This window comes from Actinacidiphila glaucinigra, assembly GCF_035918135.1.
Taxonomy (GTDB): Bacteria; Actinomycetota; Actinomycetes; order Streptomycetales; family Streptomycetaceae; genus Actinacidiphila; species Actinacidiphila glaucinigra.
In genome coordinates this window covers 7,778,944-7,833,840 of sequence record NZ_CP109144.1, presented here as the reverse complement: position 1 = coordinate 7,833,840, position 54,897 = coordinate 7,778,944, and the positions used below count along the sequence as shown (strand labels likewise).

Here is a 54,897-nt window from a genome sequence, read left to right as displayed (position 1 = left end):
TCCGGCGCGCTCACCGCGCCGGACCGGAGGCGGTCGGTCGGCGTGCTGCACGCACGGCTCGCGACGGACCCACGGCCCGTGGGGCCGGGCGCGTTGGCGACAACACGCGTACCGGGCTGGGGATCGCCCGAGGGACGCCAGTACGACGACGGGTCGGGATGATCGGTGAAGCCCAGCGCCCGGTACAGCGTCGCGCCGCTGTCACCTTACGCCTGCTATTGCGAATAACTTGCAACAGCTATAGATCTGCAGCAACATGTTCCCCGGACGGGGTCGGCCCGTCAGCCTTCGGAGTCGTCGCGCCCGCGGTCCCGTGCGCGGCCCTTCCTGCGGGATGATCGTCTTTCCAGCCGGCAACCCGCCGGTCCCGGCCGACCCCGTACCCCGCCGGTCTCTCGCCGTCCACGCAGGCTCCGCTCAGCATGTACGCCGTCCCGGCGGGCCAGGCCTACGTCTCCACGGCGGCCCCGGCCCTGACGGACGACTTCCTCCCCTCCAGCGGGAAGGTCGTCTTCGGCGCCAAGAAGATGCACACGATCCAGTACGGCCACAAGACCGCCCTGGTCTACGCGAACGACGTGACCGCCGAGGGACGTCCGCCCCACCACGGCTCCTGACCGGTCGACAGACAGGCCCAGGCGGTGGCCCGGCACGCGGTGCTGTGCCGGGCCACCGGTCGCGGCCGAAGGTTCGCTCAGCGGGTGAGCACGACCATTTCACCGTCGTTGTAGGTGTCCCACAGCACGAGTTCGCCACGTCGCTCGGCAATGCGGAAACCGCCCGCACCACCGTCCGTGGATGTCAGGGCCACTTCGGTCGCGCCACCCGGCATGTCGAAGGCGTACCAGGTCCCCTGACCTGGTTCCTCCGTCCATCTGAGAGCCGATCCATCGTCGTCCGGGACACGGGAGGCGTAGAAGATCCCGTCCGAGCGCAGTTCCAGAAAGGCGTCGCCGGACCCGCGCCACTCCCCCACCAGGTCGGCCTTCTTCGCCCGAGCGTCCTCAAGATCGAACGCCCAGGAGCGGAGCCACCAGGCCCCGACGAACAGGATGAGCAGCCGGTGGAATACCTCTGGATCCGCACGGGACTCTCCCTGATGAGAACTGCTGCGCCCTTGCTTCGGGTCGTGCTCCATCACCGCTCCCCCCGGCACACTCAGGGGCTTTCCGGTGCTGCCTGCTCACGCTTCAGGTAGTCCTCTTCAGGGCAGCCGACATCGGTGTCGTCGGTCGGGCAGAGCACAGGGTCGTCCTCGTCGCCGAACAGATAGGCCGTCACCTCGCAGTCGCCGTCGGCGGACCGCAGCGAGACCACGCTTCCGCGCGTGGCGGCCTCGTCGGGAGTGCCGAACCCGCCCTCCTCGGGGAAGACCTCAAACGCCCATCGGCCCGATGCCAGCACCGACGGATCGGCACAATGGGACGCCGACGGCATGCCGGCAGGTCTGACGCCGATGAACGTGTGATCCTCGCGGAACGTCAGCGATGTGCCCGACCCGCTGGTCCACCGCCCCGTGAGCTGATCCGCCGGTATCTCCGCGGCCCACACCGCTGCGGCCAACCCACCCGTGCATGAGGTCGTGAGCATGCACGCGACCACCATGCCGGCACCCCGACCCCGAACACCCCGACCCCGAACCCGCCGACCCATGCCGACCCTCCCCCACGCGATCCGCCACTTCGGCCCTCGAACCCCGGGGACAGCATATTTGAACACGCTCAAAAAGTCTGGCGATCAACGTCGGCAGCCCCCTGCGACGTGGCCGCCGGTCGAGACGGTGACCGACGGGCTGCGTGCGGTACCCGGCGAAGCTCCGCTCCACGAACTCCTATACGGTGCCCGCGTCGTAGGTCTGCTGGTGGCGGCGGATCTCCGCGTGCCGCTCGGCCGACCATGAGGCCAGTTCCAGCACGGTGGACAGCAGGGAACTGCCGAGCGCGGTCAGGGAGTACTCGACGCGCGGCGGCACCTCGGCGTAGGCGGTCCGGGCGACCAGGCCGCTGCGCTGGAGCTGCTTGAGCGTGAGGGTGAGCATCCGCTGCGAGATGCCCGGGATGGCCTGCGCGAGGTCGGAGTAGCGCACGGGCCCGTCGGAGAGGGTGCCGATGATCAGTACGCTCCACTTGTCGCCGACCAGGTCGAGGATCTCGCGGATGAAGTCCGCGTCACCGTCGCCCCACTGCGCGCACGGGCCGGGTACGCGCCGCACGCTCGCCCTCACGTTCGTGCGTCCCTGCCGCATCTCGCTGCCGCCGCCCACGTCCGGCGCCTCCCTCTCGTGACCCACGCACATCAATGTGCCTTTTGTATCGCTTCCCACACTAATGCAGAGTGAGGCTACGAACAGAAAGTGAGTTTCAGGAGAGGCCCACCATGCAGATCGACTTCTGGTCCGACATCGTCTGCCCGTACTGCGCGTTGACCGACAACCGGCTGCGGCTGGCGCTGGAGCGGTTCGAGCACGCCGACGAGGTACGGATCGTCCACCGTTCCTTCCAGCTCCACCCCGACCTGCCCCGCGCGGGCATCACCCAGCGCCGGCTGCTGGAGACGCACGGGATTTCCGCGTCGGGGGGCGAGCAGATCTTCGCGCCGATCGAGCGCGCCGCCCGGGCCGAGGGGCTGGCGCCCTTCCACCCGCGGGAGCGGACCCTCGGACCGACCGACTACGCCCACGAGCTCCTCGCCCTCGCCACCGACCAGGGGCGCGGGCGCGAGGTGTGGACGGCGATGTTCCGGGCCCACTTCGGGCAGGGGCGCGAACTGTGGACCATGGAGCAGGTCCTCGACTTCGCCGACGAGGCCGGCCTCGACGGCGAGGAGGCCGCCGAGGCGCTGCGCGAGCGGCGTTACCAGGCCCGGGTGGCCGCCGACCAACGCGAGGCCGAGCGCCTGGGGGCGCGCGGGACGCCCTTCATCACCCTCGACGGCGCATACGCCGTCCACGGCGCTGTCGGCACCGAGGAGCTCCTGGCCGCGATCACCAGGGCCTGGGAAGCGGCCCACCCGGAGCCGCGGCCCCTTACGGTCCTCGGCGGGACGGAGGCGGCCGCCTGCGGACCGGACGGCTGCGAGGTCCCCCGGCGTCCCGCGCCCTGACGACGTGAGCCCGCCGATCCCGTCAAGGGGCCACCACCCCACACGTACGCAAGCGAAAGAGCCACCACCATGTCCTACCTGCTGCGCATCGACGCCTCCGCTTCCGGCGACGCGTCCGTCTCCCGCAAGGTCGCCGACTCCTTCACCGCCGCCTGGTCCGGCGACGTCGTCCGCCGCGACCTCGCCCTCGACCCCGTCGGCCACCTGGACGCGGCCGGCATCCTGTCCCGTACGACCCCCGCCGACGAGCACACCCCGGAGCAGAAGGCCGCGGCCCAGCTCCAGGACGAGCTGGTGGAGGAGTTCCTCGGCGCCGACGCGTACCTCTTCGCCGTACCGCTCTACAACTACGCGATGCCCTCGGTCTTCAAGGCGTGGCTGGACCACGTCATGATCGTCGGCAGGACGATCGGGCTGCCCGGCCCGGCGCCGAGCGCGGGCCGCCCCGCCGTCGTCGTCTCCGCCCGGGGCGGCGGCTACGGCCCCGGGGCGCCCCAGCACGGCAAGGACTTCCTGATTCCGGCGCTGGAGACCATCCTCGGCGATCCGCGGCTGATGGGCCTGGACGTGCGCCCCATCACGCCCGAACTGACCTACGCGCCCACGGTGCCCTCCCTCGGGCACCTGCTCCCCCAGCACCGCGCCTCACTGGAGGAGGCCCACGCGCGGGCGCGCCGTCAGGCGCTGGAGATCGCCGGGCCCGCCGCTCCGGCCACCGCCTGACCGGGCCGGTCAGCGCAGCTTGCGGAAGGTCTCCCGGACGTCGCCGACGAAGGCCTCGGGATTCTCGAAGTGGCCGAAGTGGCCGCCCTTCGGGTGGGCATTGACGTTGACCACGTTGAACGAGTCGTAGGACGGACCGTGCACGAAGGCGGCGATGCGTTCCTCGACCGTGCGGACCCCGGGCGGGTAGACGTCACCGAGCAGGAAGGTGAAGCCGGCCGGGGGCTCGACCACCGGCCGCCGGTCGTGCGACGGCGTCCAGGGGTGGCGGACCGTGTTGCGGTACATGCGGATCGAGGTGCCGATGGACTGCGTCACCCAGAAGACGGTGGCCTGGGTCAGGACGAAGTCGCGGGAGAAGACGGCGTCGAAGTCGGCGTTCTTGTCGCTCCACTTCTTCCACCGCTGCAGCAGCCAGGCGAGCATGCCGATCGGGGAGTCGTTCAGACCGTGCGTCAGCGTCGAGGCGTCCAGCATGTGCACGGCGACGTGGGAGGCGTAGGTGGAGTGGAACTTCATGATGTCGTCACGCAGTTGCGGTGAGGCGTCCGCGGGGACGGGCTGCCCCATGGTCAGGTCCCAGTAGCGGTCGTGCTGGAAGAGGCCCGGCGGCAGGTCGTGGCCGAAGTGCAGGGCGACGAGGCTGTCCGCGTACGTGTGGCCCAGGGCGCTGGTGACCAGGGCGCCGTAGTCGGAGCCCAGAGAGCCGTACTTCTCGTAGCCGAGCACCTCGGTCATGAGGGTGTGGAGGATGTCGGCGATCTTCCAGTAGTTGAGGTCGCCCCGCGTGAGGGGGGTGGACCACGCGAAGCCCGGCAGGGTCGGCATGATCACGTCGAAGGCGTCCGCCGGGTCGCCACCGTGGGCGGCGGGGTCCGCCAGGGGGTCGATGAGCGGGTGGCTGAACTCCCCGGGCCACGGCCAGCCGTGCAGGACCAGCAGCGGGGTCGGGTTCGGGCCCTTGCCGGCCTTGCGGACGAAGTGGACGGGTGTGCCGTCGATCTCCACCGTGAACTGCTCGTGGACGTTGAGCCGCTTCTCGGCCGCGCGCCAGTCGAAACCGTCGGCCCAGTACTCGACCAGAGGCTTGAGGTAGGCGGTGCTCACACCGTAGTACTCCTCCTCGTTGTCCAGGTCGTCGAAGAAGCGGGTCTTCCTCAGACGGTCCGTCAGGTCGTCCAGGACGTCCTGGGCGACGTCGATGGTGAAGCGTTCCGGCGACGGAGGCGTGTGCTTGTCAGCCATGGGTGCACTGCTTTCTCGCGAAGGGGAAGGTGGGGTGTGCCCTGTGACGGGCGGGCACCGTCAGTAGGCGAAGTCCAGCCGCAGCCGGGTCTGTTCGAGCGCGGCGATGTACCAGGCGCCGTCGGTCCTGACGAAACGGGCGTGGTAGTGGCCGTAGCCGTGCATGCCCCTGAACGGGAAGTCCGGGTTGACCTCGGCGTCGTCGGGCCGGGTGATGATGTCCTCCATCGACCAGGTGCCGCGGGCGCCGGTCGCCGACTCGACGTCGATCTCGTCGGAGAAGAGGTGGTGGACCAGGACGTCGTCGGTGCCGCTGCTTCCGCCGACCGTGGCGGCGATGTCCGCACGGCCGTTCATCCGCAGCCACACCGAACCGTCGGGCTTGTGAGGGGTGAAGGTGCCGTCGGGAGTGAACAGGCCCGCCAGGTCCTGCCACCGCTTCTGGTCGGCGTAGCGGACGTACCGCGCCATCAGGCGGCGCAGTTCCTCGATCGCGGTCAGGCGCTCGACGTCGTTCATGGTGGTTCTCCTCACGGGGGCGGGATGGATGCCCGGCCACGGGCCGAGGGCGGCCGGAGGGGGCGCCCCGGGGGCCGCGGTCGGGGCACGAACAGCCGGCTCAGCTCAGGAGCGTGCGAGCGTGGACGGGGTTGGTGTAGTCGCGCCACGCGGCGATCCGGCCGTCGTGGATCTCGTAGACCGCCATGTTCATCACCGGGGCCGTCGGACCCCCCGGGAGGGCGAGGCCGTGGACCTGCTCGGCTATGACGACGTCGCCGTTGACGGCCTGGTGGACCGTCTCGAACTCGATCCGCTCGAAGGTGCGGAAGACGTTCCGCCACATCTCCAGCAGGGCGTCCCGCCCGCGGATCTCGTCGTCGCCGTAGTTGCGGAAGACGACGTCGGCGTGGAGGAAGGGAAGCAGACGGTCGGCGTCCTTGGTGTTGAACGCCTCGACGAATGCACGGACCAGGGCGTCGTTGTCGACGGACATGGATTACTCGCTTTCCGGCCTCGCGCGCCGGGGCGAGTGGGCCATAAGGGCAAGGGAGCAGACTGGACCGCTTGGTCCATCTCCTGACAGTCGCCAGCATGGACGGGACAAATTGGACCCGCAAGTCCAGAACAGGGGAATGCCCTCTGGACCGGGAAGTCCAGTCACTTATAGTGGCGCCATGCTGACGAAGAAGGGTGCGGCGACCAAGGCGCGCATCATTGCGGGCGCCGCACAGCTCGTCGCGGTCAAGGGCGCGGCCGAGACCTGTCTCGACGACATCCGCGCCGCCACCGGCACGAGCAAGAGCCAGCTGTTCCACTACTTCCCCGAGGGCAAGACGCAGCTCCTGCTCGCCGTCGCCGAGGACTACTCACAGCGCGTCCTGGAGGAGCAGCGTCCACTCCTCGACCGGCTCGACAGCTGGGAGGCCTGGGAGCAGTGGCAGGAGCTGATGCTCCGGCTCCACGCCCCCGGCGACGGCTACTGCCCGCTGACAGCCCTCAGCCGCCAGTCGCCGCAGACCGTTCCCGGCGTCCGGGAACTGATCGCCGACCACCTCGAACGCTGGCACGCCGCCCTCACCAAGGGGCTGACGGCCATGCGGACCGACGGGCTGCTCCGCGAGGACGCCGACGTGGACGAACTCGCCACAGCGGTCCTCGCCGCCGTCCAGGGCGGAGCCTTGATGGGTCAGATCACCGGCTCCACGGCCCCACTGCGGACCGCACTCACGGTGTCCCTCGACCACCTGCGGACCTGGGCGCCCCCGGCGCCGCCCCCGTCCGCCACACGGTAGCGAGGGGCGAGCGGGGGTCGCCGGCGCAGTGGCCGGTTCGGCCCGCAAGGCGAGCCGTGTCAGCGGCACTTCGGCCACAAGGGCAGCCCGCGGCCGATCGCGTACACGCCACCCGCTAGCATCCCTGGCCATGGTGAGGCGGGGGTGGCGGCTGGGCGTCACAATCGGGGTGGCGGTGCTGGCGGCGATCTGCGCCTCCGGCCCGGAGCCCTTGGAGGTCGTCCGCACGGCGTCGGACCTCGGCCCCCTTCCGGCCGACCGCTACGGCTTCACCTCGCGGGACTACCAGCGATCCCAGCGGGCATCGGCATTGCTCGTCCGGCAGTGCATGGCGGACCGCGGCCACCCGGACTTCCCTCTCGACCCGCGCTACCCCCACGACCCTGTCATGGCGGTAGCCGTCGGCACCGACTACGGCGTCCTCGATCCGGACGACGCCCGCCGCTGGGGCTACGGCTGGGACCCGGCGACGGCGGAGGCCGCCCGGCCGAAGGGCCGCCGCATGACCGACGCCGAATACGCGGACTGGCCCGCCTGCACCGCCGAAGCGAGCCGGCGACTGGTGCGCGGCATCGACCTCACGGGCGACTGGCTCTACGCGGCCCGACGAACGGTCGAGGTGGGCAAGGCGGCCGAGCGCGATCCGCGCCTGCGGGCAGCCTGGGACGCGTGGTCCCGCTGTATGGCGGCGGAGGGATTCACCCGCTATCCGGACCCCGTCGCGGCCTATACCGACCGCGCCTGGCACCGTGACAGCGACGGCAACACCCGCCACACGGAGCGGGAGCGGGCCACGGCCGTCGCTGACGTCGCCTGCAAGCGCCGCCATCACACGGCCGAACTCTGGCACGCCGTACAGGCGGAGAAGCAGACCGCGGACATCTCACGCCACCGCGACCACTACGCCGCCGGCCTGCGCGCACTGCGCGCGTACCGGGCCAACATCGACAAGGCACTGCGGAGCCCGGGCCGGCGTCCGGCCTGACGCCGGCCCGGATCGTCCCGCGGCACCACGGCCGTCAACGGCCGTCAATGGTCGTCCCAGTGCCCTTGGTGGGCCGCGTGACGGTGCCCGTCGTGGATGTAGTCGTTGTGATCGCCGTGCGGCACGGAGACGTGGCCGCAGCCCTCGGCGTGCCGGTGCGCGTGGTCCTCGTGAACCGCGTGGGCCGGGGCGACGCACTCGTCGACGTGGCCGTCGTGGGTGCGGTGGATGTGCCCGTCGTGGGCGTAGTCGGTGTGGTCCCCGTGCGGCACGGAGACGTGGCCGCACCCTTCACCGTGGGTGTGCTTGTGCTGGGCGTGCGGGCTGTGCGGGCTCGCGCTCGTCATCTGGGCTCCTTCCGTGGCGCCTCGCGGGTGCACGAGCCGCCGGGTGCCGGTTGCCAGCGAAGAGGTCACCACCCGGTGAGCATGACACTCACCGACATATACCCATTTTCGCATCAAAGCCAGTCACCCGACGTCCGTCTCCGCCCGGGTCCGGGCTCGCCGACCACCGCCGGCCCCACCGCCGAGTCATGCATGCCGGCGGGCAGGAGCGGTCAGTTCGAGGCTCCGACACCGCTGACCCAGACGGCGAGCGGTGTGACCTCCGGCTCGGTCCGCTCCGAGCGGCTCCGCACGTCGTCCAGGTCCGACCAGGCGAGGCGACCCGGCTCGCCGTCGGCCAGGAATCTCTCGACGATCGGGCCGAGGCGGTCCGAAGCAACATAGGCACCACCGAACGGCAACGCGTCCGGGGACACGGAACCGGTCGAGCACCGGAGCTGCCCGGCCTGTTCGTCATGCCACACATAGAACGTCGCAACCCCGGCAAAGGCCCGTTCGCGAATGCGTTCCCGGATGACAGCAGCGGTCCGCTCGAAGGCCGCCACCACCTCGGCGACGGACAGCGAAGTCGTTTCCCCTTCCGCCGCACTCCACCACCAGGTGTTGGCCTCCGCCTCCACCCGCCGGTCAGCCGGCTCCAGCACCAGGGGCTCGTCCGCCACCTCGTCGATCCACGTCAACAGCACCACAGCAGTATCCGGGCACATGCGGTGGACGGTCCCGCGGAGGCTCTCTTGCCCACTCATGTCGAAACTGGTATTCATTTTCATCTAAGCTGCCCGGGTGCGTACGGCCCCGGCCGCACGCGTCGTCCGTGCATCCCTTACGGCCTTGGAGGCTTCCCCATGTCCCGCACCCCTTCCCGTCTCGCCGGACTGCTCGCCGGCGCCGCATCGCTCGGCCTCCTGGCCGGCTGCGGCGGTTCCTCCGACGACGCCGCGAGCGCCGGGAGCACCGCTTCCGCGTCCAAGGTCACCGTCGTCGCCTCCACCAACGTCTACGGCGACATCGTCGAGCGCATAGGCGGCGACCGGGTCGACGTCACCTCGATCATCAGCGACCCGGCCCAGGACCCGCACTCCTACGAGGCCGGTACCCGCAACCAGCTCGCCCTCTCCAAGGCGAAGGTCGTGGTGGAGAACGGCGGCGGGTACGACGACTTCGTCGACCGGATGCTGGGGAGCGGCAACGCCTCCGCGGAGGTCGTCAACGCCGTCGAGGTCTCGGGCCGGACCGCTCCGGCCGGCGGGGAACTCAACGAGCACATCTGGTACGACTTCCCCTCGGTGAGCAAGGTCGCCGACCGGATCGCCGACGCCCTGGGCAAGGCGGACCCGGACAACGCCGGCACCTTCGCCGGCAACGCGGCGGCCTTCAAGAAGAGCCTCGCCGCGCTGGAGGACAAGGAGGCCTCCCTCAAGTCCGCGCACGCCGGCGAGGGTGTGGCGATCACCGAGCCGGTGCCGCTGTACCTGCTCGAGGCTTCCGGCCTGGCCAACCGCACACCCGAGGAGTTCAGCGAGGCCGTCGAGGAGGGCGACGACATGTCCGCCAAGGTCCTCCAGGCCACCCTGGACCTCTTCTCCGACGGCAAGGTCAAGGCCCTCGTCTACAACGAGCAGACCTCCGGCGCCCAGACGGAGAAGGTCAAGTCGGCGGCCGAGGCGGCCGGTGTGCCCGTGGTGCCCGTCACCGAGACCCTGCCCGCGGGCAAGGACTACCTGACGTGGATGAACGACAACGTCGACGCACTCGCCGACGCCCTGAACAAGTGACCGGGGAGACCCCGCCGTCCGTACCCGGGCCCCGCACGGGCACCCCGGACGTTGACGGCAAGTCGGTGCCGCTGATCCGGATGAGGAACGGCGGCCTCCGGTACGGGGACCGCATCCTCTGGAAGGGACTCGACCTGGATGTGCGGCCCGGGGAGTTCTGGGCGGTCCTCGGGCCGAACGGCTCCGGCAAGTCCAGTCTGGTCCAGGCCCTTCTGGGGCGCCGGCCGCTCTCCTCCGGCACCCTGCGCGTGCTCGGCGCCGATCCCCGGCGGGCCGCGCGCCACATCGGCTACGTACCGCAGCAGGGGACCGCTCCGGCACACGACGTGGTGCGGGCGCGCGAGTTGGTGGGCTACGGCCTGGACGGGCACCGGTTCGGGCTTCGGTTCGGGCTCCGCCGACGCGGCGCCGACACCCGGCACCGCATCGACGCCGTCCTGGAGGCCGTCGGCGCGTCGGCGTACGCGAACGCACCCCTCGGCACCCTCTCGGGCGGCGAGCGGCAGCGCGTGCGCATCGGCCAGGCCCTGGCCACCGATCCCCGCGTGCTGCTGTGCGACGAGCCCACGCTCTCCCTGGACCTCCACCACCAGCGGGCGGTGACGGAACTCATCGACCGCAGGCGCCGGGACCACGGAACCGCCGTGGTGTTCGTGACCCATGAGATCAACCCCGTCCTCGACCTCGTGGACCGGGTGCTCTACCTCGCCCCGCAGGGACACCGCATCGGCCCGCCGGAGGAAGTCCTGACCTCGCGATCCCTGTCGGCCCTGTACGGCTCGCAGGTCGACGTGCTGCGGGTGCGGGGCAGGATCGTCGTCGTCGGAGCGCACGAGCAGCAGCCGGTGCACCACCCGGGACCGGACGCCGAGCACACCCACGACACCGACGGAGCGTACCCATGACGGCGGCCGGGACATGGCAGCAGATCTTCGACTTCCAGGACTACGGCGCTCTGCTGGGTCTGGTGCGCAACTCCCTCATCGTGGGCGGTGTACTGGGGCTGGTCGGCGGACTGACCGGGGTCTTCGTGGTGCTCCGGGACCTGCCCTTCGCCGTCCACGGGATCAGCGAACTGTCCTTCGCGGGCGCCTCGGCGGCCCTGCTGCTCGGGGTGAACGTGGTGGCGGGCTCGATCGCCGGATCGCTCGTCGCCGCCCTGGCGATCGGCGCTCTGGGCGCCCGCGCCCGGGACCGCAACTCGGCCATCGGCGTCCTGATGCCGTTCGGGCTCGGGCTCGGCGTCCTGTTCCTCGCCCTCTACAAGGGACGTTCGGCCAACAAGTTCGGCCTGCTGACGGGCCAGATCGTGGCCATCGACGACCCGCGGACCGGATGGATGCTCGCGGTGTCCGCGCTGGTGCTGGTCGTCCTCGCCGCCATCTGGCGTCCGCTGACCTTCGCCAGCGCCGACCCGCAGGTCGCCGAAGCACGCGGTCTGCCCGTCCGGGGCCTGTCCGTGGCCTTCATGCTCGTCCTGGGACTCGCGATCGCCCTGTCGGTACAGGTCGTCGGGGCACTCCTGGTGCTCAGCCTGGTGGTCACCCCCGCCGCGGCGGCCTCCCGGGTGACGGCTTCTCCGGTGCTCCTGCCCCTGCTGAGCGTGGTCTTCGCCGTGCTCGCCACAGAGGGCGGCATTCTCCTCGCCCTCGGCAGCAGCGTTCCCATCAGCCCCTACGTGACGACGATCTCGTTCCTCGTCTACGCCGTGTGCCGGGTGATCGGAGCACGACGTGCTCGGCACCGGCGAACGGCGCGCGCCATGAGGGGGGTTGGGGGCAAGCCGGTACGCGGCTGAGTTCCGTCGCGCCCGGACCTCCGGCGGCCGCGGTGCCGCCGGGAACCGCTCCGGGGCGGTCCCGCGCTTCGCGGGCTGCCCCGGAGCGGTGGCACATCGGGAGTGATGGCACGGCGTCGGCGTTCTCGCCAACACATGGACTTCGCCGCCCGGCTCGCCGCCCGGTTCGCTGCCCGGTTCGCCGCCCGGGGACGGCCGGACGAGGGGGCAGGGCGCGGCAGGGGACACCACGCTCGCTCAGTGTCGGCCGGGCGGTACGGTCGCCCGATGGAGTCCGAAAGACCAAGCCAGTGCTCACTTCATGGCGCTGGAGCGAGCGCGCCCAGCCTGGTGGGGAAACGGCTCGCGAAGGTCGTCGCGTCGTGGCGTCTGTACGGCACCGACGACCCCGCCGGTCCGCTCGATGTGTGGCTGATCGACGAGAGTGACCGCACCATTCACCTCACGACCGGGTCGGATTGGTGTCTGGTCGTCGAGACCTCGGAACCGTACGCCGGGTATGACATGGGCGACTCGGGGCTCGTCATCGTGGGAGCGCTCGACGGAACGACACCGTTCGCAGAGCACATCGGGGAATGCGTTCTGGCCGCACGGGAGGACTTCGAACCGGAGACCGGGCGCGTCGCCGTCGAGCTCTCGTTCCCCTCCGGTCGGGTCCGTTGCGAGAGCCGGGCCGGGGATCTCCGCCTGACCCGGCGGTGCTGACCTCGGTAAGGAGCCCCGGCGGATTGCCGGCCGGGGCTCCTTTCGTCACGAGGCGCCGTGCGCGTCTCCCGTGCTCAAGCCCTGCCCTTCTCCCCGGGGCAAGGACCGGGCCACGCCCTCGAAGGAGGACCGGGATCTTTCGACCCACGCCTCCACGTCGACGGCCATCGAGGGGAAGCACCTCGTGATCCGGGCGGCCGATTCGACGAGTTCGTCCAATGTGTCGACCAGGACGGCCTCGGTCAGCCCCATGGCCACGGCCGCCCTGAAGGGGTCGTCCGATGCCAGCCACCGCTCGGCGACGTCGAAGATGCCCCTCCCCTCGTCCTCGAGGATCCAGGAGAGGGCCATCAGCTGCTCGGAGAGGTGACCCGGCGGGAGCCGGGGAGCCCTGTGATCGACCATGTAGGTCATCACCTGCTCGATGTCCACGTCACAACCCCCATGGGCTTCGGGGAGCGGAGTTCGCCCCGGCTGAAATCCTGTCACCCTTCGTTCGCTTCGGGACCCGGCCCGGCCGGAGGCACGGGTTCCGGGCCCGACCTCCTATTCGGTGCGCAGGGCCGTGGCGGTGCGGGTCCTCGCCGCCCAGCCGGCGGGCAGGAGCGCGCCCAGGGCGGCGATGAGCAGGCCGCCGAGTGCGAGCGGGAGCAGTTCGGCCGCGTGGTAGACGGCGATGACGGAATCCGGGAGGCGGAGTCCCACGCTGTCGCCCATCGCGGGGATGACCCGGCCGTGCAGGGCGACGCCCAGCGGCACGCCCAGCGCGCCCGCGACCAGTCCGGTCACGACGACCGAGGTGATGACCATCGCGATGGTCTGCCGGGGCGTCATGCCGAGTGCCTTGTGGACCCCGAGCTCCCGGACCCGCTCGCGGGTGTCGAGCAGCACGCCGTTGAGCACGCCGAGCGCGGCGACTGCGACGAGCATCAGCGTGAGGGTCACGGACAGTGCGTTGAGCGTGACGACCATGTCGCCGCCGTTGCCGAGCCCGCCGGTGCGGGCGGTGACGCCCAGCGGTTTCAGATCCCTGTTCAGCGCGTCGACGTAGCCGGAGACGTCTGTGCCCGGCCTGACCGCGATGTGATGGCTCGTCTCCGTCAGATCGGGATGGGCGGCCTCGAGCGTTGAGGCGTCGGTGAAGACCTGCATGCCGTCGTTGCGGGGGTCGAGGACCTCGCCGACGATCCGGACCGTGACCGGCGCGGCCAGGCCGTTCAGGGTGACGGTGTCGCCGATGCGGGTGCCGGTCGCGGCCAGGAAGGGGGTCGGGACGACGGCCTCGCCGGGCCTGCCGATCCAGCGGCCCGAGACCATCGTGTAGCCGCCCCAGGAGGCGTCACCGGTGAAGGCGATCACGTCGACGGTGCCGGTCAGGCCGGACACGGTCGCCCGTACCTTCGCGGCGCTGTAGTGCTTCCCCGTTGCGGTGTCGGCCCCGATGACCGCGGCCACCGCGGCGGGATCGGCCTTGGGCTGCCTCTCGGGACCGGACCCGCGGGCGGAGCCCGGGCCTTGGGGGCCGAAGTCCGGCGGGGGCGCGGGCACGGTGACATCGGCGGCATCATGGGCCCTGGCCTTCGTCACCTGGCCGAGCGAGGCACCCGTCCCCACGGTGAACGTGACGGCGACGGCGCCGAACAGGACCGCCGCGCCCATGGCCAGCGCGCGGGCGGGCCGCGCGAAGGGCCGGGCCAGGCCCAGGGCGATCGGCTGCGGCAACGGCAGGCGTCCGGCCAGCCGGGCCACCCACCGACCGCGCCCCGCCGGAGCGTTGCGCCCGACGGCGAGCGCGTCGACCGTACGCAGGCGCCCTGCCCGCCAGGCACCGGCCCACGCGGTCGCCGCCACCAGGCCGAGCACCCCGGCGCTCACCGCCAGGTCGACCCAGGGGGCGATGGCCAGGGACGAGGTGCCGTAGACCTCCTCGGTCTCGGCCAGTACGGGTACGGCGAGCAGGTGGCCGGCGAGGACACCGAGCGCCGTGCCGACCGCGGCCGGGATCAGCGCCTGGCCCACGTACGCCCGCACGACCTGGGACGGGGTGAAGCCGACGGCCTTGAGGATGCCGATGCGGCGCGTTCCCGTGCCGACGGCCGACGCGACGACGTTGCCGACGATGAGCACCGACATGACCAGGCCCAGGGCGCCGAACGCCATGAGGAAGGGGACGTAGAGGGCGGTGTCGCGCTCGACGGTCTGCTTGACGGTGAGCCATGACTGCCGGCCCACGGCCGCTCCCTGCGGCAGGGATCGCGTCACGGCCCCGGCCCCCGCGGTGATCCGCGCGGCGGTGCCCGCGTCGGTGAAGCGGTAGAGCATCTGGTAGCCGCCGCTGCCGGGCTCGGTGAGCGCCGGCATCTGGGACGGAACCACCCAGGCGTCTGCGGTCTGCGTGACCGAGCGGGCCACGCCCACCACCGTCAGCGTCGGCCCGCCGGGCAGATCGGGGAAGACGACTTCCATGCCCATGGTGGGGATGAGCGAGGAGTCGGCGGACAGCGCGATCTCCCCGGAGTGCGCGGGCCACCGCCCGTCGAGCAGCGTCACCTCGTCCACCTCCCGGCCGGGATCGCCCCGGCCGACCACCGTGATCGGCCACCCGGGGCCCGCGCCGTCCGACCGCGGGGTGACCGTCGCCGTACGGAACGGCCCGGCCGCACCGCTCACCCCCTCGGCGTCCTCGGACCTCGACAGCTGCTCGGCGCTCACCTTGCCCGCGTCGAACCGGAAGGACAGATGCGCCCCGTGCTGCCCGGCGAAGGCGTCGTCGAAGGGCGCGCCGGAGACCACCAGCAGCGATCCGCCGAGGACGGAGGCGGCCACCGCCATCATGGTGGCGAGTCCGATCACCAGCGTCTGCACCCGGCGTCGTCCCACCCCGGAGCGCACCACCGTGCCGAGCGCGCTCATCGGACGGCCTCCGGTGCGACGGTCTGCGAGCCGACGTCCTCGGTGATCCCGCCGTCGGCGATGCGGACCGTGCGGTTCGTGCAGGACCGGGCCAGCGCCAGGTCGTGGGTGACCACGACGATGGTCTGCCCCTCGGCGTTGAGTGCGGCGAGCAGCCTGCTGACGTCCTGTCCGGCGGCCGTGTCCAGGGCCCCGGTCGGCTCGTCGGCCAGGAGCAGTGCGGGCCGGTTCATCAACGCCCGTGCCACCGCGACGCGTTGCCGCTCGCCGCCGGACAGACGTCCCGGGTGGGCGCGGGCGTGCCGGTCGATGCCGAGGCTCTCCAGGAGTTCGGCCGCCCGGCGGTCGGCGTCGGCACGTGCCGTCCCCGCGAGCCGTGCGGGCAGGGCGACGTTGTCGGCGACGGTCAGGTCGTCGAGCAGGTTGAAGAACTGGAAGACCATGCCGATCTTCGATCGCCGGTACAGCGCCGACCCGGCCTCGCCCAACCGGTCCACGCGCACCCCGTCCACGGTGACGGTCCCCGTGTCCGGCCGGTCCAGGCCCGCGATCAGATTGAGCAGCGTGGACTTGCCGCTGCCGGAGGGGCCGAGGATCGCGACGGCCTCGCCGGGCCGCACGGTCAGCGACGCCTCGTGCAGGGCGGGCGGGCCGTCGTCGTATCGGCGGCTCACCTCGCGCAGTTCGATCACCGGCACGGTCATGGAAGGGCTCCTTCGGCGGGGGCATCGGACGCCCTGGACGCTAGGAGCGCGCCCGGCCTGCGCGCGTCGGCCGCCCGGACCCCTTGCCGTACCGCGTCGGGATGATCTGCCGGGACGTCATCCCTGCGATGTAGGCGCCCGATGTACGCCAGGCCCCGGAACCGGCCGCTGAGGCGGATTCCGGGCGGCCGGGCGACGGCGACAATGAACCGGTGACGAACGTACGCACGACGCGGGGGCGGCTGCGGGTCCTGGCCCGCGAGGCGGTCCGCGACGCCAGGTCGCCGACCGGTCCGCCGCTGCGGCCCAGCCGTCGCGCCCGGCGGTTCGACGTGCTGGTGGCGCTGGCACTCGGCGTCACCACCGTCTATTACGGCATCGACAACACGAACAACATCGTGGTGCGCGAGATCGCACCCGGCGTGGAGTACATCGTGCCGCGCCCGTCCGGCCCCGGCGGGATGGCCTTCATGGTGACCCTCGCGATCGTCGCCTCGGGCGCCCTGGCGCTGCGCCGCCGCTACCCGCTCGCCGTACTGTGCGTCGTGACGGCCGCGACCCTGGCGACACCGCACAGCGTGCTGCGGCTGACCTTCTACGCGTTCGTCATCGCCGTCTACAGCGCCGCCGTGTACAGCCCGTACCGGGTGGCGACCCTGGGGGCGCTGCCGTTGGCGGTCGTCCTGGTCGGCACCTCGGGGAACTCGGTGACGCCGATCGTCCCCAACGAGTACATCGCCCTGCTGATCCTGGTCCCGATGGCGGGAGCCGCCCTCGGGCTGCGCACCTGGAAACTCCGGACCGACGAGGGCCGGACGCGGCTGTCCGCTCTGGAGAACGAACAGGCCGAGGCACTGCGCCGGGCGGTCGAGCGCGAGCGGGCGAGGATCGCCCGCGAACTGCACGACGTCGTCACGCACAACGTCAGCGTGATGGTCATTCAGGCGGGCGCCGCCCGCAAGGTCATGAAGACCTCGCCCGAGCAGGCCGGCGAGGCCCTGCTCGCCGTGGAGGCGGGCGGTCGGGCGGCCATGACCGAACTGCGGCACGTCATGGGCCTGCTCACGATGCCCGGTGAGGGCGAGCCGGCGGGCGGGGCCGATGACCCGGCCGGCACCGATGTGGAGCTGGCACCGCAGCCCGGCCTTGACCAGCTGGCGGCGCTCGTCGGGCGAGTACGGGACGCCGGGCTGCCGGTCGTCCTGACCGTGACCGGCCCGCGCCGCGAGATCCCGTCCGGCGTCGGGCTCGCCGTCTACCGCGTGGTCCAGGAGGCCCTGACCAACACCGTGAAGCACGCGTCCGGCGCCACCGCCTCCGTGACCGTCGAGTACGGACCGGAACGGCTGCGGGTGGAAGTCACCGACACCGGTGGACGCCCGGATCCGGGCGCCGCCACCGGGAACGGCCGGGGCCTGATCGGCCTGCGCGAGCGCCTCGCCGTGTACGGCGGAACCCTGGACACCGGCCGGCGCATGACCGGCGGCTACCGTGTGGAAGCGCTCATCCCCCTGGAGGCACCGTGACCGAGCAGGCGCCGCGTGTGCTCCTGGCCGACGACCAGACCCTGGTCCGCACCGGATTCCGGATGATCCTCGGGGCCGACGGCATCGACGTCGTCGCCGAGGCGACCAACGGGGCCGAAGCGGTCGAAGCGGCCCGCCGGACGCGTCCCGACGTGGTCCTGATGGACATCCGGATGCCCGAGATGGACGGCCTGGAGGCGACCCGCCGCATCCTGACTGGCGCCCCCGCCGAACCCCGCGTCATCATCCTGACCACCTTCGACCTCGACCGGTACGTCTATGCCGCCCTGTCCGCCGGGGCCAGCGGCTTCCTCCTCAAGGACGTCACGCCCGAGCACCTGGCGTCGGCCGTCCGCACGGTCCGTACCGGCGACGCCCTCCTCGCGCCCGCGATCACCCGCCGCCTCGTGCAGCGGTTCGCCCGGCACGGCAGCGACACCGCCGCCCTCCATCGCGACCTCGCCTCGCTCACCCCGCGCGAACTGGAGGTCCTGGGCCTGCTGGCCCGGGGACTGAGCAACGCCGAACTCGCCACCCGCCTCCGGCTGGCCGAGGCGACCGTCAAGACCCACGTCGCCCGTATCCTCGCCAAACTCGGACTGCGTGACCGTGTCCAGGCCGTCATCGTCGCCTACGAGACGGGATTGGTCAGCGCCGGCGAACGCGAGCCCGCCCGGCACTCCACCGGGCAGACGTAGGCCGCCGGAGTCCGCGCCCGTCCCGGTGGTTCACCTCCCGAACCGTCGTACGAGGGCCGCCTGGTGTCGCCGGGCGTGTCGTCCTCCGCGGCGTCCGGGGGGCCGGCGTCCTGACGAGGGGTGCCCGCGGTGGAGCGGGTGTCGTACCAGGAGACGGCGAAGGTGACGGCGAGTATATGGCGATATGCGTACCATGGGAGTTCCCTGCGTGAGGGGTGCCGCCGGGGTGCGCCGATTCGGCGCCCGTCAGCCGGCTGCGGGGCGCGGCGCGCGCAGATGGGTCCGCCGGGCCAGTTCGTCCTCGTCGACCACCGTGAGCATCGGCTGCCCGGGCGCGCACAGCATGGTCACGATGAACTCGGTCCGCCCGTCCGAGAGTGCGTTGCCGTCCTGGTAGTGGATGACGTCCCCGCCCGGTTCCCAGAAACTCTCACCCGCCTTGATCACCCGTTCCGGCTCACCCTCGAGCTCGAAGAGGACCGCGCCCTCGGTCACGTACCCGAAGGCGGGCCCCGAGTGCCGGTGCGGGGGAGCCCCCGGGTCACCGGGATCCCGCCAGACCACGATGGTCATCGCCGAGGCGCCTTCCGGGACGAACGGCGGCCTGACGTCCTGGAGCGTCTTCAACTGCGTCTTCCACACCTCCGAGCGCGACCGCCCGTCGGCCCGGCCTCCTGATTCCCTGTCCGACACCGTGCCGCACCTCCTTTGATCCGCTGCTCACACGTGAGATGGGGCCGACTCGTCGGCCCCATCGGGTCTGTCACCTTCCGCCGCCACCGCCCCCACCGCCGCCACCGTGACCGCCACCACCGCCGCCATGGCCACCACCACCGCCGCCGTGACCGCCACCGCCGTAACCGCCGCCGCCATGGCCACCGCCGCCGTAGCCGCCGCCACCGTGACCGCCGTCACCATGGCCGCCATGGCCGCCGTAATCGCCGTAACCGCCGTGACCGTGGCCGCCGTGACCGTGGCCGTAGCCATAACCCCAATTTCCGTCGCCCCAGCCACCGTGGCTCACGGAGGACACGGGCGCACTCGTCGGTGCGGCGACGGTCGAAGTGGCCGCACCCCCCAGGGCGAGCGCGAGGCCGGCCATCGCGGCGAGGGGCCACCTGGGAATACGCATGACAACTCTCCCTTGCCAGGTTGGTTCCTGGGCCCGGTCGAGGCGAGAGGCCACGTGCGAGTGTGCGCCCGAGCGCCCCAGGCCTCGCTGCGGGTGATCGGACCCCGCAGATGAAGTGGCGATGTCCGAATCGGCATCTATCGCCACATTCCCGTTGAAACCATGCTCTGTCCGTGACGCCGCGGAGTCAATACACCCACCAGCGGCGGTCGGCACCCGGACGGGCCCCGCCACTCGTCACGGGCCGACGTCTCCCGGTGCAGGTGTGGTCGTCTTGACCGGAAGATCGAGCCGGAGTTGGTAGCCACCGTCGGGTACCGGACCGCAGGTGAGCGTTCCGCCGAGCAGTGCCGCGCGCTGACGCAGGCCCGTCAGGCCGTAATGGGCGCTCGGCAGGGGGATGGTCGGCCGGGTCGGGGGGCCGTTGGTGACCGTGACATGGACGGTCTCGTCGCTCTGCCAGAGCCGGATCGTCGTGGCGGCACCCGGGGCGTGCTTGCGTACGTTGGTCAGCCCTTCCTGGACGGTGCGGTACAGGGCGCGCTGAACCGAAGGGGCCAGATCGCGGGGCAGATCGGCGGTCAGCCGGGCGTCGATGCCACTGCCGTCGACGAGGCGCTCCAGATCCGCCAGGGAGGGCTGCGGGGTGAGATCGGTGGGGCGGTCACCGGCGGCGCGCAGGACACTGACCATGTACCTCAGCTCGTCCAGGGTCTGCACGCTCAGCCTGCGGATCGTACTGGCGGCGTCCTTGGCGTGCGCGTCACGCGTACCGACCTGAAGGGCTCCGGCCCGTACCGCGATCAGACTGACCTGGTGGGAGACCACGTCGTGCATCTCCCGCGCGAGCTGGGACCGCTCGGCGGCCAGGATCGTCTGGGCGATCAGCAGCCGTTCGTGCTCACGGGCCTCGGAGATCTCCACGATGCGTTGCGAGAGGTCCCGGCGGGCCTGCACGAGTTGCCCGAGGAAGACCGCAGCCGCCGCGGTCGCCGCCGTGTAGCTCAACGTGACCAGGTCCGCCGCGGAGACGTTGATGTCCGGGGCGAGATCGCAGAGCGTGAAGGCCACCACGCCGGCGGCCAGGATGACGCGCCTCCGCGACACCGACGCGAGGGTGTACAGCGCCGCCAGCGAGGCGAAGATCGCGTCGGAGAAGAACACGGCCGGCAAGGTCACCAGGAACGTCAGCAGCGGCCGGCCGTGCCGCAGCAGGAGCGCGAAGGCCCCGCCCAGCGCGCACGCCAGTTGCAGGGGTTCGTCGGCATGGACGTGGACCCAGACGTCGAAGAGCGCGACGAGGACCAATGCGCCGTCGAGCACCGCGGATGGCGGACGGCGGAGATTCACCTGGCCTCCTGGTCCGTTGACGGCGGCGTGCCGCGCCCGCGTTCTCCCCGGATCACGGGGTCGGAAGCGCAGGAGGGGCTGCCCACCGGCAACCGGGGTTTCCACTCACCCAAACAGGATCATTCATGATCGTAACAAGGGAAAGCGGAACCGCCGAGGGCCGTGGGAAGGCCCGGTCAGAGATGGGGCGCGGTGTCCCAGCTGGCCAGGATCAGCAGGACGCGGGCGGTCGTGGAGTCGGGGTCGCAGGTGTAGACGACAAGGCGCTGGTCAGGCTCATTGGGCGCACAGACGATCTCGATGTCGAAGGTCAGCGGGCCCGCGGTGGGGTGCTGGATGCGCTTGGCGACCGACGCGTAGTCGCGGACGGCGTGGTCGTCCCACCAGCGGGCGACATCGGCGTCGGCGGTGCGAAGCTCGTCCACGAGCACCGTGAGCCGGGTGTCCTGCGGACGGCGGGCGGTCTCCCGGCGCATCGTGGCGACCGTGGCCGACGCGAAGTCCTGCCAGTTCACGATCCGCTCGCGCGCGACCGGGTCCTGGAACATGAAGCGGACGAACGACGTCCCCGGCTCCAGCGGACGGCCCAGCACCGCCATCAGCAGCCCGTTGCGGGCCAGCACCTCGCCGCGATGACCGAGCAGCAGCACCGGGACGTGGTCCAGCGTGCGCATCACCCGCAGCAGCCCGGGATCCGGACGCTGGACGGCGGCCGCGTGCGGGGTCGCGGCGCGGCGCCGCGCGGTGGGTGCGGCGAGGTCGCGGAGGTGGGCGCGTTCGACCTCGTCCAGGCGCAGCGCCCGGGCCAGCGCGTCGAGGACCTCGTCGGAGATGTTGGCCTGGCGCCCCTGTTCGAGCCGGCTGTAGTAGTCCGGGCTCAGGCCGGCGAGCACGGCCAGCTCCTCGCGTCGCAGCCCCGGCACCCGCCGGGCCCCGGGGAAGGCTTCGATGCCGGCCTGGGAGGGGGTGAGGCGGTCCCGGCGGGAGCGGAGGAACGCCCCGAGCGCGGCGCGGTCGCGTGGCATGGCTCCAGGGTAGGCGGGACGCCGGCGCGCCGGGTGGTCCTGCCATGCCCAGGTACGTCCTGACCTGGCCCGACGTCGACGGTCCGGCTTAGACAGGACCCATGACTACTTCGCTTCACACCATGGACAGCGCACCCTCCACCCCCGGCTCCCGGCTGGCCGGCCGCACCGCCGTGATCACCGGCTCGACCAGCGGGATCGGCGAGGCGATAGCCCGCACACTGGCCGGCGAGGGCGCACACGTCGTCGTCAGCGGCCGGCAGGGGCCCCGCGGGCGGCGACTCGTCGACGACATCCGGCAGGCCGGCGGCCGGGCCGACTTCGTCCCGGCGGACCTGGCGGGCGGCTACGAGCAGCTGCGGGCCTTCGCCGCACAGGCCACCGACGCACTCGGCGGGCGCGTCGACATCCTGGTCAACAACGCGGGCATCTACCCCGCGACGCGCACCGAGGACCTGCCGGACGCGGAGCTGGACGCCATGCTCGCGGTCAACGTCCGCGCTCCCCACGTCCTGGTCGCCGCGATGGCACCGGCCATGGCCGAGCGCGGCAGCGGCGCCATCGTCACCATCGGCTCCTGGATGGCCCGCGTCGGCAGCCCCTACGCGGCGATGTACACCGCGACCAAGGCGGCGGACGAACAGCTCACCCGCAGTTGGGCCGCGGAGTACGGGCCGCGCGGCGTGCGCGTGAACGCCGTCGCCCCCGGGGCGACCCTCACCCCGGGCAACGAGGCGGCCCGGGCGGTGCTCGACGCGATGACCGCCGCCACCCCGGCAGGCGTGGTCGTCCGTCCCGAGGACATCGCCAAGGGTGTCCTGTACCTCGTCAGCGACGACGCGGCCATGGTCCACGGCATCACGCTCTCCGTGGACGGCGGGATCTCCACCACCCGCCCGTCCTGATCCCCCGGCCGGTCATGCCGGCCCGCGGGGCCTGATGGAACAGCGACCCACGGGTGCCGAGGAGCGCGACCGCAAGGTGTACCGGCCGCTGCGGCGGGCCGGCCTCGAGGTGATACCGGATGCCGTGCCGGACGGGACGATGCCGTTCGTCCTCGGATACGGTGCCGAGGACATGGCCGGCGGCTTCTCGCACCCGTACGGGACCCCGCAGCTCGTCAAGCGGCTCAAGGAGGACTGGTACGACTTCGCGGTCTCAAAGGGTCTTTTCGACCACCGCCGCGAGTTCCTCGTCCAGCTTCCGCAGGGCACCCGGACACACCGGGCCGCCCTGCGGAACCTGCACGGCGACGAGCGCACCGCACCGTCGCTCCGGACCCGGGTCCGGCTCCTGGAGCGCTGGGACATCATGGGCCGGGGCGCCGTATCGGCGTTCCTCGGCATCCACTCGGGTCACCCGGGCTTCGCCATGATGGCACTCGACAGCAGTGTGTACGTCTGCGCCACTACGGGTGAAGTCGGCGCCAATGTGTTCACGGTGCGCCACCCGGCCCGCTCGGAGAACGTCCTGCGGCACCTGGAATGGATGGCGCGCCGCGACGACACGTATCTCGACCGCGAGCTCAGGGAGCGGATCGCCGCCTGGCTCGCGAGCCGCTGACGGCTGTAAGGGGACGGCCCCGGCCGCTACTTGGCCACCCCGAGGGCGGAGTCGGCGGGCTTCGGGAGCAGATGGCCGTCGACGTACAGGTCGACGTGCTCGTTGTAGAAGGCGACCAGGCCCGCGATGCGGTTGGCGTGGATGGTCGGGAAGTCGTACCCCCAGGCGATGTCCTCGTGGGACGCGGTGTCGCCGTCGAACGACCAGTAGCCGCTCGTCGTCCCCTTGTACGGGCATCGCGTCACCGTGTCCGAGTGCCGCAGTCGCGCCCAGTCGACGTACATGCGCTCGATGTAGTAGCGGGTCGGAAGGCCGGTCTCGAACAGCTTCACGCAGTTGGGCGCCTCCGCGAGCACGACCCCCTCCAGTTCCACCCGGACGCCGCTCGACGAACGCAGTGCGTCCACCCGCGAGTAGGGGCTCCTGGGGTGCACGAAGATCGGCTCGTCCTCCTCGAACCAGAAGTCCACCGCCTCCCACTCGAAGCGCACGGTCCCGTGCAGGGGCTTCGGGCTGTCCTCGTCCCACACCCACGCCGCACCCTCGCGGACCTCCGAGCCGATCCGCAGGGCGTACCGGCGCGCGGAGCCCGCACCGTGGTGCTCGGTGTGGTGCTCGTCGACGAGCACACCGTCGACCAGGTCCTCGACCGGAATGCTGAACTGCGGGTAGGCCTGCCACTCCCACACGTACAGCGCACGGCGGGTGTCGAAGACGACGCGCCCTCCGATCAGCCCCCTGACCCTGCGCGGCACCGGCTCGACATGCCCTACCGGGGCGATCAGGCTCGGGTGCAGAACACTCTCGTTTGCCATGGTGAATGACCCCTCGGTCCGCTCGTTCCTCGTGTGTCCGGCCGTCCGCCACATGCCCGTCCGGACACGGTGAATCCCGGGCGGCGAACGGCCACGGACATCTCTCGAGGAATGACCGACGTCACGGTGGAACCGTGACAGGCCGCACCGGACGCGCCACGATGTCCCGGTGAACCCGCCGCACGACGACCCGCCGCTGTTCGCCGAGGTCTTCCCGGACTGGCCGACCCTCTCGGTCGCCCACGACGACGGCCGGCGCCCGCGGTCCCCTACGTCGACGAGTACTGCTGACCTGGGGTTATCGGCTACGCTCCAGCAAGATCGTGCAGCTCGGGGTGAGGTGTGGGTCAGCGAGCACACCACGCCATACGTCACCGATTCGAACGGCGAGAACCCGACTCCGACGATCGCCGCGGTGAGTTCGCACCTCTTCGTGTTCGAGCGCGCGGGTGACGGCTGGCGCCTCGCCGAGGATCTGACCGCGTGGGAATTCCAGGACGGCGGCTGAGGAGCGGCACGGCACGGCATGTCACGAAGTGAGCGCCGCAGGAACAGACCCGGCGCGCCGGAGGGCGCGCCGGGCCTGCCGTGTGCTCGTTCCTCACGTCGCTACCACCAGATGACGGCGTATCCCTCGACACCGTCCTGCGCCGGCAGCACGGCCAAGGCGCCGTTGCCACCCGTGCCCGCCCCCTGCGGCTCGGGCTCGACGATGCCGTTCACCGGAGGCCGGCCTCCCAGGCCCGCCACGCCGACGCTCAGGGGCGGCTGACCTGCGGCGCCCGTACGGGTCGTACCGCTGTTCCCGTGACAGTCGCCCGTTCCACCGGCACTGGGAGTCGGAGTGAGTGAGCCGACATCTCCGCCGGTGCCGCCGGTGGCCTCCGCGAGCGTGCCGCCGGGGCCGGACAGGGTGGTGGCGGTCCCGCCGGCGCCGTCCGCATTCGAGGAACCGGGCCCGCCTTGGCCGACGGTCACGGTGTACGCCGTCCCGGGCGTCACCGGCACTGCGCACCAGGCGAAGCCGCCGGCACCGCCGCCTCCGCCGAGGATGCCGGGAGGAAGAATGCTGATCCCGCCACCGCCACCGCCGCCGCCCCACACCTGGACGAAGACCCTGGTGACATCGGCGGGCGGAGTGAACGTCCCGCTGTCCGTGAAGTCCTCCAGGTCGTGCGGCGCGGCCCCGGGCCCCGCCGGACCCGCCGGACCCGCCGGACCCGCCGGCCCGGTGTCGCCGGGATCGCCCTGCGGCCCGGCCGGACCTGCCGGACCTGCCGGCCCGGCGGGGCCCTGCGAACCGGGAGTTCCGGGCGGACCGGCCGGCCCCTGCGGGCCGGGAGGCCCGGGCGGGCCCGGAATGCCGGGGCGACCGGGATAGCCGGGGTAGCCGTGGTGGCCGGGATAGCCGTGGTAGCCGGGCCGGCTCGGGCAGTACCCGGGAAAGTAGGGGAAGAGGAAGCACGGGTCGGCGAGGCTGGTCCGGGCGCCGGGTTTCACGGCGTCGGCCTGGCCGGCGTCGGCGCTTTCCGCGTGGGCGGCACCTGTCACAGCGCTGGACGCCAGGGCCACGCTCGCGGCCATCGTCCACATCCGCAGAGCAACTCGGCGCCGCTGTACGGGCGCCTCAGGCACGGCTATTCGGGACAACACGTCACCTCCAGGAAGGGGCTCGCGGGCGCGCGGCAGACACCGCCACCGGGAGAGGGAGCCGTCAGGGACAGCAGCGAACCCAACAGCAAGAATCGCCCTGCGTAATGAGGCGTGCACATTCAGTAGCCAAAGCGGGTGACGGGCCCGCCGTCGACAGCACCGGCAGCAGCCGGTACCGCACCATCCCCCACCCCCGCAGCACCGTCGACGACCCGGGCGCCGAACAGCACGTGGCCGACCACGCCGACGACGCGTTCCGCCTCACCGACCTGCTCTCGCCCCACGAGCCCGCCGGCGTCCTCGGCACCGGCTCCGGCGCGATCACCGCCCTCCACCTGCTCACCACCCACCCCGGACGCGTCGCACGCCTCGTGGCGCACGAACCGCCGGTCGTGGAGCTCCTCCCGAACAGGGCCTTATGCCGGCGATGGCCGCGTTCACCGAAGGCATGAAGAAGAACGACGACGGCAGCGGGCCGAGCCCCGAGATCAAGCTCCCCCAGCGCGCGGTGGCGCGGGTCGAGCGGACCAAGGCCGACCTGCCCCTGTTCGTCGGACACATCGTCCCCGCCTTCATGGCGTACGTCCCCGACACCGACGGTCTCAAGGCGCTGTCGGACCGGCTCGTGCTCGCCGCCGGCCGGGACTCCCGCGGGGAACTCCCCCAGCGCGCCGTCGCCGCCCTGGCCGAGCGCCTCGGGACCGGGCTCCGCCACTTCCCCGGCGGCCGCATCGGCCTGACCACCCACCCCGCGGAATTCGCCGAGCACCTCCGCGACGCCCTCGGCACCCGGTAGGCCCGCACCTCCCGACCCGATCGGGTGCGGTGGGGCTGCGGGGCGGCCGGGGCGGTTGTCGGATGGGCGGCAGCAGCCCCCCGCCCCGGGCAACGGCCGGGCGGTTCGTACGGGGGCCGACGGCCGGGCAGGTGGTACACCGTGGCAGGCGAGGACGCTCCCACCGAACTCGGCACGGTCGCCGACGAGCTGTACGGGCTGCCGCCCGCGCTTTTCACCGCCGCCCGCAACACGCACGCCCAAGCCGCCAGGAAGGCCGGCGACCGGCCCCTCGCCGACCGCATCACGGCCCTGCGCAAACCCACCGCCTCGGCCTGGGCCGCCAACCTGCTCGCCCGCGAACGCCACGACGACATCGACCCGTTCCTCCAGCTCGGCGAAGCACTGCGCCAAGCCCACCGGGCACTCGACGGAGAGCAGCTGCGGCAACTCAACCGCCGGCAGCGGGAACTCGTGCAGACCCTGTCCCGGCAGGCGGGGCGACTCGCCGCCGATGCCGGCCACCCGCTCTCCGACCAGGCCGTACAGGAGGTCGAGCAGACCCTGCACGCCGCGCTCGCCGACCCCGACGCCGGGGCGGCCTTCGCGGAGGGCCGCCTCACCAAGCCGCTGTCGGCGACCGTCGACATCACCGGGCGGGCCACCACCGGCCGCGTGGGCGACCTGCCCCGCCGCCCGCCGAGGAAGAAGCCGGCGGAGGCCGCCGAGGACGAGGAGCGGGCCCGCCGCGAGGCGCAGCGGCATCTCCGGCGCGAGGAGGCCGGACGGGCCGGACAGCAGGCCCGCCGGGCCGAGCAGGAAGCCCGGGCCCGTGAAAGCGACGCCGAGGCCACCCAGGAGGACCTCGACGCCGCGGACCGCCACCGCGACGAGGCCCAGCGCCGCCTCGCCGCGCTCCTCGAACAGGTCACGGACGCCGAAGAGGCCCTCCGCGCCGCCCGGGACGACCAGGCCCGGGCACGGCGCCGACACCGCGAAGCCGTCAGGGCCGCCCGCGACGCCCGCCGTCAGGCACGCCAGGCCGCGTCGCACGCGGAGCAGTTGACCCGGGAACTCGAGGACGGGACCTGACCCGCCGGCGGCGGCGCGATCCGCGGCTCACCTCAGGACCGGCCGCCGAACTGCCAGTCGTGGACCTCGATCGCGGCGTACGCACCGGCCGTCAGAACCGCCCGTGCGGTGTCCGCGTCCGCGGCCCGGACGAGCGCGGCCGTGCCCAGCCACGTGCCGCCGTCGTCGGACAGCAGGGGCCCGTACGCGATCAGGTCGTCCCGCCCGGGCGGCAGGGCGAGGTCGGCGCCCCGGCCCGCACCGAGGCCGAGCACCAGGTACCGGTTGCCGCCGGTACGGCCGCCGGGGAAGTCCCACATGGTGCGCCCCAGCAGGTTGCGCCACCGGCGCAGCAGCACGTCCCGGTACACGCCTGCCTGGTAGCCGGGCTCGTCGAAGACGAACGCGCGGGCCGCCGCGGGGTCCGGAAGGTCGACGATGTGCACGCTGCCGGTGGGCTCTCCGTCCACGGCGGTGAGGGTCGGGCCGCGGGCGATCATCTCCTTCTCGTACCGGTCCATGTAGGACCAGTGGTCTTCGAGCAGCTCTTGACGGAGCGTCAGCGAATCGGCCCGATCGCGGTGGTGGCAGAGGAACTCCATGCGCACACCCTCCCCCACGGCACACGGCCCCCGCCCGGATTTTCCGCTGTGGACGTGACCCTCAGCCGATACCGCCGCGTTGGGGCGCCGCGGACAGGGCGGCGTCCAGGAGGACCTCGGCGGTCGCCCTGGCCGCGGCCGCCGCTTCGGGGTCGGCGTCCATGCGCACCGAGACGGCGCACCCGTCGTAGAGGAGGTGCAGGCGGCGCCCCAGGGTCTGCGGATCCGGGACGCCGGCCTGGCGGGCGAGGTCGGTGAACAGGGTGCGCACCGCACCGCGGCCGGGGCGGGGACGGGAAGCGGCGGACGGGCGGCAGCGTCAGACGACCCATACGGGGGCCGCGACCCAGGGCCATTTGACGCATGCGGCGGCCGGGGAGCCGCTGGCACACTGGCCCGGACAGCGGGAAGGACCTCTGATCTGCACTTTCCCCTGCCTTGATCACCCTGCGCGCTCGGTGGCACCGGCGGCCGCCGGTGCCACGACGTCGGTTCCGCGAACGCCGTGACGTCGTGGGGGGAGCGCGCAGGGCCCCGCCCGACACGGGCCGCCTGGCATCCCCCGGGATGCAGGGCGGCCGTACAAGGAAGAGACAATGGCTCCACTCGTCGATGAACCCATGGCCGATACGCGCGACATGTACATGGCCCACGCCGCGCTGCGCCGGGAGTTCAGACTGCTTCCCGACCTCATCCGGTCCGTCGCGCCGGGCGACACACGGCGCGCCGACGTCGTCGGTTCCCACGCGGCGCTGGTGTGCCGGGTCCTGCACACGCACCACGAGGGCGAGGACAAGCTGCTCTGGCCGAAGCTGGTCGAGCGGGCCGGCGTGGACGCCGAGGCCATCGTGCCGACGATGGAGCGGCAGCACCACGCCATCGACGAACTGCACAACGAGGTGACCGGACGGCTTGTGGCCTGGCGCTCGACCGGAGAGGACGGCGAGGCGCTCGCCGAGGCGTTCGAGCGGCTGCTGACCGTGCTCATGCAGCACATGTCGCTGGAGGAGAAGGAGATCCTGCCGCTGGCCGCGAAGTACGTCACCGCGGCGGAGTGGCACCAGCTGGGCGAGCACGGCATGGAGAACACGCCGAAGAAGGATCTGCCGCTCGTCTTCGGAATGGCGATGTACGAGGGTGACCCGGAGGTCATCAAGGCGGTCCTGGCGGCCGCCCCGCTGCCGGTCCGGATGATCGTCCCCGTCCTGGGACGCCGCCGGTACGCCGCGCACGCCCGGCAGGTCCACGGAACGGTCAGGCCGCCGCGCATCGGCTCCTGAGACATCCGGCGAACGCGTCAGGTCGAGGCACCATCCCGTCCTCGCCCACGGGGAAGGACTTTCCTGGCAGGCGAGCAGCAGGCACCGTCGGCGGCAGGACCGCTGCCTCCGCTGTCCGTCCTCGACCTGGCGCCGGCCGAAGAGGGCGCGAGCATCCGCGACGCCCTGGCCGCGACGGTCGCGACCGCCCGGCGGGCCGCCGAGCCCGGCGTCCGCCGCGTGCGGGTGGCCGAGCACCACGGATACCGTTCCGTCGGCAGCGTCGCCCCTCCGGTCCTGCCGGCCCGTCTCGCGGCGTCGACGCCGCGGATCAGGGCCGGCTCGGGCGGGGTCCTGCCGACGAACCACGCCCCTCGCGCCGTGGCCGAGCACTTCACCACGCTCGCGGCGCTCCACCCGGGCCGCGTCGACCTGGGCATCGGCCGCGGTCCGGGCACGGACGACCTGGACACCGTCCGCGCGCTGCGCCGCGGAGGCGGGCGGGCCACCGACGACGAGTACCGCGCCGGGCTGGTCGAGCGACTCGCCCTGCTGGGCGAACCGACGGCCGGCGCGTGCCGCCGGGAGCCGACGCGCTTCCCGAACCGTGGCTGCCGGCGTCGAGCGTCGCGGGCGCCGAACTGGCCGCAGGGCTGGGGTTGCCGCTCGCCTTCGCCCATCACATCCGACCGGGCGACACGCTGGAGGCGCTGGGCCGTTACCGGGAGCGGTTCCGGACCTCACGGTGGTACGGGGGCCCCGCGTGCTGGTGAGCGTGGAGACGGTCTGCGCGGAGACCGCCGCCGGGGTCGACCGTCTCGGCCGCCCCGCGATGCTCGCCATGGCGGCGGCGCCGAGGCGCCGCTGCTGTCACCGGAGAAGGCCGCGGCCGAGTCGATCAGCGCCGGTCTCGAGGAACGGCTCCTGCGCATACGGGCCACACGGGCCTACGGGATCCCGGACGAGGTGCGCCGACGGCTGTCGGCCGTCGCGTCGCAGACAGCGGCGGACGAACTCATGCTGTCGACCCCCGTCCACGACCCGAACGACCGGACGCGCTCGCTTTCCCTGGCCGCCGGCCGGGCCTGACGCCCGGATATCCGCTTTCTATGCATTCCTGCAAAGGTGAATAACATCCCAATCCTCGGAATTCCTGTTTGCGGGCGTTCCCCGCAATGTCTGCGGATGTCCCGTATTCCCGGCCGGGCAGGCCACGACGACCGCGGCCGGAACCTACGGTGGCCGCGATGGGGTTCCCCGTGCGGACCGCGCCTGAAGCGGAAGCGCCGCCGGACCCCGGGGAACCGGGCAACTTCGCACAGTTCGCGAGGACATCGTGATCGAAGCATTCTGCACAGACATGCAACCGCCCGCCGAGCGGGCCGAGTACTGGCGGGACGCCGTCCGCAGGGCGTTCACCCGGCTGGAGATCCACGCCCAGGGGACGGCGGAGCTCCACGGGGCGATACGCCGGACATACATGGCCGGCGTCCAGGCCGGATTCCTCGAGGCGAGCCCGCAGCGGATGGCGCGTACCGCACCGCTCATCGCCGCCGACCGCGACGGCTCGCTCATCGTGAGCCTGCAGCGCACGGGTGACAGCGTCACGGTCCAGGACGGCCGGGAAACGCTGGTGACCGCCGGTGAGCTCGTCATCCTCGACAGCCGAAGGCCCTACGTCCTGGACTTCACCGACCCGGTGCGCCAGCACCTGGCCACGGTCCCCCGCCAGATGCTCGACCTGCCGGACTCGCTCCTGAGCCTGGCCACCGGGCGGACCTACTCACCCGGCCACGGGATCGGCGGGATCCTCGCGTCATACGTCGACGGGCTCGTGGCGACGACGGAGCACTGCGTCTGCGCACAGGACTCGCAAAGGTTCCTGCGCCAGGGCATCGTCGACGTGCTGACCGCGCTGGTCGCCCTGGAGGGGGCCACCGGGGAGCAGTCGGCGGTGGAGCAGGCCCTGCTGCAGCGCGTCCGCGGGTACATCCGCGCCCACCTGGACGATCCCGCGCTCTCCCCGGCGTCGGTCGCGGCCGTGCACCACATCTCCGTGCGCTACCTGTACCAGCTCTTCCAGGACGAGCCGATGACCGTCGGCCGCTGGATCCAGCGCCTCAGGCTGGAAGCCTGCCGCAGGGACCTCGTACGGCCGGAGCTCGTGGGGCAGACGGTGGCGGCGATCGCGCACCGCTGGGGCTTCGCCAGCCACGCCCACTTCAGCCGCACCTTCCGCGCGGTCTACGGCCTCTCCCCCGCGCAGTGGCGGCAGGCCGGCGTCCTGCAGGCTGCACCCCTGCAGGCAACCGGCTCTCTTCTCAAGACACCTGACAGCTGATCAGTCCTGCCGCAGTTGCCCCGTGTCCTCGCGACGGGCCCCACCGGCGGGCCGGGGCAGCGCGGCGGCGGCCGTCTCCTCCATCCGGGTCAGCGCGACCATCGCGAGATCGTCCTCCGGAAGCGTACCGGCGTGGTCGACGAGGTCCCGGAGGATCTCCCCGAGCGCGTCCGGCAGGCATTCGTAGTCGGCCGGGCCGCCCTGCCGCACCCATCGCCACGCCATCGCGCGGTCCAGCAGCGGGTAGCAGTGCCCGGCGGCGTCACGGGCCTCGACGAGCCCGTCGGTGTAGAGCAACAGCGTGTCGCCCGGGTCCAGTTCGAAGCGTTCCTCGACGGCGCCGCACTCCCGCAGGGCGCGCAGTCCCAGCGGGGGCGAGGGACAGCCCGCCACCAGGTCGACGCTCCCCCGCCGGGCCCGTACCGGCGGCGGATGGCCGTGGTTGACCATGTGGGCGAGCCGTTCGCCGTCCCGCACCTCCAACAGCAGCGCGGTCACAAAGCGTTCGTCGGTGTCGCGGGCCGGGTCATCGCTCTCGGCCAGGTGGCGCAGGAAGCTCTCCTCCAGGCGCGCCGACAGCTCCGGCAGGGTCGCGGCGCGCGGCGCCCATTCGCGGAACGCCCCGAGCACGGCCGCGACGTCCTCGAATGTGGGCAGTCCCTTGCCGCACACGTCGCCGATGATGAGGCGGGTCGTCCCGCCCTTCCGCGCGACGGCGTAGAGGTCCCCGCCCACCTGTCCCCGTCCCCCGCAGGCCCGGTAGACGGAGGCGAGCCCCAGCGCGCCGATGCGCTCGGGGAGCGGCCGCAGCAGGGTCCTCCGTACGGTGTCCGCCACGACACGCGCCCGCGCCGCCCCGTGGCGGTACCGGTCCTTCGTACGGCCCATCACCACCGCCACCACCCCCGCGGCGGCCAGCGACGCGAGCCCGCACGCGAGGCTCGGATGAACGTACAACGGCAGGATCACGCAGACCGCGCACAGGGCGAGGACCCACGCCGCACCACCCGCGACGGCCAGGCGCCGCAACGGCCGCCCGCCGTCCGGTTCCTCCTCGAACTGTTCGATGTCCGGCATCGGCTCACTTCCTCGAGGTCCGTGCGCGGGGCCGGGATCGACGGATCCACGAGCGGCCCCGGACCCGCGCAGTGATGCCCCATTCGTGGTGGGACACCTCGACCGTAAAAGGCCTTCGCGCCGGGAACCTTGCCCCGTTGTGCACGGCCTCTTGCCCGCCCGTGCAGTGGCCGCGGGGCGGACCTCGCACTCACCGCGGCTAACGCTTGGCCAGGCCCGTCAGGGCGTCGCGGAGCGCCGCCCTGGAGGTGATGCCGAGCTTGGGGAAGACCCGGCCCAGATGGCCGCCCACGGTGCGCGGGGAGAGGTAGAGCCGCTCGGCGATCTGCTTGTTGGTCAGTCCGGAGGCGGCGAGATGGGCGATCTCGAGTTCCTGCGGGGTGAGGCTGACCGACTCGGGCCCGTCGGCGCGCTTGACCATCCATCCGGTCGCCTGCAGGGTGCGCTTCGCCCGGTCCGCCCATGGGCGCGCGCCGAGTTGCTCGAAGGTCGCCAGTGCCGCGCTCAGCGACGCCCTGGCGTCGGTGGTCGATCGCGCCTTCCGCAGCCGTTCGCCGTAGGCGAGGGTCACGCGTGCCAGGTCGAAGGGCCACTGCTGGACACCGGGGTGCGCCAGGGCCCGCTCGAACAGCCCGATCGCCTCCTCGTCCGCTTCGGCGGCCATCGCGGAGGACGCGTCGACGAGCATGGCCCTGCGGGGGGAGAGCGCGGCGATCCCGGCGTGCCGGGCGGCGGCCACGTGGGCTGCGGCCTCGGCCGGCCGCTGGGTGCGTACGGCCGCCTCCACCACGTCCCCGACCACCAGCAGCGCCACGGGGGTGTAGGGGGCCAGTTCGCCGGGCGGGCTGATAGCGGCCGCGTGCCGGTAGGCGCGTTCGAAGTCGCCCTCCGCCTGCGCGACGAGCACCCGTATGTGCTCCGCCAGGGTCACCAGATGGTGCGCGCCGCGGGACGTCCCCCACGCGCCCATCGCGTCGGCCGTCTCCTCGGCGACGCCGGCCTCGCCGCGCGCCGCCGCGACGACGGCCTTGTAGTACAGGAAGTACCAGGAGACGGCCTCGAAGGCGTGCTCCTTGCACAGGCGCAGTCCTTCGTCGGCCAGTTGGGTCGTGTCGTCCCACCGGCCCGCGAGGAACGCGTCCGTGCACAACAGCGGGAGGGTGACGATCTGCCTGCGCCCCTGGGACGGGACGCGCGAGACGGCGTCGCGCACTCCGGTGAGCCGGTCGGTGGCGATGCCGGCGGTGCCGATCCGCGTGATCCTCGACGGGGCGGTCTCCTGCGGCAGGCCCGCGATGAGTTCCTCCAGGTCGCCCATCGCCGGCAGGGCGGTGCGCGCGGGATCGCCCTGGGTCGCGACGTTCACTGCCAGCAGCCGGGGGGCGTCGGGTCCGAGGCGCTCCAGGATCTTGTGGAGGGGCGCCCACAACTCCGCCCGGCCGCCCAGGCAGCACAGCAGCAGCAGGAGGTAGAGGGCCTCCTCGAGGGCCGGGTCGCAGGCCCCGTGGGGATGGTCGCCGTTCTCGATCGCGCCGAGGAGGATCTGATGGGCCGTGTCGATGTCGCCCTCGCCGTCGAGCAGCCGGTGGACGGCGACCGCGGCCGAGTAAAGGGACGCGCGGTCGTCGGAGCCAAAGCGCCGGGCGTCGTCCAGGAGGCGGGAGGCCATGGTCAGTTCACCGGAGGCGTCCGCGCGTATGTAGGCGGCCGCGGCCAGCCGGCGGCCCCGGTCGGCCGCGCCCGGGCTCAGGTGCGCGGCCTTGGTGAGGGAGCGGATCGCGGCCATGGCGTCGCCGCGCCGCAGGACCCGGTGGGCGGTGCCCTCCAGCAACGCCGCGACGTCCTCGTCCTGTTCGACGCACGCCTCCCCCAGGTGCCACGCACGCTGGTCGGGACGGTCGTGCAGCACCTCGGCGAGTTCGCGGTGCACGCGACGGCGCTCCGCGGAGGTGGACGCGTCGACGACCGCGGCACGGTACAGCGGGTGCCGGAAGCTCATACGGTGGTCGAACTCCTCGATCCGTACGAGGCCGTCGCGCTCGGCGGCCTCCAGATCCGCCAGATCCGCCCCGGCGCCGAGCCGTTGCGCGGCGCACTGCAGGACGGCCAGGTCCCCCGTCCCCTCCAGCGCGGGCACCAGCAGCAGGCGACGTGTCGCCGCGGGCAGTCCCGCCACGCACGAGCCGAAGACCTCGCGCAGACGCCGGGTGAGCGGCAGCGCGGCCGGCCGGCGCTCCAGACCTGCGCGCTGCGGCCCCGTCAGGGCCGCCGGCAGTTCGACCAGGGCCAGCGGATTGCCCTGCGCGGCGGCGACGACGCACTCCACGACGGGAGCGGAGAGGTCCGGATGGGACGCGCTCGCCAGGAGACGCGACGCGCCCTCGTCCAGCGGCAGGACCTCGTACTCCACGCGTACGCCGGCCTCGGCGCGGCCTCGACGTCCCCTGCGGGCGGCGAGGAACCTGACACGGCTGCCCGCGAGCCGGCGGGCCACGAAGCCCAGCACGGCCGCGCTGGCCGGGTCCACGGCCTGGAGGTCGTCGACGACCAGCAGAATCGGCGTCGCGGCGGCCGCACGGCGGAGCAGCACCAGGGCCGCGTTCGAGACGAGGAACCTCTCGGGCGGCGCCCCCTCGCCGAAGCCCAGGGCCACCCGCAGGGCCGCGCTGTGGGTCCCGTCCACGGCCGGCGGGTCCTCCTCCCACAGCGGGAAGAGGAGCTGGTTGAGCGCCGCGTACTCCACTCCGCTCTCGGACTCCGTGCCCGCCGCCCGCAGCACCCTGGCCCCGGCTGCCAGTGCCCTCAGGGCGAGGTGGCCGAGCAGCGCCGTCTTGCCCGCCCCGGGGTCGCCGGTGAGCAGCACCGCGCCGCCGGAATCGACCGAGCCGAGCAACCCCTCGATGCGCTCCACGTCGCCCGCGCGACCGACCAGCCCCTGGGCCGTGCCGGCGCCGACGTCGGCCGTGTACACCGAGGATTGCATCGGATCTTTCTGGCTCTCTGCTTCTGGGCCTGGACCCAAGCATTCTCACACGGCACCGATGGCCCGCCCGGGCGGGAAATGGTGAGTTGTGCCTCAGGACGGCGGGGGAATTCATCTTCCGTATTCCTGGCGTACGGATTTCCTGTCTCCGTCGTTCAGGGCGGTGCGTTCGGGGTCAGCTCCTCGGCAGCCAGCGGCTCAGCGCGTTGATGAGCCGTTCCAGCGCGGGCAGCCTGCTGGAGCGGTCCGTCATGATCGTGCGGCCGTTGAATTGCAGGGTGTACTGGAACATGTCGTGCGCCGACATGTTCATCGTGAAGTCCGGTACGTCCTCCAGTGCCGGGTCGCCCAGCAGGATCCGCAATTCCTTGAAACGGGCGGCGCCGGCACGGCGCACCACGGGTCCGCCCCTCTCCCTGGTGAGGACGGTGCCGTCACCCCGCAGCGTCACCTCCTGGTGGACGCCCGCGAAGCCGCCGCTGACGGTCATGACCACCAGTTTCTGATCCGGCCCGCGGACGGGGACCGGTGTCGCGCCACGGCTCGGCGAGGACGACGGGGAGGGCGAGGCGGAGGCGGACGCCGATGCGGACGCCGATGCGGACGCCGATGCGGACGCCGATGCGGACGCCGATGCGGACGCCGACGCCGACGCCGACGCCGACGCCGACGCCGACGCCGACGGTGGCCCGGACGACGGTGACGCGGCGGAAGCGGTCGCGGTGGCCACTGCGCCGTCCGCCGGCGCACCCGCGGTCTCGCCGATGGTGAGGGTGCAGCCCGTGGAGCCCAGTACCCCGGCGGCGAGAACCACCCCGGCCAGCAACGCCCCGCCCAGTACCCTCACGGCTCTCCCCCGCCTGCCGGTCGCCCCAACTCAGCCCTGGATACCACGGAATCGCACCTTCCGGCCCCGGCACACCACCCCCCTGCGGGGCCCGGGCCCATCACCCGGTCAGCCACTGAGGGTGCGTCAGATGTCACCCGGGGTGATTCTTTCGGCGGGAGACGCGGCGCAGCCCGCCGCCAAGACCCCCACCTGATGCTGTGATCCGCCGAGTCGGCCGAGCGGTGTCGGCCGGACGCCGTCCGAGCTGTGCGCGCGTGTGGACGGTGGCCGCGAGTGCGGCTCTGACGTCCGGTGCCGTGACGGGTATGGCGCACGCGGGCACCGGGGAACGCGCCGCGACGCCCCTTGCGGCGGAGCAAGTCGTCGCCCCGCGCAACTCCGCCTTCCCCTGCTTCTTCGTCCCGGCCGCACCCGGCTACCGCCCGAGCGGGCCGCCGCCCCGGGCCTCCCGGCCCGCCGGGACCCCCCGGAGCCCCAGGCCCGGCGGGGCCCGCGGGGCCCGCGGGACCGCTCGGCCCTGCGGGACCTGCCGGCCCGTCAGGCGAGCCCGGCCCGGCGGGACGAGCATCGTCCGTTTCGCTTTCCGGCGACGCCGGCCGACCGCGCCACCCCGCTCAAGCGGTCGCATCGTGGGCGATCCGCGCGAGGAGCGAGGCGCAGGCCCCGGGCATCGACAGGAACGGCGAGTGGTGACTGGGCAGCCGGTGCACCGGACCGGCGGTGCGGCCGGCCATGTCCTCCTGGAGGGCCGGCCGCAGGGCCCGGTACCGCTCGCACACGACATACGTGGACGGGACCGCACGCCGGCCCGCACCGGTCAGCGGCTCGACGAACGACTTCGTGCTCTGCGGAACCAGCCGCGCGACCGCCACCTCGGCCTCCCGCTGCGGCACGTCACCGTAGAACGTGGCGACCGGGTCGTCCGGCACCGGCCGGAACCCCCGCGGCTCGTGGGCGACGGCAACCCCGTGATAGCCCAGGACGCTCTCGCCGACCTCCAGCCGGTAGGCGGTCAGGTGGACGACATGGGCAATCCCGGGCGCCTCCGCGACGACCTGGGTGACGGGGACGCCGGCATAGGAGTGCGCGACCACGACCACCGGCCCCTCGACCCCCTCCAGCCCCCGCAGCACCTCGCGCGCGTCCTCCTGGACTCCGGCGGCCTCCTGCCCGGCACTGGGCAGGTCGACCACGCGCGTCGCCCAGCCGTCGGCGGCGAGCAGGGACCGCACCCGGTCCCAGCACCAGGAGCCGTGCCACGCCCCGTGGACGTGGAGCAGGGTCGGCGCATTCGGTCGGGAGTCGGCGGCACCACGCATACCTCCGGATACTGGGGCAGGTCGACCGGCGACACCACCCCCGCCGACGCGACACATGCTTGACTCGTCAAGTATTTTGCTAGGCTCGGGGCAAGAAGGCCGGTCGTCCCACCACTGCCACGGAGACACGATGAGTTTTCTGCTGACCGAGACCGATCCCGACGACCCGATATGGAACCGGCGCGGCGCGCTCTACGTGCCCTCCGGCCAGGGGCCGACCGTATGGGCCGCGGACGACGTCTACACGATCAAGGCGACGGGCGCGCAGACCAACGGGAACATCGGCTTCGTCGAGGCCACCGTTCCGGCCGGCGGCGGCCCGGTCCCCCATGCGCACACGGAGGAGGCCGAGACGTTCTACGTCCTCGACGGCGAGTTGGAGTTCGTGGACGGCGACCACGAGTTCACCGCCGTGGCCGGTGACTTCATCCACGTGCCCAAGGGGATCCGGCACGGCTTCAAGAACAAGCGCATCCACGCCGCGCGCCTGCTCTTCATCTACACGCCGCCCGGCCTCGAGCAGCTGATGCTCGACCACAGCACACCCGCCCGCCCCGGCGAGGCACCACCGCCCATCGACGAGGACATGGGGGCCCGCGCCGAGCAGGTCATCCGGCAGTCCAAGACGATCATGCTTCCGTAGCCCCCGCGCCCGCCGCCGGCGCCCCACCCCGCCCCCGGGGGCGGGGCGCCGCCGTCATCCGCGTCGTGCGAGGGCGCTCGCATCCGGCGTGGTCGTCACCGGACGCGTGCAGCCGACTTCCGGGCCCTTGGCCATGCGCGTGCGGATGTGGAGGACGTCGCCGATGAAGAGGTCGTAGACCAGGACCCCGATGACGCCGCCGATGAGGGGGCCCACGATGGGGACCCAGAAGTAGTCGCTGAAGGCGCCCGGTTGGGAGCCCGGCAGGGCGAGTTCGCCCCATCCCATGGCCCAGGCGAACAGCCGCGGACCGAAGTCGCGCGCGGGGTTGATGGCGTATCCGGCGTTCGCGCCGTACGACAGTCCGATCGCGGCGACCGCCAGACCGATCACCACCGGGCCCAGGTAGACCCGCACGGCGGGATTGCGCAGGTCGATGACGGCCATGATGAAGATCAGCATGAACGCCGCGCCGACGATCTGGTCCACCAGCGGGCCCCACAGGCTCCCGTGGAAGTACGAGGCCGGGACGGTGCCGAAGATCGAGAAGCTGGCGAGCGTGTGCCCGTCCGTCTTCGGCCCCTTCATGGCCTGGTCGAGGGCGCTGATCGCGTCGTGGTACACCGCGTACACCAGCACGGCCCCGGCGAACGCGCCCACGAGCTGCGCGAACACGTACGGGACGACCTTGACCCACGGGAACCGGCGGCGCACCGCGAAGGCGAGCGTGACCGCCGGATTGAGGTGCGCGCCGCTGACGCCGCCGGCGACGTAGATGCCGAAGGTCACGACCAGCCCCCAGCCGAGCACGGGCATGACCCAGTCGCCGGCGCCGACGAAGCTCGAGCGGCAACCCGGCCGCGTCCGGCCGGGGTGCGTGCGCGTCCCGCGGGCCGGGAGCAGCCTTCCGGCCCGCGGGGACCGGGATCACACTCTCGTGCGGACGAGGTCTATGAGCTCGGCCTCGGACTTCTTGTCGGCGTCCCGCTCGAGGGTGACGACCTGCAGGGTGCAGAGGCGGTCGCCGACGGTGAACGCGGTCATCATCGATTCGGCACCGTCGGCCTCCGAGCCGGCCGTCCTCGGCGAGCCGATGCTCAGCGTGACGGAGTGGTAGGTGTCCTGGTTCTCCCAGCTGCAGACGCTCTCCCCCACACCGGCGTCAGGGTGCCCGCCGTCGTTCTCACCGATGATCGGCGTGATCTCCTCGGGCTTGAGCAGGGTGCAGGCGTCGATCTTCCTGCCGTCCTCCGACGAACCTCCGTCCGAGGCCGCTCCCTTCCCCTTGTCGGCGGAAGCGGGGGCCGACTTCGCGGGGGACGCCTTCGCGCCGGTGCCCGACGAGCCGCAGGCGGTCGCTGTCGCGGCGAGGAGCACCAGGGCGACGATTGCCAGAGGTGAACGCATCACTGTTGGGTCCTCCGATGGTGTGCGAAGGGCGGAGCGGCACTCCGGCCTCTTGTCTCGGACCCGGAAGACGTCGCCTCACGCGTGACGAGTTGCGGATTCCTGTCACAGGGGGGCGACCGAATGTCACCGCCGTGCGACAGGGGCTGGGCGGCCCCCCGGGCGGCCCGGGCGGGCAGAAGCGCGGCGGGTCCCGTCGCCTCGGTTCGCGTACGGGGCGGTCGTGTTCGCCGGGCCGGCGGACACGACCGCCCGTGCGGCGGCGCCGCGTCACACGGCCTCGGGCGCCTCCGCGGGATGCGCCGGCGGGGCGATCAGGGACGCCACGGGGTTCGTCACCGTGCGGCAGCGGGTCCAGCGGGTGGCCTCGCCGTCGTGGGGCGAGGCGATCTCCGTGGGTTCCGCGGCCGGGGCGCTGCCGAGCAGCCCGCGGTCCCGGCAGTACTCGTCGTCGTAGACCGTGGACAGGTAGCGGTGCGGGCCTTCGGGGAAGACAGCCACGACGCGTGCCCCGGAGGAGTGGGTGCGGGCGGCCCATCCGGCGACGAGGGCGACGGCACCGACGCTCCAGCCCCCGGACGCGTAGTGGGAGCGCGCCAGGGCCCGGCAGGTGTGGACGGCTTCCGCCGGGGTGACCCAGTGCACCTCCGTGAACTGCTCGTACGCCACGTTGCGGGAGTGGATGCTGCTGCCGATGCCCCGTACGAGGCGGGGCCTGACGGGCTGGCCGAAGGTGATGGAGCCGACGGTGTCCACCCCGATGACGTGCAGGTCGGGGTTGAGGGCGCGCAGTGTGCGGCTGACGCCCGCCGAGTGGCCCCCGGTGCCGACGCTGGTGACCAGGACGTCGACCCGGCCCAGTTGCTCGGTCAGCTCCCTGGCCAGGGGTGTGTAGGCGTCGGCGTTGTCGGGGTTGTCGTACGGGTCGGCGCACCACGACCCAGGCTCGGCCGCGAGCAGTTCGCCGACGCGCCTGCGGCAGGCCTCCTGCCATCCCCGGTAGGGGTGGGCGTCGCGGACGATGTCGAGGCGGGCGCCGCGTGAGCGCAGCAGGCGCTTCATGTCCGGCTCCAGGTCCGGGTCGGTCACCAGCGTGACGGGGTGGCCGAAGACCCGTCCGGCGAGCACCAGTCCGAGCCCGAAGGCGCCGCTGGTGGACGCGACGACGGTCGCGCCGGGGAGGAGGTCGCCGCGCTCGCGGGCCCGGCCGACCATGTGGACGGCGGAGCGGTCCTCGATGCCGCCGGGGTTGGCGCCTTCGAGTTTCGCCCAGAAGCCGCGTCCGGGCGTGGTGAGGGGGTGGGAGATCCACAGCAGGGGCGTGTTGCCGACCGCGGAGGCGAGGTCGCGGCCGGTGGTGGGCTCGTTCATGGTGTCCGCCTTCTGGTATCGGGAAGAGTGCCGTGCACGACTCGCCCGCCTCCCGTGCGCTCACGGGCGGGGGTGAGGGACCGTCAGCCGGTCCTGGGGGGCGTCTTCTAGATGCGCCAGAGGCAGAGGACGGAGGGCTCCGCGGTCGCTATACGGGCGTCGGGGGCCGGGGCGCTCCCCGGTGTGTTGTGCGAGGCGGGCACCTGTCCGGGCGCCGTGTCGGCGACGCCGGTCTGCGTGGGGCCGGGTCCGTGCTCACGCGGTCCGGTGCGCGACCCCGGCAGTTCGGAGGTGTCCGGGGAGCAGTCCTCGCCGGGGTGGTGCGGAGCGACGGGGTGGGGCCGCTCCTCCGCGTTCGCCGGATGGGCGTGCGCGTGGAGGCCGTAGTGGGCGTGCGCGGGCGAGCCGGCCACGGTGAAGCAGAATGCGGCCAGCAGCGCGACGAGGAACGTCGGGCACGTTCCGCGGTGGCGGCCTCGCACAGGCCGCACATTACGCCATGAAGCATCCCGGAACGGCTTCAGGCATGCGGTGGTTTGCCGCCCAGATGATGATCCGCGAGGTTGAGTACCTCGTCGACGAGCCTGCGCAGATGGCCGTCGGAGAGTTCGTAGACGACCCTGCGGCCCTCCTTGCGGGAGGAGACCAGGCCCGCGATCCGGAGTTTCGCCAGGTGCTGGCTGACGGCGGGGCGCGCGGCGCCCACCCGCGCGGTCAGCGTGGAGACGTCCGCCTCCCCCTCGGTGAGCGTGTGCAGGACGGCGAGGCGGGTGCGGTCCGCGAGCAGGCTCAGGATCTCCGCCCCGCGGGCGTAGTGCTCGGTGCCCGGTTCTCGCGGATGCGCACCATGCGCAGATGATAGGTGCATGCGTGCGTTCATATGCACATAATGAGGGGAAGGCTCAGCCCGTGTCCACCCGCGACCCCCGGAAGGCGGACCCATGAACGGTCGGCACACACACCCGCACCCGCAGCACGACCACGACGAGGGACGGGATCGCGGGCATGCGCACGGCCACGAGGGCCGCCGGGGCACGGCAGGTCTGCGCCACCGGCTGGGACACCTGCTGCGCCCGCACTCGCACGAGTCCGCCGACAAGGTGGACCGGGCCCTGGAGTCCTCCGCCGAAGGCATGCGGGCCCTGTGGATCTCGTTCGCCGTCCTCGGCGTCACCGCGATCGCCCAGGCCGTGGTCGTCGTCCTGTCCGGCTCGGTCGCCCTCCTCGGCGACACCGTGCACAACGCGGCCGACGCCCTGACCGCGCTGCCGCTCGGCGTCGCCTTCGTCCTCGGGCGGCGGGCCGCCACGCGGCGCTTCACCTACGGCTACGGCCGGGCCGAGGACCTCGCCGGGATCGTCATCGTCCTCACCATCACCGCGTCGGCCGGTTTCGCCGCCTGGACCGCCGTGGACCGGCTCCTGCACCCGCGGGACGTCGCCTACCTGCCCGCCGTGGCCGTCGCGGCGGTGATCGGCTGCATCGGCAACGAGTGGGTGGCCCGCTACCGCATCCGCGTCGGACGCAAGATCGGCTCGGCCGCGCTCGTCGCGGACGGGCTGCACGCCCGCACCGACGGCTTCACCTCGCTGGCCGTGCTGCTCGGCGCCGCGGGCGCGGCGTTGGGCTGGCGCCTGGCCGACCCGATCGTGGGCCTCGCCATCACCGCGGCCATCCTGCTGGTGCTCCGCGACGCCGCTCGCGAGGTCTTCCGGCGCGTCATGGACGCCGTCGACCCGGCGCTGGTCGACGGTGCCGAGCACGCCCTGCTCGACGTGCCGGGGGTGCGCGAGGTGGCGGAACTGCGGCTGCGCTGGATCGGGCACCGGCTGCGCGCCGAGGTGGCCGTGGTCGTCGACGGCGACCTCACCGTGCGGCAGGCCCACCACGTCGCCGTCGCGGTCGAACACGCCCTGCTGCACGCGGTACCCCGCCTGACCGCCGCCCTGGTCCACGCCGACCCCGCGCCCGCACCGGGCATGGCCGACCCGCACGCCGGACTGGCCCACCACGCGGCGTGAGCCCCGTTCGCCCCGGATCGCCCCGGCGGGCAGGTCGCTGACGTTCGGGGCGCAGCCCAAAAGCTCCACAGCGCGTGACGACGCGCCCCGATGCGAGCCGACACCACGTCAGCCCCCTGAGCCGGATACGACGGGACGTCCGGAATTGCCGCCAGTGCGCACGCATCCAGGAAGACTTGACTGGGCATATCTTCCGATATGCACCGGATTAGGCACCTTCGACTGGTTCCTCCGCCCCGTGCGCCTGAGCACCTCGGCGGCTGTCACTGGGTGAGGTGGGCACGTGGGCATAGCGGGGATGACCCTGACCGTCGTGATCCTCGTGCTCGCTGGAGTGGCGCGGCGGCTCCACCGATACCCCGGCGGCTGGAGATTCGCGCTCTCCGGCCGTCATGACACCGACAGGGACACCCTGGACCGCGCCCGGCGGGCCGTCCGGAAGCTGCGGCGCAGGGCGCGGCGCGAACTGGCCGGGGCAAGGGCGCAGGTGGCCCGGGCCGACCGCTCCCACCGGCGTCGCGTCGGCGACGCCGAGCGGCACCTCGACCGTCTGCGCCGGCCGGGCAGGGGCGCGTTCGTCGCGACGCTCGGCAAAGTCTCCCTGCACGAGCACGTGATGGTCATATCCGGGCCGCAGACCAAGGTGCTGCCCCTGGACTGCCTGGAGGTGCGGTTCGAGCACAGCCAGGTCGGCGACCACATCTACCTCAGGCGACCGGACGGCGTGCACCTGGAATCCTTCACGCCCGGCGAGCACGCCGAGGACGCCGTGCGCCGCTTCAGCGTCCGCATCGAGAACGCGGTCGCCAAGGAGAGGGCCTTCCTCACCGAGCGCGCCAGGTCGGTCAAGAAGGCGGAGGACGACCTGAAGGCGGCGCACGCGGACACGGGCGCGGCCGAGGACGCCCGCAGGCGCCTGGGCACGGTGACCGCCCGCCAGCGCCGCGACCCGGCACTCGCCGAAGCACTCGCGGGCCTCGAAGCCGCCCGGGACCAGTGGCACGGACTCACCGGCCGACGCCCTCCCCGCTGACGGGGTGAGCGGGTGCCGGGGCCGCCGCCCGCGCGGCTTCGGCTTGGCCGACCAGCCGCAGGGCGCTCTCGGTGGCGGCGATGAGGGAGGGATCCCCTTCGGCGCGCCGCTGACGCAGCGCTTCCTCCAGCAGGGTGCGGGCCTCGGCTGTCCGTCCTTGGTCCAGCCGTTGCTTGCCCAGGTGCTGGAAGCAGAAGGAGAGCAGGTCCGGAGCAAGGGCCTCGGAAAGGCGGAGCGCCCGCTGGTAGTGAGGTTCCGCGGCATCCGGATCACCGGCGTAGCGGTGGGCGTCGCCCAGATTGATGTGGACGGCGACGGAGAACGTGCCCTCGGCGCCCGCCAGCGCCCGCTCGAGCAGGTCGACGGCCTCCTCGTGGCGGCCCAGCACGAGCAACCCCACCCCCGCCCGGCGCAGTTGCGCGGGCTGGTCGAGCGGGCCGTCGAGGAGTCCGGCCACCGTCCGGGCCAGGAGTCCCGGGTCCGTGGGGACCATGCGGCCGTTCTCGTCCAAAGCGATCAGGTTCTCCATGCGTCCCGCCTCTTGCCTCCGCGTCGGTGACGACAGGTTAGGGGTACGAGCGGGTCAGTCGGCGTGCCCGCGCGGTGGGCGGTTCGGCCGCTCCGGCTCGCCGGGCGACGTGAAGGCGTCCCAGTCGGCGCGGCCGCCGGCCCCCATGACGCCGGTGGCGGAGCCCAGTTCCGTGTCTCCCAGAGCGAGCAGTTCGCGTCGGGCCATCCAGGAGACCACCGGGGGGAACAGCGGCCGCAGCGGCTGGCACCAGCGCAGCCAGGGCGGGGCGTACACCTGGCGGGCGCGGCGGGCGATGCCGGTGGCGAGCCGTTCGGCGACCTCCGCGGGCGGGTGGACGCGGCGGGCGAAGGAGGGCTGGCTCCGCCGCAGGGCGCGCAGCACGGGGTGGTCGTCGAGGTCCGTGATCATGTCGGTGCCGGTCCAGTGGAGGTAGGCGATGCCGACGGTCACGCCGTCGAACTCGACTTCGCCGCGCAGAGCCTGGGCGAAGGACTCGGCGCCGGCTTTGGAAGCGCAGTAGGCGCTCATCAGCGGGGCGGAGGAGAAGGCCGCGGTCGAGGCGATCTGCAGGAAGTAGCCGCGGGTCCGCGTCAGCTGGGGCAGGAAGGCCCTGGCCGTGTTGGCGGCACCCACCAGGTTGACGTCGATGACCCGTTGCCAGAGGTCGGCGTCGGTCCGGGCGAACGGCCCGCCTGCGGCGATCCCCGCGTTGGCCACCACCACGCTCGCGGGACCGAGTTCGGCGTCCACCCGTCGGGCGGCGGCCTCGAGTGCGGCGCGGTCGGTGACGTCCGCCTCGACGAAGATGTTCGGGCTGGGCAGCGAGGAGGCCGCCTCACGCAGGGTCGCCTCCTCGCGGCCCAGGAGCGCCACCCGCATGCCGAGGGCCGACAGGCGACGGGCGAGTGCCTCGCCCACTCCCCTGGCGGCACCGGTGACGACGGCCACGCGCCCTTGCAGCGGGTTCTCGGCCACGCTGCCGCGTGGGCTGATACCGGTCGTCCTCACTGGCACACCGTTCGATCCTGGTCCGGGAGTGGGTGGGCACCTCCGAGTCAAACCGATCTCCGGGCGCAGGCCCGCGTGCCGCGTCGGACGGGTGCGGAGCCGCCACTCGAACGGTGGCCTGGATACTTGCCACTTGCGCACAGGAGAGGAGAGGGCGATGAGCACACTGCGGGCCGGACAGACGGCGGTGCGCCGCGACGTGGACCGCGGCGGCCGCGTGTGGAGCGAGCACGCGCTCCGCGTCCTGGACGACACCAGCACGGGCCTGGTGACCGCCTGCGCCCCCGGCGCGCAGACCCGCTGGCCCGTCCCGTACGCCCGGTCCCGCGCCGCCGGCGAACTCTCGGGGCGCACCGACGCGATGGACGCCCTGGCGACGGGGCGGTGGGAGCTGACGCCCGGGCGGTGGCAGGACACCGAGCTGCGGATGTGGAAGCCGCCCGGCGCCTGGTTCAGCGTCAACGCCTTCTACACCGCGGCCGGGCTGCGGAACTGGTACGTGAACTTCGAGCGCCCCGGGATCCGGACCGCCGACGGGTTCGACACCTTCGACCTCGTCGTGGACCTGCTCGTCGCCCCCGACCTGACCAGCTGGGAGTGGAAGGACGAGGACGAGTACGCCCACGTCCGCGGGCTCGGCGTCGTCACCGACGCCGAGCACCGGGCCGTCGACGCCGCCCGCGAGCAGGCGCTGGCGATGGTCGGGGAACGTTCCGGGCCGTTCGCCGATGCCGCCGCGTGGTCGGCATGGCGGTGGGAGCCGGACTGGCCCACGCCTCGCCTGTCCTAGGCCGTGTCGTCACATGAGCTCCCCAGCTACCGCTGGGGGGTGCCCCCACCGCCCGAAGGGCGGGCCCAGCGGTTCCCCCAGCTACCGCTGGGAGGTGCACCCAGTGCGGTGCATCGCAAGGCGGAGAGTCGTCCTCGTAGTGGGCTACTCGGACGATTCGACAACGCAGCGAGGCGCCGTACCTGGGGGCACCTCCCAGCGTCAGCTGGGGGAGCGCCGCGGGGTGGGGGCACCCCCGGCCGAAGGCTGGGGGAGGGCATGTGACGACACGGCCTAGCGGACGTGCCCGCCGCTGAGGGGATCAGCCCCATCAGTCCCGCGTCACCGCGGACCGGTCCCGGGAGGCGTCCGCGCCCCAGCTCGCCAGCAGGCGCAGTGCCTCCTCCGACGCCGAACCGGGTTCGGCGTGGTACGTCGACAGGGACAGCTCCGGATCGCCGGGGAGTGCGAGGGTCTCGTAGCGGAGGGCGAGGGCGCCCGCCAGCGGGTGCAGCAGACGTATGTCGCCGTGCGACTTCCGCTTGACGTCGTGGGCCGCCCACAGCGTCCGGAAGTCCTCGCTCTTCATGGAGAGCTCCCCGATCAGCGCCGCGAGCAGCGGATCGTCGGCGTGCCGACCGGCGTCCATCCTCAACTGGCCCACCACGTCGGCGGCCTTGGCCGGCCAGTCGGCGAACAGCCGCCGCGCCGCCGGGTCGAGGAAGGTGACCCGGGCCCAGTTGCGTTCCTCCGGGGCGCGCTCGGCCCAGTCGCCGAAGAGCGCGGACGCGGTGCTGTTCCATGCCAGAACGTCGCTGCGGCGGCCCCACACGTACGCGGGCACGCCCTCCAGCGCCGAGAGCAGTTCACGCACCGCGGGCCGCACCTGCCCGCGCCGGGCGGCCGCGGGCCGGCGCCCGCGCTGCGCGGGCCTGGCCAGGTGCAGCAGGTGGGCGTGCTCCGCCTCGGAGAGCCGGAGCGCCCGGGAGACCGCGTCCAGCACCTCCACGGACACGTTGCGGCCGTTGCCCTGCTCCAGCCGCGTGTAGTACGCCACGGACACCCCGGCGAGCTGCGCCAGCTCCTCCCGCCTCAGTCCCGGTACCCGGCGCCGGCCGTACTCGGCGAGTCCTACGTCGGCCGGCTTGAGCCGGGCCCTGCGGGTGCGCAGGAACTCGTTGAGCTCGGAGCGCGCGTCGAGGTGCCGCTCGGGTCCGGGTCCCGGACCGGCACCCGGCGCGGCTTCCGGTCCGGTGCGGAGCTCGGCGTGGCTGGCCATGGGCCCCAGTATCGCGCCGGCCGCCGGGCGGAGCCTGTCCCTGCCGGTGGTAGGCACACGGGACGTAGGCGGAGCGGGGCTCTGGGTAACACCGCGCGGCCGGAGCAGCCTGAACGAGCCCCCGGGGGACGACCGCCCGGGGCCACTGCGATCGGCCGCGGCGGATCGCGTGCCGCCCGGACCCGTCCACCCGTGTGTCGTCGGGTCACGCACAGCTCATGGACCAGGAAGAATGACGGAAACGACCACCACAGCTCCGTCCACCGCAGCGCGCGGACGGAACCAGCTTCCCGGGAAGGCCCTCTTCGGCCTCTTCCTCAGCGGGTTCGTCGGCATCCTCACCGAGTGCCTGCCCGCCGGCCTGCTGCCGGAGATCAGCCGCACGCTCCGCACGAGCGTGTCGCTCACCGGCCAGACTGTGACGATCTACGCCCTCGCCACCGCGATCGGTGCGATCCCCCTGACCCGGGCGACGGCGAAGTGGCCCCGCAAGAACGTGCTGCAGCTCGCGCTCGGCACCGTCGCGGTCACCAACGCGCTCACGGCGCTGACCGGCGACTACGCGCTCACCCTCGTGATCCGCTTCGTGGCCGGTCTGGGCACCGGGCTCATCTGGCCCCTGCTCGGCGGTTACGCCGCCCGGCTCGCCCCCGAGGGGCGCCAGGGCCGGGCCATCGCCATCGCCCTGGCCGGAACCCCGGTCTCCCTGGCGCTGGGCGTCCCGCTGGGCACCTGGCTGGGCGCGCTGGGCGGTTGGCGGCTCGCCTTCCACGCCTCGGCCGCTCTGACCGCGCTGACCATGGTGTGGATCGCGGCGACGCTGCCGAACCCGCCGGGCCGGTCGGCGGACGAGCGCTTCACCGTCCCGCAGGTCCTGCGCGTACCGGGGCTGCGTACCATCCTGTTCGCGCTCGCGACCTACATGGTCGCCCACAACATCCTGTACACCTACGTCACCGATCTGCTCGGGCACCTGGGCATGGGAGCGCAGACGGGCTGGGTGCTGTTCGCCTTCGGCGTCACGTCGATCCTCAGCGTCGTGGTCGTCGGCACCCACATCGACCGGCACCTGCGCAGGCTCGTCGTGGGCAGCACGGCGCTGTTCGCGCTGACCGTGCTCGTGCTCGCCGTGTCCTCCGGTGTGCCCGCGCTGGTCTACGTCGCCGTCGCGGCCTGGGGCTTCGCCTTCGGCAGCTCACCCAGCCTGTTCATCGGCGCCGCCATCAACGCGACGGGGGCGGCCGCCGACGTCGCGCAGTCGATCACCATCACGGTCTTCTCCTCGTCCATCGCCCTGGGCGGCCTCGCCGGCGGCCTCCTGGTCGCGGACCTGGGGACGGCGTCCATCACCTGGGCCGCGCTGGCCCTGCTCGTGGCCGCCGCGGCGGCCGTGGCCGGCGGCAGGAAGCACGCCTTCCCCGCGTGAGCCCGAGGCGGACCGCGTTCGCCACGCCGGGAACCCCGCCGGGCCCGCGCCGAAGACGGGCCCAGCGGGGCGTACCGCGTACGCGCGTCACCGGACGGGGACCGGGTCAGGCGCCGACGCGGGGCGGGGTCGGCGTCCCGTACACGCGCTTGGCATGCGAGGCGTACAGCCGCGGGGCCAGGAGCGGCATGATCAGCCGGGGCACCAGCGGGGCGTGCGAGAGGACGGCCTTGATCACCGCGGGGTCGCCCTCGTACATCACCATGCCGAAGGCCAGCGGCAGGTCCTTCTTGGGGCTGTTGGCCATGCCGTGCTCGCCGAGCCCGGCCCACTCCGCCGCGGTGATGTACTCCTCGGCCAGCGGGAGGATCTCCTTCTCCTCCAGGGCCATGTGCTCCAGGAGCCGGTCGAGCAGCACCTCGAGGGCGGCGGCGAGGGCCTCGCCGTCCCGGGCGGTGGTGCGCCACCCCGCGAGGAGCCCGGTCACCTCGGTGAGGGCGGCGTCGATGCCGTGGTGCTGCTCCTCCATCGTGGGGACGATGGCCGCGGTCCGCTCACCGCCGCGCTCCAGGAGGCGCGGCCACACCACCTCGTCCTCGCCCTCGTGGTGCAGGTGCAGCACCAGGCACACCTTGTCGGCGTGGTCGGCCACGACCCCGGCGCGCCCGACGTCACCCGCCTCCACCTCCCGGACGAGTTGCGGGAGAAGGCGGAACTCCCGGCGCATCATCGTGTGCGCCATAACCATGTCGCGCACGTCGGCCATGGGCTCGTTGACTGTCCGTACCACTGCTGAAGCCTCGATTGGTGTCTGGAGATCGCGGAAGAGCGCTACGCATGCTCCCAGCGGCAGAGGCACGAGGGCATCGGGAGAATTACCCATCTTGCCGCGGGGCCCGCACCGCACCACCCCCGCCGGCGCCGGAAGACGATCAAGAGTTCTCCCGATGGCCGGGACGGCCCCGCTCGGCCAGCATCGGAGGCGCTCCGCCCCGGCCGTCCGTCGGAGCCGCCGATTCGCGGGAACCCCCGCCCGCGAACACAGCGCCCCGTGGCCGAGCCGGTCAGGGGGCTCGCCGCGGGGGTCGCCTCCCCTCCCCTCGCGCGGGACAGGATCCACAGGTTGTTACTCTTCGGCGAGAATTGTCCGCCTGACCACGACGAAGGGGGCATTGCCCCCGTCGCCCGGTGGTCACCCCCCAGAGGTCCCCACAGGTCCCCTCAGATGAGCGCCCCCACCCCGGCAGGCCCACGCGTCAGCCCCGTCTTCGTGGGCCGGCAGGCCGAGCTCGCCGAGCTGCTGCGGGCCGCCGATGCCGCGGACGACGGGGACCCTCAGGCCGTCCTCATCCGGGGCGAGGCCGGGGTCGGCAAGACGCGGCTGGTCGGGGAGCTGCTGCGGTCCCTGGAGGCGAGGGCGGCCGTCGCGGCAGTCGGCGGGTGCGTCGAGCTCGGTGGCGACGGCCTGCCCTTCGCGCCGTTCTCCGAGGCCCTGCGCGTCCTGTGGCGGCGGCTGCCCGACGAGGTGCGGGCGGCGAGCGCGGGCCACGAGGACCTCCTGGCCCGGATCCTCCCCGGCCCGGAGGGCGCGACGTCCGCCGACCAGCGCGACGACGACGTGACGCGGCTCTTCGAGCTGACCACCCGCGTCCTGGAACGCCTGGCCGCGGACCGGCTGGTCGTGCTCGTCGTCGAGGACCTGCACTGGGCCGACGCCTCGACCCGCAACCTGCTGAGCTACCTGTTCCGCACCCGGCGGCGCGGCAGGCTGCTGCTCCTCGGGACCTACCGGTCCGACGACATCGACCGCCGGCACCCGCTGCGCCCGCTGCTCGCGGAGCTGGGCAGGCTCCGGTCCGTACGCCGTGTCGCGCTCCCCCGGTTCACCCGGGGCGAGGTCGGCGGACAGCTCGCCGGCATCCTCGGCGCACCACCGGACCCGGCCGTCCTCGACGAGGTCTTCGCCCGCTCCGACGGCAACGCCTTCTTCGTCGAGGAGCTCGCGGCCGGCGGCCGGGACCACCCCGGCACGGGACTCCACGACCTGCACGACCTCCGCGACGTGCTGCTGCCCCGCCTGGAGTCGCTGCCCGAGACCAGCCAGCACATCCTGCGCACGGCCGCCGAAGGAGGAGCGGCGACCGGGTACGCGCTGCTGCGGGAGGTGGCGGGGCTGCCCGAGGACGAACTGATCGAGGGGCTTCGCGCGGCCGTGCTCGCCCAGGTCCTCGTCCCCGAACCGGACGGCTCGGACTACCGGTTCCGGCACTCGCTGGTACGCGAGACCGTCAGCGAGACCCTGCTGCCGGGCGAACGCGCGCTGATCAACCGCCGGTACGCGAAGGCACTGGAGGCGGACCCCGCGCTCGTGCCCGCCGTGGAGCTGTCCTGCCGTCTGGCCCGGCACTGGCACGCCGCGCAGGACTTCGTGAAGGCCCTGCGCATGAGCGTCACGGCCGCCGAGGAGGCACGTCACTGCTACGCCTACACAGAGCAGTTGTGGCACCTGGAGCGGGCGCTCCAACTGTGGGACCGGGTCCCGGACGAGGCCCGAGCGGCCCTGCCCGCCCCGCGCTGCCCGCAGACGTACCCGCGCGGCGGCCCCGGACAGGAAGGGGCCGGGCCCGCACGCCTGGACCTGCTCGCGACCGCCGTGGTCGCCGCCCTGCACTGCGGCAGCCTCGACACGGCCCTGCGCCTGGCCGACACCGCGCTGGCCGGCCTTCCGCCGGAGGGCGAGCCGCACCGGTTGCGCGCCGCGTGGTTCCGGACCCAGCGCTCACGGCTGATCCAGGGACTGAACCGCGGGGACGGATGGCAGGACCTGGAGACGGCGCGGAAACTCGTCGAGGGCCTCGCCCCTTCTCCGGTCCACGCCGACGTCCTGGTCCACATCGCCAACTGGAGCGCCGTCCACCCCGGTCCGGACAACCGGGCAGCCGCCGACGAAGCCGTGCGGTACGCGTCCGCCCTCGGCGCCGAGGCACTGGAACTGCACGCCCGGATGACCAGGTGCCTGCTGGACTCCGAGACCGACGGCGACGGCGACGGCATCGCCGAGCTGTACGAGGTCAGACGACGGGCGGAGGAACTGGGCGAACTCGGCATCGCCGGGCGGGCCAACCAGAACCTGCCGTCGATCCTGGAGGGCATGGGCCGTTCCGAGGAGGCGGTCGCGGCCGCCGACCACGGCATCGCGCTCTGCCGGTCGCTCGGCCTGGCCGACCACGAGGGGTGGGTGCACTCGAACAGGTCGATCAGCCTCTTCTCCCTGGGCCGCTGGGCGGAGTCCGAGGCGGCCCTCGACGAGGCCGCCGCCGTCGCCCGGTCGCACCTGCCGCGCTGGACGTTCGCGGCCCGCCGCGCGTACCACCTGCTCCACCGCGGGGACGCCGACGGCGCCGCCCGGCAGCTGGCGCTCGCGGACGAACTGCGCGGCACCGAGCAGCTCCAAACCCAGCTCCAAGTCGCCCTCAGCCACTGCACGATGGAGATCGCGGTTGGCCAGGGCCGTCTCGCCGACGCCCGGGCCGAGTTCCTGCGGGCCGACGCCGCGGGCCTGACCACCGGACCCGTCCGCTGGTCGCTGCCGATGCTGCGCACCGCGGCGGCGGTCGAGGCAGAGGCCCGCGGTTCCGCCTCCCTCGACGGGCCCTCGCCCGACGTCCTCGCCGCGATACGCCGCGCCGCCGGGCGGCTCGACGCCGTCTTCCCCGTATGGGCGGGGTACGAGCGCCTGCTGCAGGCCGAGTTGGGGCGCGCCGAAGGGGACGACGACCCGGACCTGTGGTCCCTGGCCGTGACCGCCTTCGCGACCGTCGACCGTCCCTACGAGTCGGCCGCGGCACTCCACGGCGAGGGCCGCGCCCTGCTCGCCGGAAACCAGCGCCGCGCGGCGGCTCTCGACCGGCTGGGCCGGGCACGGGGGATCGCCACCGGCCTCGGGGCGGGCCTGCTCCTCGCCGACGTCGAAGCGGCGATCCGCCGGGCCGGCACGGACCCGGCGAAGAAGCAGGAAGCGCCCGCGGCCGCCGCGGCAGCCGCCTCGTCCGCCACCGCCGGCGAACCGGCTCCGTTCGGACTCACCCCGCGTGAATCGGAGGTGCTGGGGCTGGTCGCGAAGGGGTACAGCAACCGCCGGATCTCCGAAGAGCTCTACATCTCGCAGAAGACGACGAGCACCCACGTCTCCAACATCCTGGCCAAGCTCGGTGCCTCCAGCCGCACCGAGGCCGCGGCGATGGCGCACTGGCACGGGCTCCCGCCCTCCCCCTGACGGATCCGGGGATCCGGCGCTTCGGGGATTCGGTAATCCTCCCGATGCCCGGGGCGATGCGGCCCTGCCACCATCGTGCTCCGGGGGCACCCCCACGACGTCACCAGAACGACATGCTTCGGCCAGGAGTCCGTACGTGAGGCACGACCACGACCCGCCGCACAGGGAGCGGGTCGACGCAGCGCGCAACCGCGCCGCGATACTCAAGGCCGCCGCACTCCTCTTCGCCGAACACGGCGCGGACGGCGTCTCCATGGACCGGGTCGCCGCCGCGGCGGGCGTCGGCAAGGGCACCGTATACCGCCGCTTCGGCGACCGGTCGGGACTGGCCGCCGCGCTCCTGGCCGCCCGCGAGCACGAACTGCGGGAGGCCGTCGCCGGCGGACCGCCCCCGCTCGGCCCCGGAGCCGCCGCCGGAGACCGCCTCGCCGCGTTCGTCAGCGCCTATCTCGACCACGTGGCCGGGCACCTGGACCTCCTCCGCGCCTCCGAGACATCACACCCCGGGGCGCGCTACCGCACCGCCGCCTACCGCTTCTGGCACGACCACCTGACGTCCCTGCTCGACACCGCCCCCGACCCGCAGACGACCGCCCACACGTTTCTCGCCGCCCTGTCCGCGGAACACGTCGGCGCCCTGCTGCCCGAACTCGGCGCGCACAGGCTGCGCATGGGCCTGCTGGGCCTGGCCGTCAGCTGTGCGGCGCCGGACGCGCCGCCCGGCGCCGCGCTGCCGCGGCGCTAGGCCGTGTCGTCACATGAGCGCCCCCAGCTACCGCTGGGAGGTGCCCCCAGTGCGGTGCATCGCAAGGCGGAGAGTCGTCCTCGTAGTGGGCTACTCGGACGATTCGACAACTCCCCCTGGCCGAAGGCTGGGGGCGTGCCGTGCCTGGGGGCACCTCCCAGCGGAACTGGGGGAGCGCCGCCGAGTGGGGGCACCCCCGGCCGAAGGCTGGGGGAGGGCATGTGACGACACGGCCTAGACGCGTTCGAGGGGTCGGTG

General features: G+C 72.8%; 56 protein-coding genes and 3 pseudogenes (1 of these 59 only partly in view). 26 read left to right on the top strand and 33 right to left on the bottom strand.

Annotated features, from left to right (window positions below; genetic code table 11):
* Positions 1–422 precede the first annotated feature (422 nt).
* The gene (locus OIE69_RS35420; protein WP_326578719.1) at positions 423–617 is read left to right on the top strand and encodes a hypothetical protein; all 195 of its coding nucleotides are present in this window, start codon (positions 423–425) and stop codon (positions 615–617) included.
* 77 nt (positions 618–694) lie between these two features.
* Here OIE69_RS35420 and OIE69_RS35415 read toward each other — a convergent pair whose 3' ends face one another.
* From OIE69_RS35415 to OIE69_RS35405, 3 genes are all read right to left on the bottom strand, one after another.
* Complete coding sequence (locus tag OIE69_RS35415; RefSeq protein WP_326578718.1) at positions 695–1,138, bottom strand: hypothetical protein; 444 nt, start codon at positions 1,136–1,138, stop codon at positions 695–697.
* 20 nt (positions 1,139–1,158) lie between these two features.
* Positions 1,159–1,590: a hypothetical protein gene (locus OIE69_RS35410; protein ID WP_326578717.1), complete on the bottom strand. Its 432-nt coding sequence runs from the start codon at positions 1,588–1,590 to the stop codon at positions 1,159–1,161.
* Positions 1,591–1,831: 241 nt separating this feature from the next.
* On the bottom strand, positions 1,832–2,290 hold the full coding sequence (locus OIE69_RS35405) for a winged helix-turn-helix transcriptional regulator (RefSeq protein WP_326578716.1): 459 nt from the start codon (positions 2,288–2,290) through the stop codon (positions 1,832–1,834).
* An 86-nt stretch (positions 2,291–2,376) separates the two neighbouring features.
* Between OIE69_RS35405 and OIE69_RS35400 the strand changes: the two genes are divergently transcribed.
* Together OIE69_RS35400 and OIE69_RS35395 are read left to right on the top strand one after the other, a co-directional pair.
* A complete protein-coding gene (locus tag OIE69_RS35400) occupies positions 2,377–3,102 on the top strand; it encodes a DsbA family oxidoreductase (protein WP_326578715.1) in 726 nt (241 codons plus the stop codon).
* A 69-nt stretch (positions 3,103–3,171) separates the two neighbouring features.
* A complete protein-coding gene (locus tag OIE69_RS35395) occupies positions 3,172–3,825 on the top strand; it encodes an FMN-dependent NADH-azoreductase (protein WP_326578714.1) in 654 nt (217 codons plus the stop codon).
* Positions 3,826–3,834: 9 nt separating this feature from the next.
* Here the strand turns inward: OIE69_RS35395 and OIE69_RS35390 are convergent, their stop codons facing one another.
* The 3 genes from OIE69_RS35390 to OIE69_RS35380 form a co-directional block, all read right to left on the bottom strand.
* On the bottom strand, positions 3,835–5,070 hold the full coding sequence (locus OIE69_RS35390; RefSeq protein WP_326578713.1) for an epoxide hydrolase family protein: 1,236 nt from the start codon (positions 5,068–5,070) through the stop codon (positions 3,835–3,837).
* Between the two features lie 60 nt (positions 5,071–5,130).
* Positions 5,131–5,589, bottom strand: coding sequence for a nuclear transport factor 2 family protein (locus OIE69_RS35385; protein WP_326578712.1), 459 nt, complete (start codon positions 5,587–5,589; stop codon positions 5,131–5,133).
* Positions 5,590–5,689: 100 nt separating this feature from the next.
* Positions 5,690–6,064, bottom strand: a complete 375-nt coding sequence (locus OIE69_RS35380; RefSeq protein WP_326578711.1) for a nuclear transport factor 2 family protein — start codon at positions 6,062–6,064, stop codon at positions 5,690–5,692.
* A gap of 181 nt (positions 6,065–6,245) precedes the next feature.
* On the opposite strand from OIE69_RS35380, the gene OIE69_RS35375 reads away from it, so the two are divergent.
* Both OIE69_RS35375 and OIE69_RS35370 read left to right on the top strand, forming a co-directional pair.
* Positions 6,246–6,863 (top strand): TetR/AcrR family transcriptional regulator, encoded by a 618-nt coding sequence (locus OIE69_RS35375; RefSeq protein ID WP_326578710.1) that lies wholly within the window; start codon positions 6,246–6,248, stop codon positions 6,861–6,863.
* A 130-nt stretch (positions 6,864–6,993) separates the two neighbouring features.
* Entirely contained in the window at positions 6,994–7,848 is an 855-nt protein-coding gene (locus OIE69_RS35370) for a hypothetical protein (protein ID WP_326578709.1), read from the top strand.
* 44 nt (positions 7,849–7,892) lie between these two features.
* Here the strand turns inward: OIE69_RS35370 and OIE69_RS35365 are convergent, their stop codons facing one another.
* The gene (locus OIE69_RS35365; protein ID WP_326578708.1) at positions 7,893–8,195 is read right to left on the bottom strand and encodes a hypothetical protein; all 303 of its coding nucleotides are present in this window, start codon (positions 8,193–8,195) and stop codon (positions 7,893–7,895) included.
* 212 nt (positions 8,196–8,407) lie between these two features.
* Positions 8,408–8,959 carry a hypothetical protein gene (locus OIE69_RS35360; protein WP_326578707.1) on the bottom strand — a complete coding sequence of 184 codons (552 nt, stop codon included), beginning with the start codon at positions 8,957–8,959 and terminating at the stop codon, positions 8,408–8,410.
* Positions 8,960–9,040: 81 nt separating this feature from the next.
* Between OIE69_RS35360 and OIE69_RS35355 the strand changes: the two genes are divergently transcribed.
* The 4 genes from OIE69_RS35355 to OIE69_RS35340 all read left to right on the top strand — a co-directional run bounded on the left by OIE69_RS35355 (position 9,041) and on the right by OIE69_RS35340 (position 12,473).
* The gene (locus OIE69_RS35355; protein WP_326578706.1) at positions 9,041–9,970 is read left to right on the top strand and encodes a metal ABC transporter solute-binding protein, Zn/Mn family; all 930 of its coding nucleotides are present in this window, start codon (positions 9,041–9,043) and stop codon (positions 9,968–9,970) included.
* Entirely contained in the window at positions 9,967–10,875 is a 909-nt protein-coding gene (locus OIE69_RS35350; RefSeq protein ID WP_326578705.1) for a metal ABC transporter ATP-binding protein, read from the top strand. Before OIE69_RS35355 ends, OIE69_RS35350 begins: the two co-directional genes overlap by 4 nt.
* Entirely contained in the window at positions 10,872–11,768 is an 897-nt protein-coding gene (locus tag OIE69_RS35345; protein WP_326578704.1) for a metal ABC transporter permease, read from the top strand. Before OIE69_RS35350 ends, OIE69_RS35345 begins: the two co-directional genes overlap by 4 nt.
* Positions 11,769–12,035: 267 nt before the next feature.
* Positions 12,036–12,473 (top strand): hypothetical protein, encoded by a 438-nt coding sequence (locus tag OIE69_RS35340; protein WP_326578702.1) that lies wholly within the window; start codon positions 12,036–12,038, stop codon positions 12,471–12,473.
* A gap of 45 nt (positions 12,474–12,518) precedes the next feature.
* On the opposite strand, the gene OIE69_RS35335 is transcribed toward OIE69_RS35340, so the two are convergent.
* The 3 genes from OIE69_RS35335 to OIE69_RS35325 all read right to left on the bottom strand — a co-directional run bounded on the left by OIE69_RS35335 (position 12,519) and on the right by OIE69_RS35325 (position 16,090).
* Entirely contained in the window at positions 12,519–12,905 is a 387-nt protein-coding gene (locus OIE69_RS35335) for a hypothetical protein (protein ID WP_326578700.1), read from the bottom strand.
* A 114-nt stretch (positions 12,906–13,019) separates the two neighbouring features.
* Positions 13,020–15,386, bottom strand: coding sequence for an ABC transporter permease (locus tag OIE69_RS35330; RefSeq protein ID WP_326578699.1), 2,367 nt, complete (start codon positions 15,384–15,386; stop codon positions 13,020–13,022).
* A complete protein-coding gene (locus tag OIE69_RS35325; protein ID WP_326578698.1) occupies positions 15,383–16,090 on the bottom strand; it encodes an ABC transporter ATP-binding protein in 708 nt (235 codons plus the stop codon). Before OIE69_RS35325 ends, OIE69_RS35330 begins: the two co-directional genes overlap by 4 nt.
* Positions 16,091–16,302: 212 nt before the next feature.
* On the opposite strand from OIE69_RS35325, the gene OIE69_RS35320 reads away from it, so the two are divergent.
* Both OIE69_RS35320 and OIE69_RS35315 read left to right on the top strand, forming a co-directional pair.
* Entirely contained in the window at positions 16,303–17,616 is a 1,314-nt protein-coding gene (locus OIE69_RS35320; RefSeq protein ID WP_392567606.1) for a sensor histidine kinase, read from the top strand.
* Entirely contained in the window at positions 17,613–18,314 is a 702-nt protein-coding gene (locus tag OIE69_RS35315) for a response regulator transcription factor (RefSeq protein WP_326578697.1), read from the top strand. The genes OIE69_RS35320 and OIE69_RS35315 overlap by 4 nt, the downstream gene beginning before the upstream one ends.
* A gap of 246 nt (positions 18,315–18,560) precedes the next feature.
* Here OIE69_RS35315 and OIE69_RS35310 read toward each other — a convergent pair whose 3' ends face one another.
* From OIE69_RS35310 to OIE69_RS35295, 4 genes are all read right to left on the bottom strand, one after another.
* The gene (locus OIE69_RS35310; protein ID WP_326581504.1) at positions 18,561–18,956 is read right to left on the bottom strand and encodes a cupin domain-containing protein; all 396 of its coding nucleotides are present in this window, start codon (positions 18,954–18,956) and stop codon (positions 18,561–18,563) included.
* A 78-nt stretch (positions 18,957–19,034) separates the two neighbouring features.
* Positions 19,035–19,301: a hypothetical protein gene (locus tag OIE69_RS35305; protein WP_326578696.1), complete on the bottom strand. Its 267-nt coding sequence runs from the start codon at positions 19,299–19,301 to the stop codon at positions 19,035–19,037.
* A gap of 382 nt (positions 19,302–19,683) precedes the next feature.
* Positions 19,684–20,796 carry a sensor histidine kinase gene (locus OIE69_RS35300; protein ID WP_326578695.1) on the bottom strand — a complete coding sequence of 371 codons (1,113 nt, stop codon included), beginning with the start codon at positions 20,794–20,796 and terminating at the stop codon, positions 19,684–19,686.
* Positions 20,797–20,972: 176 nt separating this feature from the next.
* Positions 20,973–21,821, bottom strand: coding sequence for a helix-turn-helix transcriptional regulator (locus tag OIE69_RS35295; protein ID WP_326578694.1), 849 nt, complete (start codon positions 21,819–21,821; stop codon positions 20,973–20,975).
* Between the two features lie 101 nt (positions 21,822–21,922).
* Here OIE69_RS35295 and OIE69_RS35290 point away from each other — a divergent pair, with 101 nt between their 5' ends.
* Both OIE69_RS35290 and OIE69_RS35285 read left to right on the top strand, forming a co-directional pair.
* Positions 21,923–22,726 carry an SDR family NAD(P)-dependent oxidoreductase gene (locus tag OIE69_RS35290; protein ID WP_326578693.1) on the top strand — a complete coding sequence of 268 codons (804 nt, stop codon included), beginning with the start codon at positions 21,923–21,925 and terminating at the stop codon, positions 22,724–22,726.
* Between the two features lie 34 nt (positions 22,727–22,760).
* On the top strand, positions 22,761–23,384 hold the full coding sequence (locus OIE69_RS35285) for a hypothetical protein (protein ID WP_326578692.1): 624 nt from the start codon (positions 22,761–22,763) through the stop codon (positions 23,382–23,384).
* A 26-nt stretch (positions 23,385–23,410) separates the two neighbouring features.
* Here OIE69_RS35285 and OIE69_RS35280 read toward each other — a convergent pair whose 3' ends face one another.
* Positions 23,411–24,199 (bottom strand): DUF427 domain-containing protein, encoded by a 789-nt coding sequence (locus tag OIE69_RS35280; RefSeq protein ID WP_326578691.1) that lies wholly within the window; start codon positions 24,197–24,199, stop codon positions 23,411–23,413.
* A 169-nt stretch (positions 24,200–24,368) separates the two neighbouring features.
* On the opposite strand from OIE69_RS35280, the gene OIE69_RS35275 reads away from it, so the two are divergent.
* A complete protein-coding gene (locus OIE69_RS35275; RefSeq protein WP_326578690.1) occupies positions 24,369–24,707 on the top strand; it encodes a hypothetical protein in 339 nt (112 codons plus the stop codon).
* Between the two features lie 101 nt (positions 24,708–24,808).
* On the opposite strand, the gene OIE69_RS35270 is transcribed toward OIE69_RS35275, so the two are convergent.
* Complete coding sequence (locus tag OIE69_RS35270; protein WP_326578689.1) at positions 24,809–25,783, bottom strand: glycine-rich domain-containing protein; 975 nt, start codon at positions 25,781–25,783, stop codon at positions 24,809–24,811.
* A gap of 263 nt (positions 25,784–26,046) precedes the next feature.
* Here OIE69_RS35270 and OIE69_RS35265 point away from each other — a divergent pair.
* Positions 26,047–26,648 (top strand): annotated as a pseudogene (locus tag OIE69_RS35265) (alpha/beta fold hydrolase); the annotation flags it as partial.
* A 141-nt stretch (positions 26,649–26,789) separates the two neighbouring features.
* A complete protein-coding gene (locus OIE69_RS35260) occupies positions 26,790–27,719 on the top strand; it encodes a coiled-coil domain-containing protein (RefSeq protein WP_326578688.1) in 930 nt (309 codons plus the stop codon).
* Positions 27,720–27,751: 32 nt separating this feature from the next.
* On the opposite strand, the gene OIE69_RS35255 is transcribed toward OIE69_RS35260, so the two are convergent.
* Together OIE69_RS35255 and OIE69_RS35250 are read right to left on the bottom strand one after the other, a co-directional pair.
* On the bottom strand, positions 27,752–28,300 hold the full coding sequence (locus OIE69_RS35255; RefSeq protein ID WP_326578687.1) for a YciI family protein: 549 nt from the start codon (positions 28,298–28,300) through the stop codon (positions 27,752–27,754).
* 61 nt (positions 28,301–28,361) lie between these two features.
* Positions 28,362–28,571, bottom strand: coding sequence for a hypothetical protein (locus tag OIE69_RS35250; RefSeq protein ID WP_326578686.1), 210 nt, complete (start codon positions 28,569–28,571; stop codon positions 28,362–28,364).
* Between the two features lie 325 nt (positions 28,572–28,896).
* On the opposite strand from OIE69_RS35250, the gene OIE69_RS35245 reads away from it, so the two are divergent.
* The 3 genes from OIE69_RS35245 to OIE69_RS35235 all read left to right on the top strand — a co-directional run bounded on the left by OIE69_RS35245 (position 28,897) and on the right by OIE69_RS35235 (position 31,900).
* Positions 28,897–29,580 (top strand): hemerythrin domain-containing protein, encoded by a 684-nt coding sequence (locus OIE69_RS35245; RefSeq protein ID WP_326578685.1) that lies wholly within the window; start codon positions 28,897–28,899, stop codon positions 29,578–29,580.
* Positions 29,581–29,583: 3 nt separating this feature from the next.
* Complete coding sequence (locus OIE69_RS35240) at positions 29,584–30,648, top strand: LLM class flavin-dependent oxidoreductase (RefSeq protein ID WP_326581503.1); 1,065 nt, start codon at positions 29,584–29,586, stop codon at positions 30,646–30,648.
* A 247-nt stretch (positions 30,649–30,895) separates the two neighbouring features.
* Complete coding sequence (locus OIE69_RS35235) at positions 30,896–31,900, top strand: helix-turn-helix domain-containing protein (protein ID WP_396570124.1); 1,005 nt, start codon at positions 30,896–30,898, stop codon at positions 31,898–31,900.
* Here OIE69_RS35235 and OIE69_RS35230 read toward each other — a convergent pair whose 3' ends face one another.
* The 4 genes from OIE69_RS35230 to OIE69_RS35215 all read right to left on the bottom strand — a co-directional run bounded on the left by OIE69_RS35230 (position 31,901) and on the right by OIE69_RS35215 (position 38,129).
* Positions 31,901–32,977 (bottom strand): PP2C family protein-serine/threonine phosphatase, encoded by a 1,077-nt coding sequence (locus OIE69_RS35230; protein WP_326578683.1) that lies wholly within the window; start codon positions 32,975–32,977, stop codon positions 31,901–31,903. It lies immediately after the preceding gene.
* A gap of 199 nt (positions 32,978–33,176) precedes the next feature.
* Positions 33,177–35,960 (bottom strand): AAA family ATPase, encoded by a 2,784-nt coding sequence (locus tag OIE69_RS35225; RefSeq protein WP_326578682.1) that lies wholly within the window; start codon positions 35,958–35,960, stop codon positions 33,177–33,179.
* 175 nt (positions 35,961–36,135) lie between these two features.
* On the bottom strand, positions 36,136–36,450 hold the full coding sequence (locus OIE69_RS35220; protein WP_326578681.1) for a hypothetical protein: 315 nt from the start codon (positions 36,448–36,450) through the stop codon (positions 36,136–36,138).
* A gap of 974 nt (positions 36,451–37,424) precedes the next feature.
* Complete coding sequence (locus OIE69_RS35215; RefSeq protein WP_326578680.1) at positions 37,425–38,129, bottom strand: alpha/beta fold hydrolase; 705 nt, start codon at positions 38,127–38,129, stop codon at positions 37,425–37,427.
* A gap of 130 nt (positions 38,130–38,259) precedes the next feature.
* Between OIE69_RS35215 and OIE69_RS35210 the strand changes: the two genes are divergently transcribed.
* Entirely contained in the window at positions 38,260–38,772 is a 513-nt protein-coding gene (locus OIE69_RS35210) for a cupin domain-containing protein (RefSeq protein ID WP_326578679.1), read from the top strand.
* A 54-nt stretch (positions 38,773–38,826) separates the two neighbouring features.
* Here the strand turns inward: OIE69_RS35210 and OIE69_RS35205 are convergent.
* The 5 genes and pseudogenes from OIE69_RS35205 to OIE69_RS35185 all read right to left on the bottom strand — a co-directional run.
* A pseudogene (locus OIE69_RS35205) lies at positions 38,827–39,642 on the bottom strand (MIP/aquaporin family protein); the annotation flags it as partial.
* A gap of 57 nt (positions 39,643–39,699) precedes the next feature.
* Complete coding sequence (locus tag OIE69_RS35200; protein ID WP_326578678.1) at positions 39,700–40,179, bottom strand: DUF3558 family protein; 480 nt, start codon at positions 40,177–40,179, stop codon at positions 39,700–39,702.
* 270 nt (positions 40,180–40,449) lie between these two features.
* Entirely contained in the window at positions 40,450–41,550 is a 1,101-nt protein-coding gene (locus OIE69_RS35195) for a PLP-dependent cysteine synthase family protein (protein WP_326578677.1), read from the bottom strand.
* Between the two features lie 107 nt (positions 41,551–41,657).
* Positions 41,658–42,032, bottom strand: coding sequence for a hypothetical protein (locus OIE69_RS35190; protein ID WP_326578676.1), 375 nt, complete (start codon positions 42,030–42,032; stop codon positions 41,658–41,660).
* A 38-nt stretch (positions 42,033–42,070) separates the two neighbouring features.
* Positions 42,071–42,430: an ArsR/SmtB family transcription factor gene (locus tag OIE69_RS35185; protein ID WP_326578674.1), complete on the bottom strand. Its 360-nt coding sequence runs from the start codon at positions 42,428–42,430 to the stop codon at positions 42,071–42,073.
* A 61-nt stretch (positions 42,431–42,491) separates the two neighbouring features.
* On the opposite strand from OIE69_RS35185, the gene OIE69_RS35180 reads away from it, so the two are divergent.
* Both OIE69_RS35180 and OIE69_RS35175 read left to right on the top strand, forming a co-directional pair.
* The gene (locus OIE69_RS35180; protein ID WP_326578673.1) at positions 42,492–43,571 is read left to right on the top strand and encodes a cation diffusion facilitator family transporter; all 1,080 of its coding nucleotides are present in this window, start codon (positions 42,492–42,494) and stop codon (positions 43,569–43,571) included.
* 283 nt (positions 43,572–43,854) lie between these two features.
* Positions 43,855–44,604 (top strand): hypothetical protein, encoded by a 750-nt coding sequence (locus tag OIE69_RS35175; protein WP_326578672.1) that lies wholly within the window; start codon positions 43,855–43,857, stop codon positions 44,602–44,604.
* Here the strand turns inward: OIE69_RS35175 and OIE69_RS35170 are convergent.
* Complete coding sequence (locus tag OIE69_RS35170) at positions 44,579–45,133, bottom strand: tetratricopeptide repeat protein (protein ID WP_326578671.1); 555 nt, start codon at positions 45,131–45,133, stop codon at positions 44,579–44,581. The genes OIE69_RS35175 and OIE69_RS35170 overlap by 26 nt on opposite strands.
* A 54-nt stretch (positions 45,134–45,187) precedes the next feature.
* On the bottom strand, positions 45,188–46,144 hold the full coding sequence (locus OIE69_RS35165) for an SDR family oxidoreductase (protein WP_326578670.1): 957 nt from the start codon (positions 46,142–46,144) through the stop codon (positions 45,188–45,190).
* A 157-nt stretch (positions 46,145–46,301) separates the two neighbouring features.
* Here OIE69_RS35165 and OIE69_RS35160 point away from each other — a divergent pair, with 157 nt between their 5' ends.
* A complete protein-coding gene (locus tag OIE69_RS35160) occupies positions 46,302–46,934 on the top strand; it encodes a DUF402 domain-containing protein (RefSeq protein ID WP_326578669.1) in 633 nt (210 codons plus the stop codon).
* A gap of 310 nt (positions 46,935–47,244) precedes the next feature.
* Here OIE69_RS35160 and OIE69_RS35155 read toward each other — a convergent pair whose 3' ends face one another.
* On the bottom strand, positions 47,245–48,192 hold the full coding sequence (locus tag OIE69_RS35155) for a helix-turn-helix domain-containing protein (RefSeq protein WP_326578667.1): 948 nt from the start codon (positions 48,190–48,192) through the stop codon (positions 47,245–47,247).
* Positions 48,193–48,424: 232 nt separating this feature from the next.
* Here OIE69_RS35155 and OIE69_RS35150 point away from each other — a divergent pair, with 232 nt between their 5' ends.
* The gene (locus OIE69_RS35150) at positions 48,425–49,618 is read left to right on the top strand and encodes an MFS transporter (protein WP_326578666.1); all 1,194 of its coding nucleotides are present in this window, start codon (positions 48,425–48,427) and stop codon (positions 49,616–49,618) included.
* 106 nt (positions 49,619–49,724) lie between these two features.
* Here OIE69_RS35150 and OIE69_RS35145 read toward each other — a convergent pair whose 3' ends face one another.
* Positions 49,725–50,408, bottom strand: coding sequence for a hemerythrin domain-containing protein (locus OIE69_RS35145; RefSeq protein WP_326578665.1), 684 nt, complete (start codon positions 50,406–50,408; stop codon positions 49,725–49,727).
* 435 nt (positions 50,409–50,843) lie between these two features.
* Here OIE69_RS35145 and OIE69_RS35140 point away from each other — a divergent pair, with 435 nt between their 5' ends.
* Both OIE69_RS35140 and OIE69_RS35135 read left to right on the top strand, forming a co-directional pair.
* Positions 50,844–53,894 carry a helix-turn-helix transcriptional regulator gene (locus OIE69_RS35140; protein ID WP_326578664.1) on the top strand — a complete coding sequence of 1,017 codons (3,051 nt, stop codon included), beginning with the start codon at positions 50,844–50,846 and terminating at the stop codon, positions 53,892–53,894.
* A 136-nt stretch (positions 53,895–54,030) separates the two neighbouring features.
* The gene (locus OIE69_RS35135) at positions 54,031–54,639 is read left to right on the top strand and encodes a TetR/AcrR family transcriptional regulator (protein ID WP_326578663.1); all 609 of its coding nucleotides are present in this window, start codon (positions 54,031–54,033) and stop codon (positions 54,637–54,639) included.
* Between the two features lie 234 nt (positions 54,640–54,873).
* On the opposite strand, the pseudogene OIE69_RS35130 reads toward OIE69_RS35135, so the two are convergent.
* A pseudogene (locus OIE69_RS35130) lies at positions 54,874–54,897 on the bottom strand (MOSC domain-containing protein) (it continues 521 nt past the right edge of the window).

Coding starts and splice junctions, on each gene's coding strand:
- OIE69_RS35225 (WP_326578682.1), bottom strand. CDS start 35,960: ATGCAATCCTCGGTGTACACGGCCGACGTCGGCGCCGGCACGGCCCAG.
- OIE69_RS35220 (WP_326578681.1), bottom strand. CDS start 36,450: ATGACCGTCAGCGGCGGCTTCGCGGGCGTCCACCAGGAGGTGACGCTG.
- OIE69_RS35230 (WP_326578683.1), bottom strand. CDS start 32,977: ATGCCGGACATCGAACAGTTCGAGGAGGAACCGGACGGCGGGCGGCCG.
- OIE69_RS35345 (WP_326578704.1), top strand. CDS start 10,872: ATGACGGCGGCCGGGACATGGCAGCAGATCTTCGACTTCCAGGACTAC.
- OIE69_RS35375 (WP_326578710.1), top strand. CDS start 6,246: ATGCTGACGAAGAAGGGTGCGGCGACCAAGGCGCGCATCATTGCGGGC.
- OIE69_RS35295 (WP_326578694.1), bottom strand. CDS start 21,821: ATGCCACGCGACCGCGCCGCGCTCGGGGCGTTCCTCCGCTCCCGCCGG.
- OIE69_RS35370 (WP_326578709.1), top strand. CDS start 6,994: ATGGTGAGGCGGGGGTGGCGGCTGGGCGTCACAATCGGGGTGGCGGTG.
- OIE69_RS35195 (WP_326578677.1), bottom strand. CDS start 41,550: ATGAACGAGCCCACCACCGGCCGCGACCTCGCCTCCGCGGTCGGCAAC.
- OIE69_RS35365 (WP_326578708.1), bottom strand. CDS start 8,195: ATGACGAGCGCGAGCCCGCACAGCCCGCACGCCCAGCACAAGCACACC.
- OIE69_RS35285 (WP_326578692.1), top strand. CDS start 22,761: ATGGAACAGCGACCCACGGGTGCCGAGGAGCGCGACCGCAAGGTGTAC.
- OIE69_RS35390 (WP_326578713.1), bottom strand. CDS start 5,070: ATGGCTGACAAGCACACGCCTCCGTCGCCGGAACGCTTCACCATCGAC.
- OIE69_RS35140 (WP_326578664.1), top strand. CDS start 50,844: ATGAGCGCCCCCACCCCGGCAGGCCCACGCGTCAGCCCCGTCTTCGTG.
- OIE69_RS35200 (WP_326578678.1), bottom strand. CDS start 40,179: ATGCGTTCACCTCTGGCAATCGTCGCCCTGGTGCTCCTCGCCGCGACA.
- OIE69_RS35325 (WP_326578698.1), bottom strand. CDS start 16,090: ATGACCGTGCCGGTGATCGAACTGCGCGAGGTGAGCCGCCGATACGAC.
- OIE69_RS35360 (WP_326578707.1), bottom strand. CDS start 8,959: ATGAATACCAGTTTCGACATGAGTGGGCAAGAGAGCCTCCGCGGGACC.
- OIE69_RS35155 (WP_326578667.1), bottom strand. CDS start 48,192: ATGGCCAGCCACGCCGAGCTCCGCACCGGACCGGAAGCCGCGCCGGGT.
- OIE69_RS35385 (WP_326578712.1), bottom strand. CDS start 5,589: ATGAACGACGTCGAGCGCCTGACCGCGATCGAGGAACTGCGCCGCCTG.
- OIE69_RS35255 (WP_326578687.1), bottom strand. CDS start 28,300: ATGGAGTTCCTCTGCCACCACCGCGATCGGGCCGATTCGCTGACGCTC.
- OIE69_RS35340 (WP_326578702.1), top strand. CDS start 12,036: ATGGAGTCCGAAAGACCAAGCCAGTGCTCACTTCATGGCGCTGGAGCG.
- OIE69_RS35150 (WP_326578666.1), top strand. CDS start 48,425: ATGACGGAAACGACCACCACAGCTCCGTCCACCGCAGCGCGCGGACGG.
- OIE69_RS35180 (WP_326578673.1), top strand. CDS start 42,492: ATGAACGGTCGGCACACACACCCGCACCCGCAGCACGACCACGACGAG.
- OIE69_RS35210 (WP_326578679.1), top strand. CDS start 38,260: ATGAGTTTTCTGCTGACCGAGACCGATCCCGACGACCCGATATGGAAC.
- OIE69_RS35415 (WP_326578718.1), bottom strand. CDS start 1,138: ATGGAGCACGACCCGAAGCAAGGGCGCAGCAGTTCTCATCAGGGAGAG.
- OIE69_RS35330 (WP_326578699.1), bottom strand. CDS start 15,386: ATGAGCGCGCTCGGCACGGTGGTGCGCTCCGGGGTGGGACGACGCCGG.
- OIE69_RS35400 (WP_326578715.1), top strand. CDS start 2,377: ATGCAGATCGACTTCTGGTCCGACATCGTCTGCCCGTACTGCGCGTTG.
- OIE69_RS35410 (WP_326578717.1), bottom strand. CDS start 1,590: ATGCTCACGACCTCATGCACGGGTGGGTTGGCCGCAGCGGTGTGGGCC.
- OIE69_RS35305 (WP_326578696.1), bottom strand. CDS start 19,301: ATGGCTACGGCCACGGTCACGGCGGCCACGGTCACGGCGGTTACGGCG.
- OIE69_RS35185 (WP_326578674.1), bottom strand. CDS start 42,430: ATGAACGCACGCATGCACCTATCATCTGCGCATGGTGCGCATCCGCGA.
- OIE69_RS35420 (WP_326578719.1), top strand. CDS start 423: ATGTACGCCGTCCCGGCGGGCCAGGCCTACGTCTCCACGGCGGCCCCG.
- OIE69_RS35290 (WP_326578693.1), top strand. CDS start 21,923: ATGACTACTTCGCTTCACACCATGGACAGCGCACCCTCCACCCCCGGC.
- OIE69_RS35355 (WP_326578706.1), top strand. CDS start 9,041: ATGTCCCGCACCCCTTCCCGTCTCGCCGGACTGCTCGCCGGCGCCGCA.
- OIE69_RS35395 (WP_326578714.1), top strand. CDS start 3,172: ATGTCCTACCTGCTGCGCATCGACGCCTCCGCTTCCGGCGACGCGTCC.
- OIE69_RS35380 (WP_326578711.1), bottom strand. CDS start 6,064: ATGTCCGTCGACAACGACGCCCTGGTCCGTGCATTCGTCGAGGCGTTC.
- OIE69_RS35215 (WP_326578680.1), bottom strand. CDS start 38,129: ATGCGTGGTGCCGCCGACTCCCGACCGAATGCGCCGACCCTGCTCCAC.
- OIE69_RS35270 (WP_326578689.1), bottom strand. CDS start 25,783: ATGGCCGCGAGCGTGGCCCTGGCGTCCAGCGCTGTGACAGGTGCCGCC.
- OIE69_RS35170 (WP_326578671.1), bottom strand. CDS start 45,133: ATGGAGAACCTGATCGCTTTGGACGAGAACGGCCGCATGGTCCCCACG.
- OIE69_RS35160 (WP_326578669.1), top strand. CDS start 46,302: ATGAGCACACTGCGGGCCGGACAGACGGCGGTGCGCCGCGACGTGGAC.
- OIE69_RS35245 (WP_326578685.1), top strand. CDS start 28,897: ATGGCTCCACTCGTCGATGAACCCATGGCCGATACGCGCGACATGTAC.
- OIE69_RS35280 (WP_326578691.1), bottom strand. CDS start 24,199: ATGGCAAACGAGAGTGTTCTGCACCCGAGCCTGATCGCCCCGGTAGGG.